Genomic DNA, 56,442 nt, shown 5'->3' with positions numbered 1-56,442 from the left:
CATGAACACCACCGTGTCGGCGACCTCCCGGGCGAACCCGATCTCGTGCGTGACGACGATCATCGTGGTGCCCTGGCGCGCCAGGTCCCGTATGACGTCGAGGACTTCGCCGACCAGCTCGGGGTCGAGCGCGGAGGTCGGCTCGTCGAACAGCAGCAGCTTCGGCTCCAGCGCGAGGGCCCGCGCGATGGCCACGCGCTGCTGCTGCCCCCCGGACAGCTGTTTCGGATAGGCGTCGGCCTTGTCGGCGAGCCCGACCCGCTCCAGCAGCCGGCGCGCGTCCCGGACGGCCTGCTCCCGGGGCCGCTTCAGTGCCGACACCGGCGCCTCCACGACGTTCTCCACCACGGTGAGGTGCGGGAAGAGGTGGAAGTTCTGGAACACGAAGCCGATGCGCGTGCGCTGCTTGAGCACCTCGCGCTCGGGCAGTTCGTGCAGCCGGTCGCCCACCCGCCGGTAGCCGATGAGCGTGCCGTCGACGCTGACCGCGCCGCGGTCCACCTTCTCCAGGTGGTTGATGGTGCGCAGCAGCGTCGACTTGCCCGAGCCGGAGGGCCCGAGGACGACGGTCACCTCCCCGGCGCGCACCGAGAGGTCGATGCCCTTCAGGACCTCCAGCGGGCCGAAGCTCTTGTGGACCGACCTGATGTCGACCATGACGCTCATGAGTGAATCCCTTTGGCTGGCGGATGGCTGGCGGATGGGTCGCGGGTCAGGCGGCGGCGTCGAGGCCGAGCTCCCGCAGCAGGGCGAGGGCGGCGCGCGCCGTGGCGTCGTTCTGTCGGAACGCGGGCCCCCCGGTGCGGGGCCGGGTGAACGCGCCGGGCGCGCGGACCTCGGTGTGCGGCCCGAGCGCGAACCGGCGCGGGTGCGGCCGGCCGGCCGGGTCGAGGATCCGCCCGTCGACGGGGTCCACCCGCAGCAGCCCGTCCGGGGTCTCCCCCACCCCTTCGGCGTGCAGGGCGCGCAGCAGCGGGTCCCGCGCCCGCGCGACCGTCGGCTCCGGCAGCCGCGCCTCGACCAGGGCCCGTGCCTCGACGCGGAACCCGGGCACGGTCGGGCTGGACGCCCGGAACACCCCGTCCTCGGCGTGGACGGCCATGTCGGCGCCGACGAACCGCAGCAGCCCCGCCCGGGACAGCGCGAGCATCTGGCGCAGCCGGGGTCCGGGCGGCCCGGAGGCCATGTAGTTGAAGAAGCCGTGCCAGGACGTGCCGACGTCGCCGAGCCGCACGAGCTGCCCGTACACGGAGAGCAGGCCGAGGAACACGGCCAGGTCGGCGCTGTGCCCGGGGTCGTGGCGCCGGGTCACGTCCTCCTCGATGTACTGCCGCAGCCCGTCCTGGAGTTCCTCGTGGTCGGCGTACCGCACGCCTTGCAGCGGCCGGTCGAGCGCGGCCAGGTCGAGCCGGTCGGCGGGCTCGGGGACGGCCGCCGCGGCGAGCGCCGCCCGCTCCTCGGGGCCGGTGGTGGCCGCGTACTTCTCCTCGAAGTCGGTCCAGGCGACCGTGGTGCGCTCGGGGTGCGCGGTGAACAGCCGGTGGTAGTGGGCGAAGCCCAGTTCCTTCTCCACCAGCGGCCACACGTCCCGCCGGAAGTCGAACCCGCCGGGCCGGGCGAGCAGGTCCTCGATCTCGGGGGGCCCGAAGAAGCGCGGCAGCGGCGGCCGTTCACCGTCCAGGCCGTAGCCGATCTTCGAGTGGTACGGCACTCCGCGCCGCGACCCGACGTACAGCACCGGCTCGCGTCCGGAGGGCACGTAGGTGTCGCCCTCGTGGCGTCCGCCGCGGCCCTCGGTGAGCAGCACCATCAGGTCGACGAAGGCGAGCCCGAAGCCGCGCACCAGGACGGGTTCGCCGGGCCGCAGGCCGGACAGGTCGCTGTCGGCGGTGAAGTCGGGCGGCAGGTGGGTGAGCCCGTGGGTGCGGGCGTACGCCGCCAGCTCCCGCTGCTCGTCGTCGGGTTCGGCGTCGAGGTGGCCGAGGGCGAGCACCACGAGGTCGGCGGTCAGCGGCTCGGTACGGTCCTCCAGCCAGACCTGCTGGCGTCCCCCGCGGGGCCCGCTCACCCGCACCGCGCGCCGCGGGTGGTGGTGGACGGTGATGCCCGGGGGCAGGGCGGCGACGGCCTGCTCGTGCACCCAGCCCAGGTAGGCGCCCTGGACGCGGCGGCCGGCGAAGGTGCGGCCGTCGATGCCGGCCCACTCGTGCAGGGTCGGCCCGGGGCGCACGGGTCCGTCCATGGCCACCGTCTCGTCGGTGAACATGGTGACGTCCTCGGCGTGCGAGTTCATCCACAGCAGCGGGGACTGGGCCTGGCGCCAGATGCGTCCGGCGCCCGGCGGGTGCGGGTCGACGAGGTGGATGTCGAGCTGCGAACCGGCGTACAGCTCGGGGGCGTTGGCGGCTATGCGCTCGATGAGGCCGGTCGCGCGCGGGCCGGCCCCGACGATGACCAGGGAGGGGCTCATCGGGCGGCCCCCGTGCCGCGCGCGTAGCGCTTCTCGACGTAGTACTGGCCGACGCTCAGCACCGAGGTGACGACGGTGTACCAGACGGTCGCGACCATCAGCAGCGGGATGACCTGGTAGGTGCGGTGGTAGACGAGCTGCACCGAGAACAGCAGGTCCTGCACGGCGATGACGCTGACGATGGAGGTGCCCTTGAGGGTCCCGATCAGCATGTTCCCGGCCGGCGGCACGATGGCCCGCATGGCCTGGGGCAGCACGATGCGCCACCAGCGGCGCCACCGGCTGAGCCCGAGCGCCTGCGCGGCCTCGACCTGCCCGCGGTCCACGGAGAGGATCCCGCCGCGCACCACCTCGGCGGCGTAGGCGGCCTCGTGCAGGGTGAGCCCGATGATGGCCACCGCGATGGGCGTGAACAGGTCGACGGTCCGCACCCCGAACAGGTGCGGGTACAGCGCGCCGATGTTGAACCACAGCAGGAGCTGCACCAGGATCGGGATCGACCGGAACAGCCAGACGTACCCCCAACTGACCGCGCGCAGCACGGGGTTGGCGGACAGCCGGGCGGCGGCGAGCAGGGTGCCGAGGGCGAAGCCGAGCACCATCACCACGGCGGTCAGCCAGAGCGTGAGCCACAGTCCGCGCAGCACGGAGTCGGAGGTGAAGTAGTCGGCGACGACGTCCCACTGGAACGCCCGGTTGCGCAGGACGGAGGTGACGGACAGCCCGAGCAGGACGAGCACGGCGGCGGCCGCGGTCCACTGCCCGAGGCGGCGCTGCGGGACGATCGGCAGTTCGTCGGCGTGGACCGGCAGGTCGTCCGGGGCCGCGGGGGCCTTGGTGAGGGTGGTGTCGGAGGACATGGGAAGGCTCCGTGGGTCGGTGGTCCCTCCCGCCTCGGCCGAGCCGGGACCGGGGGACGAACACGGTGGTGCCTTCACACGGGCGGCGCGCGGGGCGCCGTGCGGCCGAGCCCCTCAGCAGGGCCGCGCCTCGACTGTACGGTCCGATTTCCCCTCGTTGTCAAGGGTGTCCAGACTGTGAGCAGTACGTCTCATGTCGGTTGACGCGGAACCGGGGACCTGTTCCACTTGCCCCATGCATCCGCAGCAGTGGCTGGTCACCCGCTCCCACATCGACTTCGGTCGTGTGTGGTCCTGTTCCTGTTGAGCGACCCCCTGCTGCCCTGATCCCGGTGGTGCCGTCCCCCGACACGGGGACGTCCCCGTCCTGATCCCCGGGCGCCTCCCGCGTTCTCCCGTACGCGTTCCCTTGCTCTCCGCGTGCTTCGTCGCACCCTTTTCCGCACCCCCCTTCTCACTCTTCGCCTTCACACGCGCACCCCCTCACTCCGCGCTTTCCTCCCTCTTGCCGTTCGTCAGGAGACACGCCCACGATGCGCACGCCCTCGCGTACCTCTTCCCGCCTGCTCGCGTCCTTCGCCCTGATCACGTCCGCCACCGTGCTGGTGACGGCCTGCGGTTCGGGTTCGGACGACTCCGGGTCCGGCAGCACCGCCCAGGCGGCCGCCGGTTCCGGCGCCGTCCCCACCACGGACGTGGTGTCCAGTGTCCGCAAGGACGAGGCGGCGGCCGGGCTCCTGCCGTCCGGAGTGACCGGCCTGACCGTCGGCACGAGCGTCGGCAGCACCCCGCCCGGCACCTCCTACCTGGAGGACGGCAAGACCCTCGTGGGCCAGGACGTCGACTTCACGAACGCGGTCGCCAAGGTGCTCGGCGTCAAGGTCGATCAGCAGCAGGCGAGTTTCGAGGCGATCCTGCCCGCCTTGGACAGCGGCAAGTACGACGTCGGCGTCAGCAACTTCGGCGTCACCACCGAACGCCTGAAGACCATCGACTTCGTCACCTACATCAACGACGGCCAGGGCTTCGCCACCCGCAAGGACAGCAAGCTGTCGAAGGTCACCGACCTGACCCAGCTCTGCGGGCTGAACGTCGCGACCGGCGCCGGCACCACGTTCGAGGCCACGCTGGAGCAGAACGCGCACCGGTGCACCGACGCCGGGAAGAAGGCGTACAAGGTGCAGACGTACAGCGAGTCCAGCGCCGTGTGGTCCTCGCTCCAGCAGGGCCGCAGCGACGTGGTGATGTCCACCATCAACGGCCTGCGCTACGCCGTCGCCCACCAGGACGGTCTGAAGTTCCTCAACGAGTTCCACCGCCTGGACGTGGGGTTCGCCTTCAAGAAGGGCACGAAGCTGGCGCCCGCCTTCCAGGCGGCGGTCGACAAGCTCATCGCGGACGGCACGTACGCGAAGATCCTGAAGAAGTGGGGGACGACGGGCTCGGCGATCACCAAGTCCCGCATCAGCCCCCCGGAGCTGAAGAACTAGCGTGCGATCCGCGTCTGCGGCCGCTGACCCTGTGTCAGCAGTCGCAGGCGCAGCACTCGCAGCACGAGCACGCCTCACAGCACGAGCAGGCCTCGCAGCAGGAGCAGTCGCAGTCCCCGCAGTTGCTGCACCAGCCCTCGCGCTTCTTGCCGGACCAGGGGCCCTCGAACTCGTCGGCGCAGCACAGCCGGCAGGTGCAGCACAGCCCGACCGCCGCCGCGCAGCCCGCCCAGAAGCCCCGCTTGGCGGGCGGCTGCGGCCCGCTCCGGAAGGGGTGGCCGCCGCCCTGGTGCGGGTGGCGGGGGTCGTACGGCGCGCCCGGTCCCTGGGGTGCGTAGGGGCCCTGCGGCGGGCCGAAGGCGGCCTCGGGTCCGTGTCCGCAGGACGTGGTGCCGAAGGCCCGGTCCACCGAGCGGCGCAGTTCGTGCGCGAGCAGCAGGTGCGCCAGCCGGCCGTCGGTGAACTCCGCGTCGCGCAGGGCGAGCCGGATGCCGTGCAGCGCGTCGTCGGCGAGCCGGCGGGCCTCGGCGCGGGAGGTGCCGGTGGCGGTGAGCGGGTTCCAGGCACCGGCCGCGGCGTCGGCCGGCTGGTCCTCGACGGCGTCCAGCAGGTGGGCGAGGCGACCGAAGAGCCGCCCGGCCTCGGCGAGCGCCACGGCGTTGCCGGGCCGGCCGGCCAGGACCGCGGTGTGCGCGAAGGCGGCCGCCGTGGCGGTCTCGGTGGGTTCGGTGACCGACAGCAGCGGTGTGCCGGGCCCGGCGAGCGCCTCGATGCCGACCTGCCGGTCGACCGCGTCGACCAGGACGGCGGTGTCGAACCCGACGGCCGAGCCGCCGCGTTCCCCCGCACGCCCCCAGCTCGTCGCGACGCGGCGCGCGGCGAGCGCGACCGGCCCGCGGGCCAGCAGGCCGTCGCCGTCGGCGACATGGTCGCGCACCTTGGCGGAGGCGAGGACCAGGGAGACGGCCGCCGCGAGCCGGGCGCCCCCGCCCTGGGCGACGGACGCGGTGCGCATCCCGCGCAGCGGGCACGGGCCGGCCGTGCGCCGGGCCCCGGGCGCGGGTGCGGCCTGAGCCTCCGTCAGGACCGAGATGAGCAGCCCGTCATAGTTGGTGACGACCCGCGCGAACTGGCCGTGGTCACGGCGCAGGGCGAGGCAGAGCCCGCACAGGTGCGCCATCCACTGGGCGGCGAGGCCCTCACCGAGGCGGTGACGGCAGGGCCGGACGATTCCGAACACGACGATCCCCCGTAACGCTTACGACATCGAGCTGCCGCATGCTATCGACCGATCGTCGTTCCGGGACCGCCGCGGAGGGGTCGCCGCTGTTCACTCATCCGCCCCACTCGTCACCCGTCCGCCGCAGACAATCATATTTCACTCTCAGTCAGCAGCGGTTTACTTCGTAGCCCTTGGGATACGCGGCCTCTCGACGGATCTGCTGTGCACCAGTACCGTCACAAACCCCCCGCGCGGCGTCTATCCACTTGGCGCGACATCCGCATCATGGACGACCATGGGGTGCGGAAAGGAACAGAAGACCGCTGTGAGAGGAGGCGTCCATGGGATCGGTGCGCAAGGCGAGTGCCTGGCTTGGCCTCGTCGACGACAACGATGACGAGCGTTACTACGACGACGACTACTCCGAGGGGACCGACTCCGGGGACGCCTGGGTGACCGACCCCCGGGTGAAGGTCGCCTCGGACACGGCCGAGGAGAAGGGCCGCCGGATCGGCACGGTCACCCCGGACAGCTTCCGGGACGCCCGGGTGATCGGTGAGCTGTTCCGCGAGGGCGTGCCGGTCATCATGAACCTCACCGCCATGGAGGCGGCCGACGCCAAGCGCGTCGTCGACTTCGCGGCCGGGCTCATCTTCGGCCTGCGGGGTTCCATCGAGCGCGTCTCCACGCGCGTGTTCCTGCTGACGCCCGCCCACACGGAGATCGTCAACGGCGACCCGGGCGCGCACCGCGCGGACGGTTTCTTCAACCAGAGCTGAGGCAGGGCCGCCCACCGGCCCTGCCCCCGCTCGGGGTTCACCGGAAGGCGTCGAGCCCGGTGAGCGCCTTGCCCAGCACCAGCTGGTGCATCTCGACGGTGCCCTCGTAGGTGAGCACCGACTCGAGGTTGGTCGCGTGCCGCATCACGGGGTACTCCAGCGAGATCCCGTTGGCACCGAGGATCGTCCGCGCCGTACGGCAGATCTCGATGGCCTCGCGGACGTTGTTCAGCTTGCCGAAGCTGACCTGCTCCGGACGCAGGCGGCCGGCGTCCATGCGCCGCCCCAGGTGGTGGGCGAGCAGGATCCCCTTGTGCAGTTCGACCGCCATGTCCGCGAGTTTGGCCTGGGTGAGCTGGAAGCCGCCGATGGGCCGGCCGAACTGCTCGCGTGACCTCGCGTAGTCGACCGCGGCCTCGAAACTCGCCCGGGCCGCCCCCATCGCCCCCCACACGATGCCGTAGCGGGCGTGCGAGAGGCAGCTCAGCGGGCCCTTGAGCCCGACCACCTCCGGCAGCACGGCGTCGGCGGGCAGGCGCACGTCGTCCAGCACGAGTTCGCTGGTGACGGAGGCGCGCAGGGACCACTTGTGCTTGATCTCGGGGGCCGAGAAGCCCGGGGTGTCGGTGGGCACCGCGAAGCCGCGGATGCCGTCCTCGGTCTGCGCCCAGACGACGGCGACGCCCGCGACCGATCCGTTGGTGATCCACATCTTGCGGCCGTTGAGCACCCAGTCGCCGCCGTCGCGCTTGGCGTGGGTGCGCATCGAGGCGGGGTCGGAGCCGTGGTCGGGCTCGGTCAGCCCGAAGCAGCCGATCACCTCGCCGGCGGCCATGCGGGGCAGCCAGTGCCGCTTCTGCTCCTCGCTGCCGAAGCGGTGGATCGCGTACATGGCGAGGGAACCCTGCACGGAGACGAGGGAGCGGATGCCGGAGTCGGCGGCCTCCAGTTCCAGGCAGGCGAGCCCGTACTGCACCGCGCTCGCGCCCGCGCAGCCGTAGCCCTCCAGGGACATGCCGAGGGCGCCGATGCCGCCGAGCTCGCGGGCGAGTTCCCGGATGCCGGGCAGCTCGCCGCTCTCGTACCACTCGGCCACATGCGGCAGGACCCGCTCGGCCGCCCACCGGCGCACGGTGTCGCGCACCGCGAGGTCCTCGGGCTCGAGCAGGTCGTCGATCCCTAGGGGGTCCGCGGGGTCGAACGGGGGCAGCGAGCGGGAAGTCGAGGCCATCAGGCACCCCTCCGAAAAACTAGCACCGCTAACCAACAAGAACGCCCCTGACGTTACGACCCCCTCGGGCCGACGTCCAGGCGTACCCCGTTCGGATGAATCTCCGGGCGGCCGGATCTGTCCGCCGCCGACGGCGGGCGACCACGGCCGGCGACGGTCACTGCCGTGCCTCGGCCGCACCGGTGACGCGTGGGCGGGAGACAGAGGCGGTCACACCGACACCCTGCGGTCCTCGGACGACCTGGGCAACGGGAGATCCGCCCCCGGCGCAGCCCCCTCGCACTGCATCACCCGTGGCAACCGCAGCGCCGCCACCGCCCCCAGCAGCAGCAACCCCGCGCTCACCAGCAACGTGACGTGCAGCCCGTGCACGAAGCTGTGCACCGCGGCCCGCCGCAGCGCCGCACCCCCCGCGCCCCCCAGCCGCCCCGCCACCTCGTACGCCTCCCCCAGCGAGTGCCCCGCCGCCGCCGACGCCCCGGCCGGAACCCCCCGCACCGACGCGAGGCCCGGTGCGTACGCCGCGTTCATCACGCTGCCCAGCAGGGCGATCCCGAGCCCCGCCCCCAACTGGTACGACGTCTCCCCGATCGCCGCCGCTCCCCCGGCCTGCTCGGCCGGCGCCTCGCTCAGCATCGACTCGTACGCCGCGAACAGCGTCGTCTCCAGCCCGAACCCGAGCAGCACGAACCCGCACAGCAGCAGCCCCGTGTCGTCCGCCTCGCCCATCGCCGTGAGCAGCAGCACGGCCGCCGCCGTGACACAGAACCCCCCGCACACCATCCGCCGCGGCCCGAACCGGCGCAGCGCCCGCGCCCCGGCCAGCCCCGCGGCCATCGCCGCGAAGGTCAGCGGGAGCAGCCGCAGCCCGGTCTGCAGCGGCGACAGCCCCAGCACGAGCTGCAGGTACTGCGCGGCGATCAGCTCCAGCCCGACCAGCGCGAGCATCGCCAGCACGATGCACCCCACCGCCGTGCTGAAGGCCGGCCGCGCGAACATCCCGAGGTCCACCAGCGGCTGCGCCTGCCGCCGCTGCCGCCGTACGAACAGCACCAGCAGCACCGCGCCGACCAGCAGCGGCACGAGCGTCACCGGGCTGCCCGCCGCCTCGTCCCCGCCCAGCCGCTTGACCCCGAAGACCACGCCGAACAGTCCGGCGGCGGCCATGAGCGCGCCGACGACGTCCCACGGCCCGTCCCCCGCACCGCGCGACTCGGGCAGCAGCAGCCGCCCGACCGGCAGGCTGACCAGCATCAGCGGGATGTTGACCAGGAACACCGAGCCCCACCAGAAGTGCTCCAGCAGGAAGCCGCCCAGCAGCGGCCCCACCGCCGCGCCGACCGCGGCCACCGCGCTCCAGATGCCGATGGCGAGCGCGCGTTCCCGGCGGTCGGGGAAGACCTGCCGCAGGATCGACAGCGTCGCGGGCATGATCATCGCCCCGCCGACGCCGAGCAGCGCCCGCGCGACGATCAGCACCTGCGCGTCCGGGGCGAGGGCCGCCAGGGCGGAGGCCACGCCGAACAGCGCGTAGCCGAGGAGCAGGATGCGTCTGCGGCCGACCTTGTCGCCGAGCGTGCCGAACAGGATGAGCAGCGAGGCGCAGACGAGCGGGTAGGTGTCGACGATCCAGAGCAGCTCTATCGCGCCGGGCTTCAGATCCTCGGTGACGGCGGGCACGGCGACGTGCAGCACGGTCGCGTCGACGGCGACCAGCAGCAGGCTGACGCACAGCACCACGAGGACGACCCAGCGGTTGGCACCGGCCCCGGCCGCCCGACGGCGCAGCGCTGCGGCGGCCGTGGTCGTCCCGGACATGTACGTACCTCCCAGGTGTTCCCCTGTCGTCGGCGGGCTCGCGGGGTGGGGACGCCCCGTGGCTCGGCCGGGGAGGAGCGGTGGTCCCCGGCCCGCGCGGACGAACGGCAGGTGAAGGCAGCGTACGCGAGTCGGCGCCGCGGTCACGTGGCGGACCTCTCAGACTCCGCGGGCAGCGGTGTGGCGTGCGCCACTTCCTCAAGCCCCTTCCCGCGTCCTCCCGGCCCCGGCTCGGCGGTCCGCACGCCGGGCCGGACCGGGCCGGTCGCAGGGCGTCGATAATCGAGCCCGTGACCGATCTCGACACGCGCGTGGCCCCGCCGGGCGCCCCCACGAGGCTCCGGGCCGCTCCGGCGCTCCTGGGGTACGCCGCCGTACGGGCCCTGGGCCTGCTGGCGCTGGCCCTGTGGAGCGCCGCGCGCGGCACGAGCGCGTACAAGCTGCTGACGGCCCGGTGGGACGCGCTGTGGTACGTGCGCGTGGCGGAGCTGGGCTACGGCTACGAGGTGCGGCTGCCGAACGGCGACGTCCACTCCAACCTGGCCTTCTTCCCGCTGCTCCCCTGGCTGGAGCGGCTGCTGCACGCGACGACCCCGCTGTCGTACGCCGACGCGGGCTTCACCGTCTCCCTGGCGGCCTCGCTCGCGGCGGCCTGGGGGATCTTCGCGGTCGCGGACCGGCTGTACGGCCACCGGGCCGGGGTGTGCGCCGTCCTGCTGTGGGCGGTCCTGCCGGTCGGGATCGTGCAGTCGATGGCGTACAGCGAGTCGCTGTTCACGGCGCTGGCCGCCTGGTCGCTGTACGCGGTACTGACCGGCCGCTGGGGGACGGCGGGCGCCCTGGCCGCGCTGTGCGGCCTGACCCGCCCGGTCGGCCTGGCGGTCGTGGCGGCGGTGTGGGCGGCGGGACTGTTCCCGCGCGGCGAGCGCGTCCGCGGTGTCGCGCGCCGGGCCGCCGGTCTCGCCCTGGCCCCGCTCGGCACGGCCGGCTACGTCCTGTGGGTCGGGCACCGCACGGGCGGGGGCCTCTTCGGCTACCTGGACGTCCAGGCCGGCTGGCGCAACGGGTTCGACGGCGGGCGGGCGTTCGCGGGCTTCGTCGCCGACAAGTTCACGTCGGTCCCGGGGGCGCTCGCCGGTCTCGGCCTGATCGCGGGAGTGGCGGCGCTGGTCCTGCTGTACGTCGTCGGTGTGCGGCAGCGCCAGCCGCTCGCACTGCTGGTCTATTCGGGGGTCGTGCTCGCGCTGGCGCTGTGCGCGTCGAGCTACTTCGGCTCCAAGCCGCGGCTGCTCCTGCCGGCCTTCCCGCTGCTGTTCCCGCTCGCCCGCGCCCTCGCCCGGCTGCGGACGCGCGCGACAGCACTGGTCACGGTGGGTGTGGCAGTGGCCTCGGCGGTGTACGGAGCGTGGTGGCTGAACGGGTCCGGTCCCCCCTGAATGGGGCGCCGACCTGCGTTTAACACCACGTGACTTCCCCCGCAACTCGAGCCGGAATGATCAAAGGAAATAAAGGGAAGCACATTCTGCGACCGTCATTCCTCAAGAATTAACCGGCCTCCTGAGAGCAATCCCACATCACATCGTCATCACAAACCCGTGGATTCGACGGAGATGCGAGCTCACTCGCTGTAACGTCGATTGGGTGCGTACCAAACGAAACCTCACCCGTCTGGACCGGGTGTTCGCCAGGCTCGACCGTGAGCCGGAACGCCCGGCCCACCTCGATGTGCCGAGGATGAGCCGGCACCGGGTCGCGCTGCTGTCCGCGACCCTGGGCTTCTACCTGGCGATCGTGTGGCTCGTGGTGACGACGTCCTGGCTGGTCCGCCTCGACTGGCAGGTCATGTTCTTCCGGCCGTACCAGCAGTGGTCGGGCATCCACTGGTTCGTCGACTACTACGTGGTCCTCGGCCAGCGCGGCCCGACCGCCGTGATGGTGGCCGCCTGGCTCGGCTGGCGCTCCTGGCGCCAGCACACCCTGCGCCCGCTGCTCACCCTGGGCGCCTCCCTGCTGCTGCTGAACATCACGGTCGGCGCCGCGAAGATCGGCATGGGCCGGCTCGGCCCGCACTACGCGACCACGATCGGCTCGAACGAGATGGGTCTGGGCGGCGATATATTTCCCAGCGGCCACACCGCCAACGCGGTCGTGACCTGGGGGATCCTCGCCTATCTGGCCTCCACCCCGCGGGCCCGCCGCTGGCTGTCCGCCCTGTCCGCGGTCACCTCGCTCGGCGTCGGCATGGCCACCGTCTACCTCGGTACGCACTGGCTGAGCGACGTGCTGCTCGGCTGGGCCGCGGGACTGCTGGTGCTGCTGGCGCTGCCCTGGTGCGAGCCGGTCATCGCCCGCGCCGAGGAGGGCATCCTCGACCTGCGCGACCGCTGGCGCTCCCGCCGCGCCGGCACCGTCCCGGCACCCGCCGGACCGGTCCCCGTACAGGTCCCGCTCACCGCCCGCCCGGCCGCGTCGCAGGACGACGAGGCGCCGGCCGCGCGCGAGACGGTCACCGCGGCCCGGACGCCCCGGCCGCCCGCCTACCTGGCTCCCGGCCCGCACAGCGGCCGCTCGGAGCGCACCCCGGTCACGCCCGTCGGCAGCCGCCGCCCACCGCACGCCGACCGCCTGCCGCGCGGTACGGCCGCCTCGGCGTCCCGGCCCCTGACGGGCGGCTGACCGGCCGGAAGGACGGCGGGGCCCACCGGTACGCACACCCGGACCCCGCAGCGAAGGCCCCGGTTCCCCTCGAGGGACCGGGGCCTTCGTCGTCGGCGCGCGGGACGGGCGTACGGGGTCAGCCCTTCCAGGCGCGGCCCACCCGGCCGTCGCGCACCTCGAAGTTCAGCCTGCCCACGCGGTACTCCATGGTGATGATCGCCCCGGGCGCCAGCGTGCGCACCGTCGACCATCCCCGTTCGCGCGCGAGCCGTTCGGCGCGCTCGGCCTCCAGGCCGACGTAGGCGTCCGTGCTGTCGTGGGGCTCCGCCGGGGGCGTGGGAATGGGTGCCATACGGCCACGCTAGGCCGCAGGGCGCCGAGCCGGAAGCCCGCGCCCGGTGCCGCCGGACCCCGGGAGCCACTCCTGTCACACTTCTGTCACAGCGTCCCGGTCCTGGTTTGACCCTGTTCCGTCACTCGGGGCGGCAACCCCGCATGCCTACGGTGCCTATTCGAACGCAATTCCCGGAAGGCCGGATCGGCTTCTCGAATAACGCGCGCGGGCGTTATGGATGAACCCGCGGTAACCCGCCGCATTCCCCAGTGGGCGGTATCCGGACACGCCGAGGAGCGGAAGCCGACGGTGCAGGGAAAATACACGGCTTCCGCACACCATCTCCGTATGCCCCGGCCCCGGTGCGCCACACCTGCGGGCCGCCGCGCTAGCCGAGTCCCCCGGCCGGGGGCCGCGCGGCCGCCCCCTCGGCCCGGGACAGGGCGTCGTCGAGCCGGTCCCTCGTCCGCCGGAGCGCCTCGATCAGCTCGGGCGGCTCCAGCACCTCGAAGGGGAAGCCCATCATCACCACGTGGATCACCATGACGTCGAGGCTGCCGGCCCCGGTGCGCAGCAGGCACGCGTCCGGTCCGTCGGCCCGCAGCGTCCCGGCGGACGGGGAGATCCGCTCGGCGGCCCGCTCCAGGGGCACCAGCAGCCGCACGGTCGCGTGCTCGGCGTACACGCGCGTGGAGACCCCCTCGGAGACGTACGCGGCGAGGTCCTCGGCCGGCGGCTCGCGCGGCTCGAAGCGCGGCCCGTGCGGCGGCTTCGGGGTGATGCGGTCCACCCGGAACGTCCGCCAGCCGGCGCGCTCGACGTCCCAGGCGACCAGGTACCAGCGGCGCTCGCTGCACACCAGGCGGTGCGGTTCGACGGTGCGGCGGCTCTCGGTGCCGTCCGCGCCGGTGTACGCGAAGCGCAGCAGCTCGGCGTCCCGGCACAGGTGGGCGAGCTCGGTGAGCACGGCCGGGTCGACGGCGGCCGGCTGCGCCGCGCGCGCCATCGGCACCGTGAACGCGGTGAGCGCGCCCACCCTGCGGCGCAGCCGGTGCGGCAGCACCTGCTCCAGCTTCGCCAGCGCCCGCACCGAGCTCTCGCCGATGCCCTCGACGGCCTGTCCGGCGGCGGTGCGCAGTCCGACGGCCACGGCGACGGCCTCGTCGTCGTCGAGCAGCAGCGGCGGGAGGTCGGCGCCCGGGCCGAGCTGGTAACCGCCGCCGGTGCCGGGGCTCGCGTGCACGGGGTAGCCCAGTTCCCGCAGCCGCTCCACGTCCCGCCGCACGGTCCGCGGCGTGACCCGGAGCCGTTCGGCCAACTCGGCGCCGGACCACTCCCGGTAGGCCTGGAGCAGCGAGAGCAGACGCAGCAGTCGGGCGGAGGTCTCCAGCATGGGGCGAGTCTGCCAGCCGGGCGCGGGACGGACGGGCCCCGCCCGGTCGACGGACCGGGCGGGGCCTGCGCACGACGGTGCGTGCCGGGTCGGGGCGCGGCTCAGAAGAGGAGGCGCTGGCCGGGCACGATCAGGTCGGGGTCGCCGCCGACGACGGCCCGGTTGGCGGCGTACAGGCGCTGCCAGGTGGTGCCGTTGGCCGCGGCGATGGTGCTCAGCGTGTCGCCCTGGCGGACGGTGTAGTCACCGCGGGAGGCGCCGCGCGAGGCGGGTACGGCGGACCGCTCGGCCGCCTGGCCACCCTGGTGCGTGGTGGTGCTCTTGCGCGGCGCGGCGCTCTGCGACGGGGCGCCGTTCTGCCGCGTGTGGTGCTCCCCCGCGCTCTTCGACGTCGTCGTCGAGGAGCCCGAGCCGGAGGAAGCCGCCGCGGGCGCGCCGCCGGACGCTCCGGCCCGTGCCGAGCAGACCGGCCAGGCACCCCAGCCCTGGGCGCCCTGGACCTTGGTGGCGACGGCGATCTGCTGGTCCCTGGTGGCCCCGTCGGCCGTCGCGGCGTACGCGGTGCCGCCGTACGCGCGCCAGGTGGAGGCGGAGAACTGCAGGCCGCCGTAGTAGCCGTTGCCGGTGTTGATGTGCCAGTTGCCGCCGCTCTCGCACTGGGCGATGCGGTCCCACACCCCGCCGTCCGCCGCGTCGGCGCTGCCGGTCGCGGCGAGCAGTCCCAGCGGGGCGAGCAGCGCCGCCCCGGCGAGGACCGCCGTCGTCCGCGTCCTGTTGCCGGTGACGCGGGTGTTCTCGCGGGTGGTATCGGCACACTCGGACATGTACATCCCTCTCTGCTGACCCGGGCTTCCCCGAACGGGGCCCGCCGGCCGCGCAGGGAACGCGGTCGCCGTGCTCCGTCCCGTCCGCCGGCGTGGTGCTGCGCGGTGTCTGGCTCTGCGCGGCCGGTGGACGTACCCGAGCGGTGCTCGTTGCACACGGCGGAGCAATCTAGGGATGCTGACGGTTCGTTATCAACCAATTCCCTGTTTCCGCAGGCCAGTTGGGAGTTACCGGAGGTAGCGGTCCCTGCGGGCCAGCCGGTCCGCCCCCGATTGTCGGGATATGTCGGTACCCAACTCGCCCAAACTGTGAGTCAGTTCACGGAACCCCCAGTCGTGACCGTCGCGTGACCTGACTGGGAGTGTCCTGTTCCGTTCGCTCCGTGACCGAGCGCGTCCGAGGGTTCCATTCCGTTCGCCGGACCGCGTGACTCCCGCCACAGGTCGCCCGTTGTCTTCTTCATGGGCCGGGGAGCCACCCGGCCCGTCACCGCACCGCATCCGAGGGAGCCACCCGTGCCGCGCATGCTCGACGTCAGCGACGAGGTACGCGCCGAGATCGGCGACGAAGAAGCCGACCGGCTGCTCGCCGGAGAGAACGCCCCGGGCAGTTACGACTGCACGTCCTGCCGCACCCCGGGCGACTCCGAGCACGAGCGCACCAGCACCGTCCTGTTCATCGGGGACGAGACCGCCGTCCTCGCCTTCGCCCACGCCACCTGTCTGCCCTCCCAGGTCGTCCAGGTCACCGAGGAGCAACTGCGGGGCGCCGTCCGCTCCATCGGCGGCGACACCACCGACCTGGAGCCCGAGAAGGTCGTGCCCGAGCAGGCCGTGCTCGGCGTCACCAGCGGACTCGTGCTGATCGCGGGCGAGTTGCACCCCGCCCTGGTCGTCGAGCCGACCGCGCCGATCGTACGGCCGGGCGCGACCGGCACCGGCGACGACTTCCTGCCGCTGCTCATCGAGCAGGGCTTCCTGCCGGTCACCGAGCTGACCGAGGCGCCGCCGGTGCGGCACGGGTGGTCGGTGCTGGTGGCGATGGGCCGGCTGCACGCCGTGCTCCAGCCCGGCCCCGACGGCGGCCAGCCGGTGGCCTGGTGGCAGGCGCACCAACCGCTCCAGGTGACCGAGGGCTGGCGGGCCGCCGCCAACAAGCACCAGCAGGTGCTGATGTTCGCCGCGCCGGTGGGCTCGATCGGGCGCCAGCCGCGCGAGGACCTGCTGCGCGACGCGCTCGACAAGGCCGCCGCCAACGGCAAGCTGGTCGCCGCCGCACTGCCGCTCGCGGGCACCTGAGCCGCTTCCCCCGCAGGTGAGGGGCCGGATACCGCATCCCTTCCCCCAGCCGGTCGTTGGGACTTACGTGCACGCATACGACTCCCCCCGCCGCCCGTCCCTCCCGTCGATCCCCTCCGCCCGACCGGGTCAGGACTCCTCCGGCGGCCCCTCGGCCACGCCGATCTACGACGCGCTCTACGCGGAGTACGTCAGGTCCTTCCGCGCGCTGCCGGGTGACCGCAGCGGGGAGGACGAACTGGGCTTCACCGCCTTCGGGAGCCTCCCGCACCGCACGGACCCGTACGACGAGACCCCCCGGCCGGGGTCGTTCAGCAGCTCCTACGGGGCGTACAGCGCGGGGGCGCAGAGTGCGCGCCGGGGCCTCGGACAGCAGACGTCCGGTGGGTGGCAGCGGGTCGGGACGCTCGGCCAGCAGCACACGCACACCGGGATGACCCCCGTGCCGGCGGCGCTCCCGCCGGCCCCGCGCCGGGGCTACTGAGAGGCCCACCGCGCGACGGAGGGGCGGCCCCCACGGGCCGCCCCTCCGTCGCGTTCAACCGGTCGCCCGGCCGGTCACTTCTTCTTGCCGCGCTTCTCGCGCACCCGCACCGAGATGTGGATCGGGGTGCCCTCGAAGCCGAACTCCTCGCGCAGCCGCCGCTCGATGAAGCGCCGGTAGCCGGCCTCGATGAAGCCGGAGGCGAAGAGCACGAACCGCGGCGGCTTGGTGCCGGCCTGCGTGCCGAACAGGATGCGCGGCTGCTTGCCGCCCCGGACCGGGTGCGGGTGGGCCGAGACCAGCTCGCCGAGGAAGGCGTTCAGCCGGCCGGTCGGCACCCGGGTCTCCCAGCCGGCCAGGGCCGTCTCGATCGCCGGGACCAGCTTCTCCATGTGCCGCCCGGTGCGCGCCGAGACGTTGACGCGCGGGGCCCAGGCGACCTGGCCCAGCTCCGTCTCGATCTCCCGCTCCAGGTAGTAGCGGCGCTCCTCGTCGAGGGTGTCCCACTTGTTGAGGGCCATGACGATCGCGCGACCCGCCTCGACCGCCATGGTGACGATGCGCTGGTCCTGCACCGAGATGCTCTCGGCGGCGTCGATCAGGATGACCGCGACCTCGGCCTTCTCGACGGCGGCCGCGGTGCGCAGCGAGGCGTAGTAGTCGGCGCCCTGCTGGAGGTGTACCCGCTTGCGGATGCCGGCCGTGTCGACGAACTTCCAGGTCTTGCCGCCGAGTTCGATCAGCTCGTCGACCGGGTCGCGGGTGGTGCCCGCGAGTTCGTTGACGACGACGCGCTCCTCGCCGGCCACCTTGTTCAGCAGCGAGGACTTGCCGACGTTGGGGCGGCCGATCAGGGCGACCCGGCGCGGGCCGCCGACGGCGGTGCCGAAGCTCTGCTCCGGGGCCTCGGGCAGCGCCTCCAGGACGGCGTCGAGCATGTCGCCGGTGCCGCGGCCGTGCAGCGCGGAGACGGGGTGGGGCTCGCCGAGGCCGAGGTTCCACAGGTAGGCCGCGTCGGCCTCGCCGCTCGGGCCGTCCACCTTGTTGGCGCACAGCACGACCGGCTTGCCGGCCTTGCGCAGCAGCCGGACGACGGCCTCGTCGGTGTCGGTGGCGCCGACCTTGGCGTCCACGACGAAGACGACGGCGTCCGCGGCCTCGATCGCGTACTCGGCCTGGGCGGCCACGGAGGCGTCGATGCCGAGGACGTCCTGCTCCCAGCCGCCGGTGTCGACGACCTTGAAGCGGCGGCCCGCCCACTCGGCCTCGTAGGTCACGCGGTCGCGGGTGACGCCCGGCTTGTCCTCGACGACGGCCTCGCGCCGCCCGATGATCCGGTTGACGAGGGTCGACTTGCCGACATTGGGCCGGCCGACGACGGCGAGGACGGGCAGCGGGCCGTGACCCGCCTCCTCGATGGCGCCCTCGACGTCCTCGACGTCGAAGCCCTCTTCCGCGGCGAGCTCCATGAACTGCGCGTACTCGGCGTCGCCGAGAGCCCCGTGGTCGTACTCGTGCTCAGCCGAGTCGCCGGGCTGGTTCTGGTCGTTCATGAAGTGCGTACCTCGTCGTTCCTTCGTGGTGATCGGTGGACCGGCCGGGCTGTCTCCCCGGGTGATCCACTACTCAGTGTCGCCTAGCGCCCGGTGAGGCGCCTGGCGTGGTGCAGGTGCTCGCCGAGCTGCTTCTGGATGCGCTCCGTGGCCTCGTCGAGCACCCTGCGGGTGCGCCGCCCGGAACCGTCGCCGGCCGGGAACGGGTCGCCGAAGACCACGTCGACCCGGCTGCGCAGCGGGGGCAGCGCCTTGACCAACCGTCCGCCGCGCCCGGAACTTCCCAGCACGGCCACGGGCACGATCGGCGCCCCGCTGCGCACGGCGAAGTAGGCGAGCCCGGCGCGCAGCGAGGCGAAGTCGCCCTCGCCGCGGGTGCCCTCGGGGAAGATCCCGAGGACGCCGCCGCCCTCCAGCACCGCCAGCGCCCGGCTGATCGCCGTGCGGTCGGCGGTGGAGCGGTCGACCTCCACCTGGCCGATGCCGGTCAGGAAGCGGCCGAGCGGGCCGACGAACACCTCCTTCTTGATCAGGAAGTGCGTGGGCCGGGGCGCGACGCCCATGACCATCGGCCCGTCGATGTTGTGGGAGTGGTTGACGGCGAGGATCACCGGGCCGGTGGCCGGCACCCGCCAGGCGCCGAGCACACGCGGCTTCCACAGCCCGTGCATCAGGCCGACGCCGATGCGCCGCCCGACCTCTGCGCCCCGCTCCGAGGGCAGGGAGGGTCCGCTCACTTCCCGGCCCGCTTCTCCTCGACGAGGGTCACCACGCACTCGACGACCTGGTCCAGGGTGAGCTCGGTGGTGTCGACCTCGACGGCGTCGTCGGCCTTGGCGAGCGGGGACGCCTTGCGGCTGGAGTCGATGCGGTCCCGCGCGACGAGCGCCTCCTGGGTGGCCCGCACGTCGGTGCCCCGGCCCAGCTCGCCGCTGCGGCGCGCGGCCCGGGCCTCCGGGGAGGCCGTGAGGAAGACCTTCAGGTCGGCGTCGGGCAGCACCGTCGTGCCGATGTCCCGGCCCTCGACGACGATGCCCCGCTCGACGCCGGCCGCGACGGAGCGCTGCAGCTCGGTGATCCGGGCCCGCACCTCGGGCACCGCGCTGACCAGGCTGACCTTGGAGGTGACCTCCTGGGTGCGGATGGGGCCCGCCACGTCGACGCCGTCCACGGTGATCGTCGGGCCGGCCGGGTCGGTGCCGGAGACGATCTCCGGCTTGCCGGCCGCGGCGGCCACGGCGTGCGGGTCCTCGACGTCGATCCCGTTGGTCACCATCCACCAGGTGATCGCCCGGTACTGGGCCCCGGTGTCCAGGTAGCTCAGGCCGAGCTGCGTGGCCACGGCCTTCGACGTGCTCGACTTGCCCGTGCCGGCGGGGCCGTCGATGGCGACAATCACGGGCTGGGCGGCGCCGTTTTCCACGGGGGGACACCTTCCTGGTGCGAGGTGGTGAGCGGTGTGCGGGACGCGAGGGCACCCCGCACCAGGTTACCGGGCGCGCGGACCCCTCCTTCCAGCCCCGGCACGGGGACGGGGCCCGGCCGCGGCACCGGTACGGGGCGCGGCAGCACCGCCCGGCGCCCGGCACCACCGCTCCGCGCCCGGCCTACTGCCGCAGCGCCCAGCCCCGCTCGCGCAGCGCCGCGGACAGCGCCGGCGCGGCCTTCGGCTCGACCATGAGCTGCACCAGGCCGGCCTGCCGGCCCGTGGCGTGCTCGATCCGCACGTCCTCGATGTTGACCCCGGCCGCCCCCGCGTCCGCGAAGATGCGGGCGAGCTGCCCGGGCTGGTCGTCGATGAGCACCACGACGGCCTCGTACGCCCGCGGCGCCGAGCCGTGCTTGCCGGGCACCCGGATTTGGCCGGCGTTGCCGCGCCGCAGCACGTCGGCGATCCCGGCGGCCCCCTCGCTCCGCTTGTCCTCGTCGGAGGACTGCAGCGCGCGCAGCGCCCGCACGGTCCCGTCGAGGTCGGCGGCCACGTCGGAGAGCAGGTCGGCGACCGGCCCCGGGTTCGCGGAGAGGATGTCGATCCACATCCGGGGGTCGGAGGCGGCGATCCGGGTCACGTCCCGGATGCCCCCGCCGCACAGCCGTACCGCCGACTCCTCGGCGTGCTCCAGGCGCGCGGCGACCAGGCTGGAGACCAGGTGGGGCATGTGCGAGACGAGGGCGACGGCGCGGTCGTGGGCGTCGGCGTCCATCACGACCGGCACGGCCCGGCAGTGCGAGACCAGCTCCAACGCCAGGTTGAGCACCTCGGTGTCGGTGTCCCGGGTGGGGGTGAGCACCCAGGGGCGCCCCTCGAACAGGTCCGCGGTCGCGGCCAGCGGGCCGGACTTCTCCCGGCCGGACATCGGGTGGGTGCCGATGTACGCCGACAGGTCCAGGCCCCGTGCCTGCAGTTCCCGGCGCGGGCCGCCCTTGACGCTGGCGACGTCCAGGTAGCCGCGGGCCACGCCCCTGGTCATGGCGTCGGCGAGCAGGGACGCCACGTGGGCGGGCGGCGCGGCGACGACCGCGAGGTCGACGACCCCGGCGGGCGGCTCCTCGGTGCCGGCGCCGAGCGCGGCGGCCGTACGGGCCTGCTCGGGGTCGTGATCGTCGAGGTGGACGACGACCCCGCGCTGGGCGAGGGCCAGGGCGACGGACGTGCCGATCAGCCCGGTCCCGATGACGAGTGCGGTCCTCACTGGGCGATGTCCTTGCGCAGGGCGGCCGCGGCGCCGAGGTAGACGTGGGCGACGTCGGAGCGCGGCCGGTCCGACTCGACGTGGGCGAGGATGCGCACGACCCGGGGCATGGCGCCCTCGATGTCGAGTTCCTGGGCGCAGATCAGCGGGACGTCGACGATGCCGAGCTTGCGGGCGGCGGCGGCCGGGAAGTCGCTGTGCAGGTCGGGGGTCGCGGTGAACCAGATGCTGATCAGGTCGTCGGCGGTCAGGCCGTTGCGCTCCAGGATCGCGGTGAGCAGCGCGCCGACCTGCTCGTCCATGTGCCCGGCCTCGTCCCGCTCGAGCTGGACGGCTCCCCGGACCGCTCGTACCGCCACGGTGCTGCTCCTTGCTGACGTGCTGATCGCTTCGCGTCCGTCCAGCCTAGTCAGCCGCCGGCCGCCGGGCGCGGGCCGCCCGCCCGGTGAGACGGCACGGAGGCCCCGCCGACCGCTTCGGGCGGGAATGCACCCGTCCGCCCCCTTTACGTCGGGTACGGTGTCCGCTCTGATGGGGGCGCCCCTCGGTTCGGCCCTGTTCCTGCCTCCCCGATCCCCGGAGTGACGACATGACCCACCCCGCCCCCCGCCGTACGGTCCTCCTCGTCACGGGTGCGGCCGCCCTGGCCGCCGGATGCGGCGGCGGGTCCGGCGGCGACGGCTCGTCCGGCGGCGCGACCGAGGGGACGCCGTCGGCGGGCGCCTCCGGCGGCCGGGAGCTGGCGAAGACGTCCGAGATCCCGGTGGGCGGCGGCAAGGTCTTCGCGGACCGCAAGGTCGTGGTCACCCAGCCCGCCCAGGGCGAGTTCAAGGCGTTCTCGGCGATCTGCACCCACCAGGGCTGCACGGTGGCCACGGTCGCCGGCGGCACCATCAACTGCCCCTGCCACAAGAGCGAGTTCCGCATCACCGACGGCTCGGTGGTCGCCGGCCCGGCGCCCAGGCCCCTGCCGGCGGAGCGGATCACCGTCCAGGGCGACTCCATCGAGCTGGCCTGAGCGCACCGCCGGAGGGCGGCCCCCGGTTCAGGCGTCCCAGAGGGCGCCGAGGGTCACCAGCTCGCTGCCGTGCTCGATGCGGTCCGCCCACGCGGCCGGCCAGGCCGCGGCACCGGCGTACGCGCCGGCGAAGGCGCCCGCGAGACAGGCGATCGAGTCGGAGTCGCCCGAGGAGCAGGCCGCGCGGCGCAGCGCGGTCACCGGCTCGTCGGGGAAGAGCAGGAAGCACAGCAGTCCGGTGGCCAGCGCCTCCTCGGCGATCCAGCCCTCTCCCGTGGCCCGGCACGGGTCCTCCTCGGGGTCGGGGCTGCGCAGCGCCGCCTCCAGGCGGTCCAGGACGCGCAGGCACTCGTCCCAGCCGCGCCCGATGAAGTGCTCGGGGGTGGGGTCCTGGGCCCGGGTCCACAGGTCGCCGAGCCAGTCGTGGTGGTAGCGGCCGCGGTTGTCCCGGGCGTAGCCGCGCAGGGCGTCGACGAGGCCGCCCGGCGCGGTGCCCCGGGCGAGCAGCCGCACGGCGTGCGCGGTCAGGTCGGAGGCGGCGAGCGCGGTCGGGTGGCCGTGGGTGAGGCCGGACTGGAGCTGGGCGGCGCCGGCGCGCTGGTCGTCGCTCAGCCCGGGCACGATGCCGACCGGGGCCACGCGCATGTTGGCGCCGCACCCCTTGGAGCCGATCTGGCTGGCGTCCTGCCAGGCGCGGCCCTCCTCCTTGAGCAGGGAGCACGCGGTGAGGCAGGTGCGCCCGGGGGCGCGGTTGTTGTCCGGGGACTCGTACCACTCCACGAACTCCTCGCGCAGCGGCCCCTCCAGCCCTCGGGGGCCGAGCACCCCGCGGTCCATGGCGGTGCGCAGCGCGCGGGCGACCGAGAGGGTCATCTGGGTGTCGTCGGAGACGAACGCCTTCCCCGGCAGCTCCATCTCCCGCCAGGGGCCGCACTTGGCGATGATCGACGGCACGTCGTTGAACTCGGTCGGGAACCCGAGGGCGTCGCCCAGGGCGAGCCCCAGCAGGGTTCCCGTGGCGGCGCGCTGGTCGCCGAGGGTCGCGTCGGTCATGTCGTACGTCCTTCTCGTTGCGGTCGGAGGAGGGGCGGGTGGAGGGTCGCGGCGGGTCCCGCGCGGTAGAGCGCGGCCGGTTTGCCGCGGCCGCCGGTCAGCCGCGCGCCGCCCGGCACGGGGGCGACGAAACCGGGCACGGCGAGCACCTTGCGCCGGAAGTTGGGGCGGTCCAGGGGGGTGCCCCACACCGCCTCGTAGACCTGCTGCAGCTCGCCGAGCGTGAACTCGGGCGGGCAGAACGCGGTGGCGGCCGGGGTGTTCTCCAACCGGTCGCCGATCCGGGTGCGGGCGTCGGCCAGGATCCGGTCGTGGTCGAAGGCCAGCTCGCGGGCGTCGTCGTACGGGACCCAGCGGGCCCGGGCCGCGTCGCCGCCGCCGTGCGCCTCGGGGGCGTCGGGGAGCAGCGCGGTGAACGCGACGGACACGACGCGCATCCGGGGGTCGCGGCCGGGCTCGCTGTAGGTGCGCAGTTGGTCCAGGCGCAGCCCGGAGACGTCGGCGAGGCCGGTCTCCTCGGCGAGTTCGCGGCGGGCGGCGCTCTCGGCGGACTCGTCGGGCAGCAGGAAGCCGCCGGGCAGGGCCCAGCGGCCGGCGTAGGGCTCCTGGCCCCGCTCGACGAGCAGCACGTGCAGGGCGCCCGCGCGCAGGGTCAGGACGGCGAGGTCGACGGTGACGGCGAAGGGCTCGTGGGCGTACTTGTCGTACCGCAGCGCACCGCTCACCACAGCCACCCCCTTTTATGGTCAGCCCGACTATAAAAGGGGGTGGGGGGCGCCCACAAGGCGAAGGTTCAGCGGATGTCTACAGGTCGACTTCCTTCATCAGCATGCCGACCTCGGTGTTCGACAGGCGCCGCAGCCAGCCCGACTTCTGGTCGCCGAGGGTGATCGGGCCGAAGGCGACCCGCACCAGCTTGTCGACCGGGAATCCGGCCTCGGCCAGCATCCGCCGCACGATGTGCTTGCGGCCCTCGTGCAGGGTGACCTCGACGAGGTAGTTCTTGCCGGTCTGCTCGACCACCCGGAAGTGGTCCGCGCGCGCGTAGCCGTCCTCGAGCTGGATGCCGTCCTTGAGCTTCTTGCCGAGGTCCCGCGGGATCGGGCCGACGATGTGCGCGAGGTAGGTCTTGCGCACGCCGTACTTGGGGTGGGTCAGCCGGTGCGCCAGCTCGCCGTGGTTGGTGAGCAGGATGACGCCCTCGGTCTCGGTGTCGAGCCGCCCCACGTGGAAGAGCCGGGTCTCCCGGTTGGTGACGTAGTCGCCGAGGCACTGCCGCCCGTCCGGGTCCTCCATGGTGGAGACCACACCGGCCGGCTTGTTCAGCGAGAAGAACTGGTACGACTGCGTGGCGACGGTCAGTCCGTCGACGCGCACCTCGTCCTTCTCCGGGTCGACGCGCTTGCCCTGCTCCAGGACGATCTCGCCGTTGACCTCGACGCGGGCCTGCTCGATCAGCTCCTCGCAGGCGCGCCGGGAGCCGTAGCCCGCGCGGGCGAGGACCTTCTGCAGCCGCTCGCCCTCCTGCTCGGCACCCGGGAAGGTCTTGGGGAGCTTCACGTCCTTCTTGGCCGCGTACCGCTCGCGGTTGCGCTCCTCGGCGCGGGCGTCGTACTCACGGGAACTCGCCGGAGCGGTACGGCCGCGTCCGGTGCCCTGCCCCTGCCGGGGGCCGCCCTTGGCGCCGCCGCGGGCCGAGGCGCCGCGGCCCGACTTCGGGCCGTCCTGGGTGGCGCCGGGGCCGACGTCGTAGCGCCGCTCCTCCGGGCGCGGCTTCTTCGGCCGGCCACCCTGCTTGTCGTCGCGGGCGTTGCCGGCGCCGCGGTAGTTGCCGCGCCCGCCGCTGCTCCCGCCGCGGCCGCCGCTGTTGCCACCACGGCTCCCGCCGTTGTTTCCGCTGCTGTTCCTGCCGCTGCTGCTTCGCATCAAATGTTCCGTCTAGTCGTCTGCGTCCTCGGCGTCCGGCGCATCGGGTGCGTCCGGATCGAACGACGGCACGCCTTCCTGGGTCTCGGCCTCGATCGCCTCGGCCTCCGGGAGGAAGGGCGCGAGTTCCGGGAGCTCGTCCAGACCGCGCAGGCCCATCCGCTCCAGGAAGTAGGTCGTCGTCCTGTACAGGATCGCACCTGTTTCGGGTTCCGCGCCCGCCTCCTCGACGAGACCGCGCTGCAGGAGGGTGCGCATCACGCCGTCGCAGTTGACCCCGCGCACCGCCGAGACCCTGCTGCGGCTGACCGGCTGGCGGTACGCCACCACCGCGAGGGTCTCCAGCGCGGCCTGGGTGAGCCGGGCGGTCTGGCCGTCCAGCACCAGCCGCTCGACGGCGGGCGCGTAGGCGGCCCGGGTGTAGAAACGCCAGCCGCCGGCGACGAACCGCAGCTCGAAGCCGCGGCCCTGCGCGGTGTATTCGTCGGCCAGTTCGCGCAGCGCGCCGGCGATCTGCCGCCGGGGCCGCTCCAGGATCCTCGCCAGGTGCTCCTCGGTCGCGGGCTCGTCCACGACCATGAGGACGGCCTCCAGGGCCGGCTTGAGGTCGAGGCCGGCGACGGTGCCCGGTCCGGCCGGGGCCCCTTCGGCCGGGCCGGTGGTGTCCCCGCTCATGCCTTGTCCTCCTTCGGCGGCTCGGGCGGCCGGTCGAACTCGTCCGTCACCCGCGGTGTCCCGTCCCCGTCGCCGCCGGTCCAGCGCACCAGGAGGTCGCCGAGGGCGGTCTCCTGGTCGAGGGCGACGGCCTTCTCGCGGTACAGCTCCAGCAGCGCCAGGAACCGGGCCACCACGGTCAGGGTGTCGTCGGTGTCCTCGACCAGCGCGCGGAAGCTGGCCTCGCCGAGCTCGCGCAGCCGCGCGACGACCACCCGGGCCTGCTCCTGCACGCTGACCAGCGGGGCGTGGATGTGGTCGACGTAGACCTGCGGCCTGGGCTTCGGCTGCATCGCCTTGACGGCGAGCCGGGCGAACCCCTCGGGGCCGATCTTGATGACCACCTCGGGCAGCAGATCGGCGAGGTGCGGCTCCAGGCCGACCGTGCGCGGCCAGCGGCGGGCCTCCTCGTCGAGCCGCGCGGTGAAGATGTCGGCGATCCGTTTGTACGCGCGGTACTGCAGCAGCCGGGCGAAGAGCAGGTCGCGGGCCTCCAGCAGGGCCAGGTCGCCCTCGTCCTCGACCTCGGCGGCGGGCAGCAGCCGGGCCGCCTTCAGGTCGAGCAGGGTCGCGGCGACGACCAGGAACTCCGTCGTCTGGTCCAGGTCCCAGTCCGGGCCCATCGCCCGGATGTGCGCCATGAACTCGTCGGTCACCTTGGACAGCGCGACCTCGGTGACGTCCAGCCTGTGCCTGGAGATGAGCTGGAGCAGCAGGTCGAAGGGCCCCTCGAAGTTGGCGAGCCGCACCTTGAAGACACCGTCGCGGGCGCCGTCGGAGGGCTCGGGTGCCTCGTCGGGGGCACCCTCGGACGCGGCGGCCGGCCCGGCCGCCTGCTGCGGCCCGGCGACGGGCTCCGCCACGGGCCCGGCGACCGGCTCGGCGGCGGGCGCCACGACCGGCTCCGCAGCCGGCTCCGCGGCCGGCTCCGCGGCCGGTACGGGAGCCGGCTCGGGAGCCGGTCCGGGAGCGGGCCGCGTCCCCGGTCCCCGGCCCAGCGCACGCCGGCGGCCGCCGGGTGCACCGGGGCCGCGGGGAGGGTCGTTCGAGGTCATCGCCCCCGCAGGCTACCGCTACCGCCCGCGCAGCCGTCGTACGAGGATGCTGGCGTCCCCGCGGGTCTCCAGGTCGGCGAGGACCACGGCGACCGCCTCGCGGACGATCCGGCCGCGGTCGACGGCCAGCCCGTGCTCGCCGCGGAGCACCAGGCGGGCGTGCTCGAGGTCCATCAGCTCCTCGGCGGAGACGTACACGGTGATCTTCTCGTCGTGGCGCTCGCGGCCGCTGGGCCGCCGGGCCGCCGCCCGTCCCCGCTTGCGCGGTGCCGCGCCGTCCGCGGCCCCGGCAGAACCTTCCTGCGCCGCCGTACGCCGTCCCGAGCGGTCCGCGGCGCCCCGGCTGCGGGACTCCCCGCCCTCGGGGTCCGCGTCGGCCGCGACGTGCTCCGCGCCCTCGCCGCCCTGCGCCGGCACGGACGGCGGGGCGTCCTCGGTGCCGGGGGCCGGCGCTGCCGGCCCGCCCGCCGCGGCGGACGCGGCCGCGTCACTGTCGGCGGCAGGACCCGGCACCCGGGCCTCCCCGCCCGGACGCCGGGGCGTGGACGGCTGGAGCGCCGTTCCCCCTGTCGTGCGGAAGAGTTCGTCGGCCCCCGGCAGACTCACTCGGCGTGACACCGGGCGAGCACCTCCCTGGCGAGCTGGCGGTAGGCGGCGGCGCCGACGGAGTTGGAGGCGTAGGTGGTGATCGGCTCACCGGCGACCGTGGTCTCCGGGAAGCGGACCGTGCGCCCGATGACCGTGTGGTAGACGTGGTCGTCGAACGCCTCGACGACGCGCGCGAGCACCTCGCGGCTGTGCACGGTGCGCGAGTCGTACATCGTGGCGAGGATGCCGTCGAGCTCCAGCTCCGGATTGAGCCGCTCCTGGACCTTCTCGATGGTCTCGGTGAGCAGCGCGACACCGCGCAGGGCGAAGAACTCGCACTCCAGCGGCACGATCACCTTGTGGGCGGCCGTCAGCGCGTTGACCGTCAGCAGGCCGAGCGAGGGCTGGCAGTCGATCACGATGTAGTCGTAGTCGGACATCAGCGGCTTGAGCGCGCGCTGCAGCGTCGACTCCCGGGCCACCTCGCTGACCAGCTGGACCTCGGCGGCCGACAGGTCGATGTTGCTCGGCAGCAGGTCCATGTTGGGGACCGCGGTCTTCAGCAGGACCTCGTCGGCCGACATGCCCCGCTCCATGAGCAGGTTGTAGACGGTGAGGTCGAGCTCCATCGGGTTGACGCCGAGACCGACCGACAGCGCGCCCTGCGGGTCGAAGTCCACGAGCAGCACCCGCCGGCCGTACTCCGCGAGCGCGGCACCCAGGTTGATGGTCGACGTGGTCTTGCCGACGCCGCCCTTCTGGTTGCACATCGCGATGATCGTCGCGGGGCCGTGGTCGGTCAGCGGGCCCGGGATCGGGAAGTACGGCAGCGGGCGTCCGGTCGGCCCGATGCGCTCACGGCGCTGGCGGGCCGCGTCGGGCGCGAGCGTGGCCGCGTACTCCGGGTCCGGCTCGTACTCGGCGTCGGGGTCGTAGAAGTGCCCTTCGGGCAGTTCGTCGTAGTCGGCGAAGTGGTTGCGGGGCGCGCCACTTCCGTCGCCGGCCATGGCGTTCACGTGATGACCGTCCATGCTCTGGGGTGCTGACAGAGCCGTGTGGGGGCTGTTCTGGCTCTGGTGGGCTGCGAAGGTTCGGACAGCGACGGAGCCGACAGCCTCGAAGCCCGCGGGACCCTGGTCCCGTGCAGGCATTCCTGGTTGACCACCCCCGGGAGAAAATGTCGACTCATTCACAAGTCGTCTTACCTCCTTGGTGACCAGGAAACTTCTAGACAGGTCAGCGTGGCACCATGCCGACGGTTGGCGACTCTATGGCGTGTCGGGCGTCCGCAGCAACACAATCCGCCGGACCCGGCCCGATGTGTCGGCAATGAAACATCCCGCTGTCAAGGGCGTACGGCCGTCGCACAGCAGGTTCCACCGGTGTGCGAATCGGTCGAAGGGTTGCGTTCGAGGCGAGTTGACCGAGAATCGCAAAGTGACCATACACACATCGGGCCGGACCTTGTGGGGCAAGGTCCGGCCGGTCGCGTGTCGTTGACCACCTGTGTTGACGAATCGCCTTTTACGCGGGGATGACTTGATCCCGTGGGTCAGCCGAGCAGGGAGTCCAGCTCCACGTGCTCCAGGCCGTGCGCCTCGGCGACCTCCCGGTAAACGACCTTGCCGTCATGGGTGTTGAGGCCCTTGGCCAGCGCGGGGTCACGGCGCAGCGCCTCCACCCAGCCGTGGTCGGCGAGTTCGACGATGTAGGGCAGGGTCGCGTTGGTCAGCGCGTAGGTGGAGGTGTTGGGCACCGCGCCGGGCATGTTGGCGACGCAGTAGAAGACCGACTCGTGGACCTTGAAGGTCGGCTCGGCGTGGGTGGTGGGACGGGAGTCCTCGAAGCAGCCGCCCTGGTCGATCGCGATGTCGACAAGGACACTTCCCGGCTTCATCCGGGACACCAGCTCGTTGGTGACCAGCTTCGGGGCCTTGGCGCCGGGGATCAGCACCGCGCCGATCACCAGGTCGGCCTCCAGGCAGGCCTTCTCCAGCTCGAAGGAGTTGGAGACGACGGTCTGGATCTTCGTCCCGAAGATCTTGTCGGCCTCCTTGAGCTTGTTGATGTCCCGGTCGAGCAGGGTGACGTGGAAGCCCATGCCGATGGCGATCTGCGCGGCGTTCCAGCCGGAGACGCCGCCGCCGATGACGACCGCCTTGGCGGCCAGGACGCCGGGGACGCCGCCGGGGAGCACACCGCGGCCGCCGTTGGCGCGCATGAGCTGGTAGGCGCCGACCTGGGGGGCGAGCCGGCCCGCGACCTCGGACATCGGGGCGAGCAGGGGCAGGGCGCGGCTGGGCAGCTCGACCGTCTCGTAGGCGATCGCCGTGGTGCCGGACTCGATGAGCGCGTCCGTGCACTCCTTGGAGGCGGCCAGGTGCAGGTAGGTGAAGAGCGTCTGGTCCTTGCGGAGGCGGTGGTACTCCTCGGCGATCGGCTCCTTGACCTTCAGCAGCAGGTCGGCGCCGGCCCAGACCTCGTCGGCGGTCTCCAGGATCTGGGCGCCGGCGGCGACGTACTCCTCGTTCGTGATCGACGAGCCGACGCCGGCGTTGCGCTCGACGACGACCTGGTGGCCGTGGCGCACCAGCTCGTGCACGCCGGCGGGGGTGATGGCCACCCGGAACTCGTTGTTCTTGACCTCGCGGGGGATGCCGACCTTCACGTCGATCACGGTCCTTGGCTCAGAGGGTGTGGGGCATAGCTGGGCATACCCGGCCGCAGAGGGCATACCGGGATGCATCGCAGGAGAATGTGCGACAGAGCCAGTCTAATGAAGGTGTTCCCGCTGTCTAGCCTTCCTTTGCATCAATCTTCAGCGGGTGTACTGCGGATTTCGCAGGCGTTAGCAGCGTGTTCCGGCTGGTCCTGCCGCTCGGGCCCCTCCTGCGGCCCCTCGGTCTCGGGTGCCTCCTCCCCCAGGATGCGCTCGGCGGCCGCCCGGTGCAGGTGCGCGGCGGCCGGGTCGCCGAGGCGGTCCAGGGTGTCGGCGAGCCGCAGGTTCAGCGCCGCCTGGAGCCGGTGGTCCCCGGCCCGGCGCGCCCCCTCGACCGCCTCCCGGCAGGTGCGCAGCGACTCCTCGGGCCGACCCGCGTACTCCTGAACGCGCGCGATTTCACTGACCGCTCGGGCCTGCGCGGCCAGGTCGCCCAGCTTGCGGTGGGCGGCGGCCGCGGCCCGCCAGTTGCGCAGCGCCTCGCCGTAGCGGCCGGCGTAGGTGTGGGCGGTGGCGATCCGGCCGTAGAGCCGGGCGGCGTCCGCGCGCTCGTCGCGGGCCAGCCGCTCCCCGAGGGCCCGGCCGAACCAGTCGGCGGCCCGGTCGTAGTCCCCCAGCTCCAGGTGCGCGCCGCCTACGGATTCCATCGCGCGGCCGGTCGCGTACGGGTCGTTCGCCTCGCGTCCGGCGTCCAGCGCGGCCCGGTAGCGCACCAGGGCGGCGCGGGTGCGGCCGGTGCGGGCGTCGACGTCGGCCAGGTTCAGCAGGGCGGCGGCCCGCTCCCGGGGCAGGTCGCGGCGCTCGGCCACGTCCAGCACCAGCCGGTGGACCTCGTACAGGTCGGGTGCCGCGGCCTGGGTGCCGAAGTGGGCGACCATCGCCCGCACCAACTGGGACATCAGCCGCCGGGCCAGGGTGTCCAGGTCCCCTTCCTCGACGGCCAGCCGGGCGCAGGCGAGCAGGGCGGGCCGGGTCAGGTCCAGCCACTGCGCCGCGGCCGCGGGGCCGGGGAAGCGCACGGCGCGGGGCATGCCCTGGAGCTTCTCGCGGGCCTGGGGGCTGTCCGTCTCGGTGATGGCGCGGCAGGACTGCAGCAGCCGGACGGTGCGCTCCAGCATCCGGGCCCGGGCGAGCTGCAGCTCGGCCGGCCGCTCGTGGGCCTCGGCGGCGGCCCGCAGCAGGGGGTGCAGACAGCCCGGCACCTCGTACTGGGGCAGCGGGGAGTCGGCCGCGCGCAGCAGGCCGAGGGCGGTCAGGTCGTCCAGCGTGGTGCGCGCGGCACCGACCGAGCACCCGGCCAGCGCCGAGGCGGTGTGCGGGTCGACCAGGCCGCCCGGGGCGAGGCTGAGCAGCCGCAGGGTCCGGGCGGCGGGCGCGGGGAGCCCGGCGTGGACCAGCCCGAAGACCCGGTCGAGCGGGGTGCCCTCGTCGCCCTCGGCGTGCAGGTGCTTGGCGAGGTCGGCCACCGCCGACATGGGCCGGGCGGCCAGCCAGCCTCCGGCCAGCAGCAGGGTGGCGGGCTGGCCCTGGCATGCCTCGACCAGGCCCTCGGCGGCGTACGGGTCGACGGTCACGCGGACCGAGCCGGTGTACCGGGTGAGCAGCTCCAGCGCCGACTTGGTGTCCAGGCCGCCCAGGGTGCAGGGGCGCACGTCGGAGATGCCGGTGAGGGGGCCGGCCGAGACGGCGACGACCAGGCAGTCGGGGGTGTCCGGCAGCAGGGCGTCGACCTGGTCGGCGCCGGCCGCGTCGTCCAGCAGGAGCAGCGCGCGCCGCTCGGCGAGGGCGCCGCGCAGGGCCGCGGCGAGGTCGTCCTCGTCCGCGCCGGGCGGGGCCGGCTCGTCCAGGGCGGTCAGCAGGTCGCGGGCCACCCGGGCGACGGGAACCGGGGTGCCGTCGGGCTCGCTGAGCCGGGCGCGCAGGACCCCGTCCGGGTACCGGCCGGCGACCCGGCGGGCCAGTTCCGCGGCGAGGGCGGAGCGTCCGGATCCGGGGCGGCCCGCGATGAGCAGCACGCGTGCGCGGGGGGCCTTGCGCCCGGAGATGGTGTCCAGGCCGGCCCGCTCGATGTCGGCGAGCAGTTCCTTCAACTCCCGGGTGCGCCCCAGGAAGTGGCCCTCAGCCGACGGCTGTCCCGACAGCTCGACGCCGCCTGTGTCCACCGTCTGATCCGTCACGGGCCACACTCCCGTCCCATCGCACGCCTGGGGCCCGCCGGGACTCCGGTTCGGGCGTTTCCAGAGCCTAGTTCACGCTCTGCGACGATCCCGGCCGTGCGCGGCGGTGACGGGGCGGGACTCCCCTGATCGGATCAAAAGATCGTAGGACCGACGCGCGCCCACGCGGTGTGCGCGGGCGCGGTCACTCCCGGGGACAGCCGGCTCGGACTACGCCTCGAACGGGCGGGCCGGCCACGGGGCCTCCGCCGGGCGCAGCGCGTCCAGGCCGGCCCCGCCGCGGGCCGCGACCAGGGACAGCACGCCGACGACGAGGCAGTTGTTGTGCAGCTCCCCCGCCAGCACGCCCCGGACCAGCTCGTCCACCGGCACGCGCGCGTACTGCAGGTCGGTCTCCTCGTGCTCGGCCGCGAACCGCGCGCCCTCGGCCTCGGACAGCCCGCGGGCCAGGAAGACGCGTACGGACTCGTCGCAGCCGCCGGGGGTGGTGTACACGTCGGTCAGCACCCGCCAGTCCTCGGCCTTGACGTGCGCCTCCTCGTACAGCTCGCGCTGGGCGGCGTGCAGCGGGTTCTCACCGGGCACGTCCAGCAGGCCGGCCGGGATCTCCCAGAGCTTGTGGCGCACCGGGTGGCGGTACTGCTTGATCAGCAGCACCCGGTCGTCGTCGTCCAGCGCGAGGACGGCGACCGAGCCGGGGTGGACCTGGTAGTCGCGGCGGGCCACGGAGCCGTCGGGCATGACCACCTCGTCCGTGCGGACGGAGGTCTTGGCGCCCCGGAAGGGGGTCTCGGAGGACCGGATCTCCCACTCCTCGGGAGTGTCCTTGATCGTCATGCCTGCCCTTTCACCTGCTTCACCTGCGGAGAACGAAACCGGGGTGCGTACCCGTGAAGGTATGCACCCCGGCCACCGTACAACCGGTGTGTTACTTCGACTCTTCCCCGGCGTCCTCGGCCCGCCTGCGCTCCACGGCGGCCTTCACGAGGCCGGCGAACAGCGGGTGCGGGCGGGTCGGCCGCGAGCGCAGCTCCGGGTGCGCCTGGGTGGCGACCAGGTAGGGGTGCACCTCGCGCGGGTACTCGACGTACTCGACGAGCTTGCCGTCCGGCGAGGTGCCGGAGAACAGGATGCCCGCCCTCTTCTCCAGCTCGGCGCGGTAGGCGTTGTTCACCTCGTAGCGGTGCCGGTGCCGCTCCTCCACGTACTCCTTGCCGTCGTACACCTCGCGCACGATCGAGCCCTCGGCCAGCTTGGCCGGGTACATGCCCAGCCGCATCGTGCCGCCCATGTCGCCCTCACCGGCGACGATGTCCATCTGCTCGGCCATGGTGGAGATGACCGGGTGCCCGGTGGCGGGGTCGAACTCGGTGGAGTTGGCATCCGCGATGTCGGCCAGGTTGCGCGCGGCCTCGATCACGATGCACTGCAGACCGAGGCAGAGGCCGAGCAGCGGCACCTTGTGCTCGCGGGCGTAGCGGATGGCGCCGACCTTGCCGTTGACGCCGCGCTCGCCGAAACCGCCGGGGATGCAGATGCCGTCGACGTCGCCGAGCTGGGCCGCGGCGCCGGCCGGGGTCTTGCAGTCGTCGGAGGTGACCCACTTGATCTTCACGCGGGCCTTGTTGGCGAAGCCGCCCGCGCGCAGCGCCTCGGTGACCGAGAGGTAGGCGTCGGGCAGGTCGATGTACTTGCCGACCAGGGCGAGGGTGACCTCGTCCGTGGGGTTGTGGACGCGGTCGAGCAGGTCGTCCCAGGTCGTCCAGTCCACGTCCCGGAACGGCAGGTCCAGCTTGCGGACCACGTACGCGTCCAGGCCCTCGCCGTGCACGGTCTTCGGGATGTCGTAGATCGAGCGGGCGTCGGGGCAGGCCACCACGGCGGCCTCGTCGACGTCGCACATCAGCGAGATCTTGCGCTTGATCGCGGTCGGCACCTCGCGGTCGCAGCGCAGCACGATGGCGTCCGGCTGGATGCCGATGTTGCGCAGCGCGGCGACGGAGTGCTGGGTGGGCTTGGTCTTCAGCTCGCCCGAGGGGCCGATGTACGGCAGGAGCGAGATGTGCACCACGAAGACGTTGTCCCGGCCGACCTCGTGGCGGACCTGGCGGACGGTCTCCAGGAACGGCAGCGACTCGATGTCGCCGACGGTGCCGCCGACCTCGGTGATGACGACGTCGACCTCGTCGGTCGCCATGCGCCGGATGCGGTGCTTGATCTCGTTGGTGATGTGCGGGATGACCTGCACGGTGTCACCGAGGTACTCGCCGCGGCGCTCCTTGGCGATCACCGTCGAGTAGACCTGGCCTGTAGTGACATTGGCGGAGCCGTCCAGGTCCCGGTCGAGGAAGCGCTCGTAGTGTCCGATGTCGAGGTCGGTCTCTGCGCCGTCGTTGGTGACGAACACCTCACCGTGCTGGAAGGGGTTCATCGTGCCCGGGTCGACGTTCAGGTACGGGTCCAGCTTCTGCATGACCACGCGCAGGCCCCGGGCCTTGAGCAGCATGCCGAGGCTGGAGGCCGTCAGACCCTTGCCGAGGGAGGAGGCGACACCCCCGGTGACGAAGATGTGCTTGGTCGTCGTGGCTGGGCTGGTGCGGAAGGCAGCGGGCGGCATGGCCAAGAGGGGGCTCCCGTGGTCGCGGTCTGGGGTGGCGGTTCGGGGGCTTTCTCACCCACCGGCTCACGGGCTACCAGGGTATCAGCGCCGACGGGTGTCGGCTCCCGGCCACGCTGCGCGCACGGCCCGCCACGTGCGGTTCCCCGCACGGGGGGCGCGGCACGGGCCGGACACCGGTCCCTCACCCGGCGCTCACCCGTTCGGCGCACACGGGTTGCCCGGAGCGGCACGCAGATCATCTACGTGCGTCGTATTCTGCTCGGACACTCGCTGCCGAGCCCGGCCGGACATACGGCACCACCCCCGCCCGTCACCACCGGACCATCGAGAGCTCGTCAGTTCGTTGAGCGGAGATCGTCGTTTTGCCCTCTGGGCGGAGTGGCTGCTTTGCTTCACCGCTCAACGACGCAGTGAACCAACCTGATTACCCCCCTTGACCGCACTAGCGACAGCCCCGCTTTGGGGTGACGTGGCCGTTCGACTGGAGTTGCACGTGGCCGGGCGCATCGAAGACTACGCACTCATCGGAGACATGCAGACCGCTGCCCTCGTCTGCCGTGACGGGACGGTGGACTGGCTGTGCCTGCCCCGCTTCGACTCGCACGCGATCTTCGCCGGCCTGCTGGGCACGGAGGAGCACGGCTTCTGGCGGCTGGGCCCCGCGCACGCCCCCGACGCGGAGCCGCCCACCGCGGCCCGGCGGGGCTACCGCGGCGACTCGCTGATCCTGGAGTCCGAGTGGGACACCCCGCGCGGCACCGTCCGGGTGACCGATTTCATGCCGCCGCGCGACGGCGCCCCGCAGCTCATCCGCATCGTGGAGGGCGTCACGGGCCGCGTCCCAATGCGCTCGGCGCTGCGCATGCGGTTCTCCTACGGCCGGGTCGTGCCCTGGGTGCACAAGCACGAGGGCCGCACGGTGGCCATGGCGGGCCCGGACTCGGTGTGGTTCGACACCAGCGCGGAGACCTACGGCAAGCAGCTCACCACGTACGCCGACTTCACCGTCGCGCCCGGTGACCGGATCGCGTTCACCATCTCGTGGCAGCCCTCGCACAAGGAGCCGCCGGCGCTGCCCGAGCCGGAGCAGTCGCTGGAGGCCACGGAGGACTTCTGGCGCGAGTGGGTGGAGCACTGTACGTACCACGGCCCGTACCGCGAGGCCGTGATCCGCTCCCTGATCACCCTCAAGGCGCTCACCTACGCTCCCACCGGCGGCATCGTCGCGGCCCCCACGACGTCCCTGCCGGAGGACATCGGCGGCGTGCGCAACTGGGACTACCGCTACACCTGGCTGCGCGACGCGGCGATCACGCTGTCCTCGCTGCTGCGCACCGGCTACCGCGAGGAGGCCCGCGCCTGGCGCGAGTGGCTGCTGCGGGCGGTCGCCGGCGACCCGGAGAACCTGCAGATCATGTACGGCATCGCCGGCGAGCGCGAGCTCGGCGAGGCGGAGCTGGACTGGCTGCCGGGCTACGAGAACTCCGCACCGGTCCGCGTCGGCAACGGCGCCGCGCACCAGCTCCAGCTCGACGTCTACGGCGAGGTCACCGAGGCGCTGCACCTCGGCCACATGACGGGCCTCGCCCGCAACGACTACGCCTCGCTGCTCCAGCTCAAGCTGATCCGCTACCTCGAGGACCACTGGCAGGAGCCGGACGAGGGCATCTGGGAGGTGCGCGGCCCGCGCCGCCACTTCGTGCACTCCAAGGTGATGGCCTGGGTCGCCGTGGACCGCACGATCAAGCTGATCGAGTCCGGTGACGCGGACGGCCCGCTGGACAAGTGGCGCGACCTGCGCGACGACATCCACCGGGACGTGTGCGAGAAGGGCTACGACAAGGAGCGCAACACCTTCACGCAGTCCTACGGCTCCAAGGAGCTGGACGCCTCGCTGCTGCTGATCCCGCAGATGGGCTTCCTGCCGCCGGACGACAAGCGGGTGATCGGCACCATCGAGGCCATCCAGCGCGAGCTGTCCACCCCGGACGGCTTCATCCTGCGCTACCCCACCCAGGGCGACCACGAGGGTGTCGACGGCCTCCCCGGCGACGAGGGGGCGTTCCTGGCCTGCTCGTTCTGGATGGCGGACGACCTGGCGATGATCGGCCGCGTCGACGAGGCGCGCCGGCTGTTCGAGAAGCTGCTGTCGCTGCGCAACGACCTCGGGCTGCTCGCCGAGGAGTGGGACCCGCGCCTCAAGCGCCAGGTGGGCAACTTCCCGCAGGCGTTCAGCCACGTCCCGCTGATCGACACCGCCCTGCGCCTGACGGCGTCGGGGGCGTACGGGGGCTGAGGGCCTCCCGCGCCGGACAGGACGGCCGAGGGCGTCCCCGCACCGTTCGGGGGCGCCCTCGGCCGTCCGCCGGGGGGTGTCCCCGGGCGGGCGCGGAGTGCCGCGGAGATGTCCCCGGGGCGTTCGCGCAGGTAGCGTCCGCTGCATGGACAGCCGTACGGACCAGCGATTCGACGGCCGGGGCGCCGGCATCACCGTTCAGCGTGCCCTGGAGCTGCCCGGGCTGCGCAGCGGGCTCCCGGAGGTCCTGGCGGGCGCCGACCGGCTGGGGCGCACGGTGCGCTGGGTGCACGCGGGCGAGGTGCCCCACATCGCCTCCCTGCTCAAGGGCGGCGAGCTGCTGCTGACCACCGGCTACGGCCTGGGCACCCGGCCGGCCGAGCAGCGGGCGTTCGTGCGGACCCTGGCCGAGCGGGGCATCGCCGCGCTGGTGGTGGAGCTGGGGCCGCGGTTCGCGCGCCTGCCGGCGTCCCTGGTGGAGACCGCCCGCTCGACCGGGCTGCCGCTGGTCCAGCTGCACCGCGAGGTGCCGTTCGTGACGGTCACCGAGGAGATCCACACCGAGATCGTCAACGGCCACTACGCGCTGCTCCAGCAGGCCGAGGAGGTCCACCGGCGCTGCACCGAGGCGCTGCTGGGCGGCGGCGGGGTGCCGCAGGTGCTCGCCATCCTCGCCGACTTCGGCGGCAACCCGGTCTTCCTGGAGACCCCCGACGGTCAGTTGCTGTACGCGGCCGGGGCGGGGCCGCAGGGCGCGGACCCGCTCCAGGTGTGGGAGGGGCTGCGCGGCCCGCACAAGGACGCGCCGCCGCCGTCCGGCTCGGTGCTGGTGGACGTGCCCGGGGGCGGTCCCGGCACGGGCTCGGTGCGGGCCCGGCTGGTGCTGCTGCCGGTGCGCGCCCCGCTGGCCCCGGTGCACCGGATGGCGGCCGAGCGGGCGGCCGGGATCCTGGCGGTGGTGCTCATGCAGGCCCGCCAGGAGGAGGAGCTGGCGGCCCGGGGCCGCGGGGACTTCCTGACCGACCTGGCGGAGGGCCGGATCACCGCGGAGGACGCCCCGGCGCAGGCGCGGGTGCTGGGCTTCAAGCCGGGCGCCGGCCCCCTGCTGCCCGTGGTCATGCGGCTGGGCGACGCGCTGTCCCCGGGCGGCGGCTGGGCGGTGCTGGCCCGGGCGGTGGCGGAGGAGCTGGCCTCGGTGGGCGTGCCGGTGCTGCTGGGCGTGCGGCCGGTGGAGGGCCGGGTGCCGCTGCTGCTGGGCCTGCGCTCTGAGTCGGAGCGGTCGGCGGTCGCGGACCGGGTCGCGGCGGCGCTGCGGGCCGGGGTGGAGCGGGCCGGGATGCAGCGGCCGGGTGCGGCGCCGCCGGTGGTGGTGGTCGGGGTGGCGGGCGGCTGGGCGGCGGCGTCGGCGGGCCTGCGGCACGCGGCGGAGACGGCGACCGCGGCCCAGGGCCTGTCGGACCGGCCCTGGTACGACGCCCGCCGCCTGGACATCGACCTGCTGCTGTGGCGGCTGCGCGACCACCCGGACCTCGCGGCCTTCGTGGACCGCGCGATCGGCCCGGTCCGCGACCACGACGCCCGCTCCAGACCGCCGCTGCTGCCGACGCTGCAGACCTACCTCGCCCATGCGGGCCGCAAGGCGGAGACGGCCCGCGAGCTGCACCTGAACCGGCAGACGCTCTACAACCGCCTCGCCCGCATCGGTGAGTTGCTGGGCACCGACCTGGACGACCCGCAGACCGTGCTGGCCCTGAGCCTGGCCCTGCGGGCCCGTCGGCACGTGCCGTGACCGGCCGGGGGACCGTCAGGCCAGCGGGCGGGGCTGGGTCAACTCGTCGTAGACGCTGAGGACCTGGGCGACCGTGTCGTCCTCGGTCGGCCAGGTGGCCGCCTGGCGGGCGCCCGACTCCCGCAGTCGCGCGCGCCGTTCGGCGTCGTCGAGCAGGCGGGTCACCGCGCCGGCCAGCGCCCCGGCGTCGCCCGGCGGGACCAGTTCGGCGGCGTCGCCCACGAGTTCACGGACGGCGCCGGTGCGGGCCGCGACGAGGGGCACGCCCGCGTGGAGGGCCTCCTGGGCCAGGACCGGGCGGGCCTCGCCGGTGCCGGGCAGCAGGGCCAGGTCGGCGGCGGCGATGAGGTCGCCCACGTCCCGGCGCAGGCCCAGCAGTGTGACGGGCAGCCCTTCGTCCTCGATACGCCGCTGCAGCACGGGCCGCAGCGGCCCCTCCCCCGCGATCGCGACCAGCGGCACCGGGTCGCGGCGGCACCACGCGTGCGTGGCGTCCAGCAGGACGTCGAAGCCGCGGGGGCGGTCCAGGGAGCCGACGGCGAGCAGCAACGGGCGTCCGGTGGCGCCGACTTCGGCGCGCGCCTTGGGCCGCCCGGGGTCCGCGTCGTCGGGCGGCGCGGCCCGGCGCGGCCGGGGCAGCGCGACGGCGGCGAGCCGGGCGTCCCGGGCGCCGGTGCGCCGGGCCCGGTCCACCAGCGCCGAGGACGTGCCGAGCACCACGGACGCCGTCCTCGCCACCCGCCGCTCCAGCATCCGCAGCAGGTGCGCGCGGGCGCCCTCCGCGTGGGCCCGGTCGTGCCAGGTGACGACCAGCGGGGTGTCCCGGCCGCTGAGCGCCAGCACCGCCCGGAAGGAGGCGTGCAGCCCGTGCGCGTGGACCAGGTCGGCGCCCGCGCAGGCCGCGCGCAGGGCCGCCACCGACGCCGGGTCGCTGCTGCGCGGCACGGGCAGGTGGTCGGCGCCGGCGCCCGTGAAGTCGTAGGTGTGATCGGCCTCCGTGGGGGCGCACACTGTCACCCGCACGCCCCGCGCGACGAGTCCCGAGGTCAGGGAGCGCACGTGGGCGCTGCTGACGGCGTTGCCGCCGCCCAGCACCTGCACGGTGCGCAGCGGCGACTGGCCGTGCGGTGAGGGCGTGCTCACGGGGCTCACGTGGCCGGGGCTCCTGGGTCGGCGTCGGACGGTCACGAAGAAACGTACAGAAGGATCGGGCGCGGGGGTGGTCGGCTCCGGTTCCTCCACGTTCTCCCGCCAAGGATGCCAGGACGTACGGCCGTTGCGGGACGCCGCGCGCCCCGGCGTACGGCGGACCGGGCCCCCATGTCACCCACTCGGGTGTTCTCCCGGGACCGGAAAGAGAGGGAAGACGATCCGGAAACCGGACCGTCCCGATTCCGGGACGCCGCACCACCGGCCCGCACAGTTATTCCTCACCCGCGCTTTCCGCGAGGACCGAGGAAGCTCCTCGCGGAAAGCCGGGACGCTGTCCCCGACAACTACCCCGTGATTCCCGGGGCCGTCGCCACGCACCAGCCGAACGCCGGCAGGGACACCGTCCCGGAGCCGGCCCCCACCTCGCCGTCCCCCGCGCCGCGCGTCCACGGCGCGGCGGGCACCGCCCCCGCCGCGGGCGCCGCGCCGAAGTTGAGCGCGACGGCCACCGCCGCCCCGCTCCCGGGGCCGGCGGCGGGGTCGGTGAGGGTGTAGGTGAGCACGGTGTTGGTGAGCGTGTGCACCTGGGTCTGCGCCCGCACCAGCCAGGCGTTGCGCCGGCGCAGGCCGACCAGCGTCTGGTGCAGCCGCTGCACGGCCACCCGGTCGTCGCCGAGTTCCTCGGGCCGGGCCGGGAAGGGCGGCCGGACGGCGTCGTCGCCGCCCACCCGTTCCTCCTTGACGCCCTGCCAGGCGCGCTCGTCCCCGGCGTACACCGACGGGATCCCGCCGACCGTGAACAGCACCGCCAGGGCGTGGGCGAGGTGCCGGGGCTCGTGCAGCCGGCTGGCGATCCGGGTGACGTCGTGGTTGCCGACGAACGTCTGCGGCGCGAACGTGTCGAGCAGGGCGTTGTGACGCTTGAACGCCCAGGCCAGCTCGTGCGGGTTGGTGTCGTTGAGCGAGCTCCACACGGCCTTCCACAGTTCGTACTGGGTGACCGAGTCGAGCCCGCCCTCCGTGACGTACGCCGCGTAGTCGCCGTGGATGACCTCCCCGCTGAACCACGCCTGCGGGTGCCGGGCGCGGACCCGGTCGGTGACGGTCCGCCAGAACGGCCGCGGCACCGCGTAGGCGGCGTCGAGGCGCCAGCCGGCCACGCCCCGGTCCAGCCAGTGCTCCATCACCGCGGCCACGTGGTCGGCGACCTCGGGGTTCCCGTGGTTGAGGGCGACCAGGTGCCGGTGCCCCTCGAAGGTGCGGAAGTCGTCCCCCTCGGGCACGAACCAGTCCGCGTACGGCGACGCGGCACCGTGCCGCTGCACGTCCTGGAACGGGCCGAAGGACCGGCCGACGTGGTTGAAGACGCCGTCCAGCAGGACCCGCACCCCGCGCTCGGCGGCCCGCTCGACCAGCTCGGCCAGGTCCTCCTCGGTGCCGAGCCGGGGGTCGACGCGGAAGTGGTCGGTGGTGTCGTAGCCGTGGGTCTCGGCGGCGAACACGGGGCCGAGGGCCAGGCCGTTGCAGCCCAGCGCGAGCAGGTGGTCGAGCCAGTCGGCCAGCACCGGGAGGCGGTGGCGCGGGGGTTCGCCCGGGGGCAGGGCGGCGCGCTCGGCTCCGAGGAAGCCGAGGGGGTAGACGTGCCACCAGATGGCGTGGTCGGACCAGGGCACGGAAGCCTCCGTCAACGGGGTCGGGACGGGCGGTCGGAGCGTCCGTCCGGTGAGTCGGCGAGACGGTTCATCAGACGGGCGGCGAGCAGCAGCACCTGCTGCTCGGTCTCGGTGAGCCCGGTGAGGGCGCGGTCGAGCCAGATGTCGCGCTGGGCCATGTCACGGGCGAGCGCCCGGCGGCCCTCGTCGGTCAGCTCCAGGACCCGCTGCCGCCCGTCCCGGGTGTCCCGGCTGCGGCTGATCAGGCCGTCGCTCTCCAGTTCGGCGAAGACCCGGGTGAGGGACTGCGGCTGCTGGTGGTCGGCGGCCGCGAGCGCGCCCGCCGACATGGGCCCGTTGCGGCGCAGGTGCGCCAGCACACTGCTCTTGTTCAGGCTCAGCCCGTCCTCGGGGCGCTCCGCGCTCAGCCGCCGGGCCAGCCGGACGACTCCCTGCCGGATCTCCGTGACACCGTCGTCGAGGCCCGACGACGGTTCGGTCCGCTCTGGTCGCTCCACCATCACATTGTTAAGGTAACACTCACTATTTCGCGACGGGCAAGCGACACCGTCCCGTTCACGCGCACCTTACGTCGGCGGTAATCCTACGTAATGCTTACTTTCCCCAGGTCGCTGCACCGGGCGCTCCACTTCGATCCGGACGGCGGGCACCTGCGCGCCACCGCCGTGACCACGGCCACCGTGCTCGGCACCTACGGCTGGGCGCTGCTCGTCGAGCACCTGGCCGGGCTGCACACCGACAGTCTGGTCCAGGCGGTCGTGGTGGCCTCGGCGCTCGGCCGGGTGCAGCGCGCCTTCGACCGCACCGACCGGATCGTGGCCTGCCTGGTGCTGCCGTGCGCCGCGGCCGGCGGGACGGAGCTGAGCACCCTGATCCGGCAGCACGCCGACCTCGGGGACGCCCTGTTCGTCGTGGGCATGGCGGCGGCCGTCGCTGTCCGCCGGTTCGGCGCGCGCGCGACCCGCGCGGGCACGCTCGTCGTGCTGCCGCTCGTCGCCGTGCTGGTGGTGCCGGCCAGGGTCGTCACCACGGACGGACACGCCCGCACCGGCTGGGCGGCGCTGACCGCCCTCGTCGCGGTCCTGTGGGGGACCGTGCTGATGTGGGCGACGCACCGCACGGGCGTGCTGCCCCGGCCCCCGGCCGCCTGGGTGGTCCGGGCCCCGGCGACCGCCCGGCCCGGCCTGTCGCCCAGCACCCGCATGGCCCTGCAGATGGCGACGGCCCTGACCGCCGCGTTCGTCGCCGGCCGCACGCTGTGGCCCGACCACTGGGCCTGGGCCGTCCTCAGCGCCTACCTGGTGTGCAGCGGCGCGCGCAGCCGCGGGGACGTGCTGGTCAAGGGCGCCTGGCGGACCCTGGGCACCGCGGCCGGCACGCTCGCCGGGGGCGCCCTGTCGGGCACCTTCGGACCGCGCTCGGACACCGCCGTCGTACTGATCTTCGCGGTGCTGGCCGTCGCCACCTGGCTGCGCGAGCTGAGCTACGCGTACTGGGCGGCCTGCGTCACCGCGGTGCTCTGCCTGCTGTACGACTGGTTCGGCCAGGACCCCGGCAGCCTGCTGCGGACCCGGCTGGCCGGGATCGCCGTGGGCGCGCTGATCGGCCTCGCCGCGTCCTGGCTGGTGCTGCCGGTCCGTACGGCCGCGGTCGCGCGGGCCCGTACGGCCGCCGCGCTGGCGGGCCTCGGCGAACTGCTGGAGGCCGACTGGCACGACGTACGCGCCGTGCGGCGGGCCCGTGCCCGGTTCGCGCACCGCGTGGACCAGCTCGGCCTGGCCGTGGCCCCGCTGCGGGTGCTCGCCGCCCTCCCGGCTCCCGGCCCGCACCGCCCCTCCCCCGCCCTGCAGGCGTGGTCGGCGCTCCAGGGCTGCGCCGGCCCGGCCGACGAGCTGACCGACGCCGTCTCGGCGGCCCCGGCGGACCTGGCCGGCGACCCGGAGGTGACCGGCCGGCGGGCCCGCGCCGCGGCCCACGCCCTCGCCGTACGCCGGGCCGTCGGCCGCCGCCCCCAGCCACCGGAGAGCCCCCCGGCCGACGCGCCGGACGGCGTGCGCGCCCCGGCCGCCCCGGGGCCGGCCGTGCGCGCGGCCCTCGACGCGCTCACCGCGCTCGACACCCGGCTGGACGCCCTGGCCCTGCTGTACCCACCGCCGCACGCCCCGTCCGCGGCGACCGCCGCCGCGTCCTGAGACCGGGCCGCCCCGGTCCCGCGGCGGGGGTCACCCGTCCGCGCGGGCCGTCGCCAGCAGTTCCTCCGCGTGGGCGCGGGCCGTCTCCGAGTCCTCCTGCCCGGCGAGCATCCGGGACAGCTCGCGGATGCGGTCCTCGCCCTCCAGCACCTTCACGCCGGAGCGGGTCACGGACCCGTCGTTGGTCTTCTCGACCAGCAGCTGCCGGTCCGCGAACGCCGCGACCTGCGGGAGGTGGGTGACCACCACGACCTGCGCGGTCCTCGCCAGCCGCGCGAGACGGCGCCCGATCTCCACGGCCGCCTTGCCACCGACACCGGCGTCCACCTCGTCGAAGAGGTACGTGGGCACCGGGTCGGTCCCGGCGAACACCACCTCGACGGCCAGCATCACGCGCGAGAGCTCACCGCCGGAGGCGCCCTTGGCGATCGGCCGGGCCGGCGCTCCCGGGTGGGGCGCAAGGAGCAGCTCCACCTCGTCGGCACCCGCGGGCCCGTACGCCACCGTCCGCCCGCCGACCTCGACACCCTCCGGGTCGTCGGTCTGCCGGATCTCGAAGGACACGCGCGCGTGGGGCATGGCGAGGGAGGCCAGCTCCTCGGTCACGGCGGCCGCGAACCGCTCGGCGGCCTCGCCGCGCGCGTCGGTCAGCGCCTGCGCCAGCCCGCCCAGCTCGACGCGCAGCGCGTCCCGCTCGGCGGTCAGCTCGTCGATGCGCTCGTCGTCGGAGTCGAGCTCGGTCAGGCGGGCGGCAGCGCGCTCGGCCCAGGCGAGCACCGCGGCGACGCCCTCGTCGGTCTCGCCGTACTTGCGGGTCAGCCCGGTCAGCGCGGCCCGGCGCTCCTCCACGGCCGCCAGCCGCAGCGGATCGGCGTCCAGGTCGTCGGCGTACCCGGCCAGCTCGCCCGCGACGTCGCCGAGCAGGATGCCGATCTCACCGATGCGGTCGGCGAGCGCGGCCAGCGCCGGGTCGTGCGAGCGGACGGCCTCCAGGGCCCGCTGGGCGCCCGCGACGAGGGTCGTGGCGTCGATGCCCTCCGGGTCCTCGGGATTGCCCGCGAGGGCCGCGTGCGCGACCGTGGCGGCCGACGACAGGGCCTCGGCGTGCCCGAGCCGCTCGGCCTCCTCGGCCAGCTCCACGTCCTCGCCGGCGCGCGGCTCGACGGCCGCGATCTCCTCGAGGCCGAAGCGCAGCAGGTCGGCCTCCTGCGCCCGCTCACGCGCGCGGGTGGTGATCTCGTCCAGCTCGGCGGAGACGGCCCGCAGCCGCCGGTACGCCTCCTGGTACTTGGCGAGCGGCACCGCGACGGCGTCCCCGGCGTACCGGTCGAGCGCCTGCCGCTGGCGGGACAGCTTCAGCAGCCCCTGCTGGTCGGTCTGCCCGTGCACGGCCACCAGCTCGTCGGCCAGCTCGGCCAGCATGCCCACGGGCACGCTCCGCCCGCCCAGGTGCGCCCGTGAGCGCCCCTCGGCCGAGACGGTGCGGCTGATCAGCAGCGCCCCGTCGTCCAGCTCGGCGCCCGCCTCCTCGGCGCGCACGGCCACCGGGGCGTCCGCGGGCACGGTGATGCGCCCCTCGACGACCGCCTTCTCGGCCCCGATCCGCACGAGCGCGGCGTCCGCCCGCCCGCCGAGGAGCAGCCCGAGGCTGGTGACCACCATGGTCTTGCCCGCACCCGTCTCACCCGTCACGGCGGTGAAGCCGGGCGACAGCTCGACGACGGCGTCGTCGATGACTCCGAGCGACCGTATCCGCATCTCTTCCAGCACGGTGAAGACCTTACGAGGTCGGGCGGAGGAAGTGCGAGGTGCCCTTGTCACTCGGGCGGGTGGCCCGCCGGAGCCGGCACCTCACCGGCCCCCCTGCGGCACGCCGGTCAGTGCGGGGCTCCCCGCCAACCGGACACGGGCAGGGCGAACTTGGCCACCAGCCGGTCCGTGAACGAGGCGTGGTGCAGCCGGGCCAGCCGCACCGGCACGGCACCGCGCCGCACCTCCACCCGCGCCCCCGGCGGCAGCTCCACGGTCCGCCGCCCGTCGCACCACAGCACGCCCGGCGGGATGTGCGGCAGCACCTCGACGGCCAGCACCGAGTCGGGCGAGGTCACCAGCGGCTTGGCGAACAGGGCGTGGGCGCTGATCGGCACCATCAGCAGCGCCTCCACCTCGGGCCACACCACCGGGCCCCCGGCCGAGAACGCGTACGCCGTGGACCCGGTCGGCGTCGACAGCACGATGCCGTCGCACCCGAACCCGGTCACCGGGCGCCCGTCGATCTCCAGCACCACTTCGAGCAGCTTCTCGGCGCCGGCCTTCTGCACGGCCGCCTCGTTCAGCGCCCAGTCGGTGTGCACGATGTCGCCGTTGCGGTGCACGACGACGTCGACGGTCATCCGCTCCTCTACCTCGTACGCCCGGGACACCACCCGGTCGACGACCTTGTCCAGGTCGTCGCGCTCGGCCTCGGCGAGGAAGCCGACCCGCCCGAGGTTGACACCGAGCATCGGCACGCCCGAGGCCCGCGCGAACTCCGCGCCGCGCAGCAGCGTCCCGTCACCGCCGAGGACGATCAGCAGCTCGCACCCGTCCAGGCACTGCGGGGTCGCCTCCTTGACGAGCTGCACCTCGGCCGGCAGCGGCAGGTCGCGTGCCTCGTACTCCAGGACGCGCACCCCGATCCCGGACCGCAGCAGGCCCCCGACCACCAGCTCCGCACTGCGGATGGCGGCGGGCCGGCCGGTGTGGGCCAGCAGGAAAACGGTACGTGCTCGGTTCTCGGTCACCGCGGCCCCTCCGCCACTGCACGGTCGACGTCGGCCGGGTCCAGAGCGGGTGCCCCGACTCGCAGCCACAGAAAGTACTCGACGTTTCCCGAGGGACCCGGCAGGGGACTCGCCGTGACGCCCCTGACGCCGAGTCCCAGCTCCCACGCCCGCCCGGCCACGCCCCGCACGGCCTCGGCCCGCAGCTGCGGGCTGCGGACCACGCCCCCGCTGCCCAGCCGCTCCTTGCCCACCTCGAACTGCGGCTTGACCATCATCACCAGGTCGGCGTCCGGTCCGGTGCAGCGGGCCAGGGCGGGCAGCACCAGCCCGAGCGGGATGAAGGACAAGTCCCCCACGACAAGATCCACAGGCTCCCCATCGATCGCTTCGAGCGTCAACTCGCGTACGTTCGTACGGTCCTTGACGGTGACGCGTTCATCGCTCTGCAGGGACCAGGCGAGTTGTCCGTACCCGACGTCCACGGCCACCACGTGCGCGGCGCCCGCGCGCAGCAGCACGTCGGTGAAGCCGCCCGTGGACGCGCCGGCGTCCAGGGCGCGCCGGCCCCGGACGACGAGGCCCTGCGGCACGAAGACCTCCAGGGCCCCGGCGAGCTTGTGGCCGCCGCGCGAGACGTACTCGGGGTCGCTGTCGTCGGCGGCCACGAGGATGGCCGCGGCGGTCTCCACCTGCGTGGCGGGCTTGGTCGCGACGGTCCTGCCCACGGTGACCCGTCCGGCGGCGATGAGCTGGCTGGCGTGCTCGCGCGAGCGCGCGAGCTTGCGGCGCACCAGCTCCGCGTCGAGACGGCGACGTGCGACTGCTGCCACGGTCGGTTCAGCTCCTAGGTCCGTACGGCGGTGAGGGAACGGGAGGGCCCGGGCGGGCGTCGAGCGCGGTGAGCGCGTCGCGCAGGCCCCGGTGTACATCCTCGTACACCTCCACGTGTCCGTCCGTGGCGAGGTGGTCGGCGTCGCCCAGCCGTTCGAGGTGGGCGTCGACGTCGGCGTGGCCGGTGGGGGTGCGGGGCAGCCCGAGGGGGGCGGGACCGGCCGGGTCGTCGTCGGGCTGGGCGGGCTCCCCGGCGGTGGGGTCGGCGGCCGGTGCGGCCGTCTCCCCCGTGGTTCCCCCGGCCGTCCCGGCAGCCGCCCGCGCCGCCGTCTCCTCCCAGGGGTGCTCCGTGTCGCTCATGCCCAGACGCTACCGCGAAGCGCTGCGGTACCGTCGTGCCCGATGGCGACGATCGAGGAGTGCCGTGCCGCACTCGAGAAGCTCTCGGACAGCATGGGCCGGGCCGAGGGGGACGTCCGCGCGGCCGCCGCACTGGACCGCTCGGTGAGCTGCCACGTCACCGACCTGGACACCACGTTCGTGGGCCGGATGACGGGCGGCCGGATCCGGGTCGACGACACCGTGTCGGGGCCGCCCCGGGAGAAGGCCGAGATCCGGCTGTCGATGACCGGTGACGACCTGGTCGCCCTGGTCGACGGCCGGCTGCACTTCGCCAGGGCGTGGGGCTCGGGCCGGGTGTCGCTGCACGCGGGCCTGCGCGACCTGCTCGTCCTCAGGAAGCTGTTGTAGGCGTCCTCAGGAGGCGGTCGTAGGCGCCCCGTGGACGGCTTTCGGTGCCGTCGGCGCGGGCGCCTTCACGGAGCCTCCGTGGCCGCCACGCGTGCACGTGCCCTGCGGGCCGTCGGCACCACCAGCGGCGTGCCCGTCTCCGGGTCGTCGATGACCTGGCAGCGCAGGTGGAACACCTCCTCGACCAGCTCCGCGGTGACCACCTCGCCCGGCGTGCCCTGGGCGACGACCCGGCCGGCCTTGAGGGCGACCAGGTGGGTGGCGTACCGGGCGGCGTGGTTGAGGTCGTGCAGCACGGCGACCAGCGTCCGCCCCTGCTCCTCGTGCAGCTCGGCGCACAGGTCCAGCACGTCGATCTGGTGCTGGATGTCGAGGTAGGTCGTCGGCTCGTCGAGGAGCAGCAGCGGGGTCTGCTGGGCGAGCGCCATGGCGATCCACACGCGCTGGCGCTGACCGCCGGACAGCTCGTCGACGTACCGCTCGGCCAGCTCGGCCACCCCGGTCTGCCGCATCGACTCGCGCACCACCCGCTCGTCCTCGGCGGACCACTGGCGCAGCAGTCCCTGGTGCGGGTACCGGCCGCGGCCGACCAGGTCGGCGACGGTGATCCCGTCGGGCGCGACGGAGGACTGCGGCAGCAGGCCCAGGGTGCGGGCGACCTGCTTGGCCGGCAGGGACTGGATGGCCTGTCCGTCCAGCAGCACCCGGCCCCGGCTGGGCTTGAGCATCCGCGACAGGGCCCGCAGCAGCGTCGACTTGCCGCACGCGTTCGGGCCGACGATCACCGTGAAGGAGTGGTCGGGGATCTCCACCGACAGCTCCTCGGCGATCACCCGCTGGTCGTAGGCGAGGGTGACGTTCTCGGCGGACAGGCGGTTCACGGTGCTCCTTCGGTCGGTGCGGCCGCGGTCGGGGCCGGCGGGGGTGCTCATATCCGGCCCGCCCTGCGCTCACTGACCAGCAGCCACAGCAGGTAGACACCGCCGAGCACGCCGGTGACCACGCCGACGGGGAGCTGCCCGTCGCCGAACAGCCGCTGGGAGGCCCAGTCGGCGACGACCAGCAGGGCGGCGCCCATGCACAGGGACGGCACGAGGTTCGGTCCCGGCGAGCGGGTCAGGCGCCGGGCGAGTTGCGGCGCCGTGAGCGCCACGAAGCTGACGGGGCCCGCGGCGGCGGTCGCGGCCGCGGTGAGCAGGACGGCGCACACCATCAGCAGCATCCGCACCCGCTCCACGCGCACGCCCAGGGCGTGGGAGACGTCGTCGCCCATCTCCATCATGCGCAGCCCGCGCGCGTTGGCGAGGACCAGCGGGACCAGCACGCAGAACAGCACGAGCAGCGGCCAGACCTGCTTCCAGTCCCGCCCGTCGAGCGTGCCGGTCATCCACACCAGGGCCCGGGCCGCGTCGACGAAGTCGGCCTTGGTCATCAGGTAGCCGTTGACGGCGGTGGCCATGGCGGAGACGCCGATGCCGACGAGCACCAGCCGGTAGCCGTGCACCCCGCGCTTCCAGGCCAGCAGGTAGATGGCCGCGCCGGTCACCAGACCGCCCACCAGCGCGCCCACGGTGACCGCGTCGGCGTCCCCGGAGAACAGCACGATGACGGTGAGCGCCCCGGCGGTCGCGCCCTGCCCGAGACCGAGCACGTCGGGGCTGCCCAGCGGGTTGCGCGAGACGGCCTGGAACAGCGCCCCGCCCAGCCCGAGCGAGGCACCGACGAGCAGTCCGACGAGGACCCGGGGCAGCCGCAGCTCGTCGACGATGAACTCCTGGCCCGGGTCTCCGTTGCCGAGGAGCGTCCTGAGGACGTCGCCGGGCGGGATCGGATAGTCGCCGGTGCCGATCAGCACGACGCCCGCGCCGAGCGCGGCGAGCAGCAGCAGGACGACGACGACCAGGGCCCGCGGGTCCAGCCGGACCGACAGCCCGCCCGGGGTGCGCAGCGCGCGCGGTCCGCGCCGGCCTCGGCCCTCGTCCCGCTTCACTTCGGTGGTCACAGCTGCGCCGTCCTCCGCCGTCGTACGAGAAAGATGAACACCGGGCCGCCGATGAGCGCGGTGATGATCCCGACCTGGACCTCGGAGGGCCGGGCCACGACGCGGCCGATCACGTCCGAGCCGAGCAGCAGCACGGGCGACAGCACGGCGGCGTACGGCAGGATCCAGCGCAGGTCGGGCCCGGTGAAGGAGCGCACGACGTGCGGCACCATCAGGCCGACGAACACGATGGGCCCGCAGGCGGCGGTCGCCGCCCCGCACAGCACGGTGGCGGCGAGCATCGACAGCGCGCGGGTGCGGTTGAGGTGGGCGCCGAGGGACCGCGCGGTGTCGTCGCCCATCTCCATCGCGTTGAGCGGCCGGGCTAGGGCGAGCGCGAGGACCGCGCCGGCCACCAGGAACGGCAGGACCTGCTCGATCGTCGTGTCGGTCGCGGAGGACAGCGAACCCACCGTCCAGAAGCGCATCTTCGCGAGCGCCGCACCGTTGGTGATCATCACGGCCTGGAGGTAGCCGTACAGCGCCGCGCTGATCGCCGTGCCCGCGAGCGCGAGCCGCACCGGTGTGGCGCCCCGGCTGCCGCCGAGGAACCAGACCAGCGCGCCCACCGCGGCCGCGCCCAGGAAGGCGAACCACACGTACCCCTTCAGGCTCGTGACGCCGAAGAAGGTGAGGGCGGTGACGACCGCGGCGGACGCGCCGGCGTTGATGCCGAGCAGGCCCGGATCGGCCAGCGGATTGCGGGTGAGCGCCTGGAGCACGGCCCCGGCGAGCCCGAGGGCGGCCCCGGCGAGCAGCCCGAGGAGCGTGCGCGCCAGCCGCTCGTCGACGACGACGTCGCCGTACGTCCCCGAGGACGCGAACAGCCCGTGCCACACCTGGGCGACGGACAGCTCCTTCGCCCCCACGGCGATGCTCGCCACGGCCACGGCCGCCAGGACGCCGACGGACACGAGCAGCCCGACGGCACGGACCACCCGCCGGGCCGGGGGCGCGGGGGCCGGCTCCGCGCGCTGTTCGGGAACACTGTCGACCAACACGGCAGTTAGGTTAGCCTACCCTGCCAAGCCTCGATTCCCGGCCCGGAACCACCCGCCCGCACGCGGCTTCCCCGGACGGCCCCTCAGATCCCCAGCCGCGCCAGCGCCTTCTCCCCGTCCAACGTGCAGGAGCCGTCCCCGGCGGACGTCCAGGCCGCCGCGCACAGCGCCCGCAGCCCGTCCAGACCGTCGCCGTCGCCCTCCAGCCGCAGCCGCTCGCCGTCCGCCGAGGCGGTCCACCCGCCGCACCGGAAGCCGCCGTCGGCCTCCTCCACCTCCGGCTGCCCGGTGAGCAGCCCGCGCAGGTCCCGGTCCACGTACGTCGGCCGGTGCCGCGGCGGCGCCGCCAGCAACTGCGCGCCGTCCGTCACCCCGGTCAGCACCAGCAGCGAGTCCACCTCGCCGTTGAACGCGCCCTCGATGTCCGTGTCCAGCCGGTCACCGACCACCAGCGGCCGCTCGGCGCCGGTGCGCAGGATCGTCTCCCGGTGCATCGGGGGCAGCGGCTTGCCCGCGACCTGCGGCTCGGCCCCCGTGGCGATCCGCACGACCTCCACCGCCGCGCCGTTGCCCGGCGCGATCCCCCGCCCGCTCGGGATCGTCAGGTCCGTGTTGGACGCGAACCACGGCACCCCGCGCGCGACCGCGTACGACGCCTCCGCGAACCGCCCCCACGGCAGATCGGGACCGCCGAACCCCTGCACGACGGCCGCCGGGTCGTCGTCCGCCGACTCCACCGGCTCCAGCCCCCGCTCGCGCAGCGCCACCCGCAGCCCCTCGCCGCCGATCACCAGCACCCGCGCGCCCTGCGGCACCTGCTCACTGATCAGCCGGGCGACCGCCTGCGCCGAGGTGATCACGTCGTCCGCCGCCGCCGGGATGCCCAGCTCGGTCAGGTGCGCGGCCACGGCGTCCGGGGTGCGCAGCGCGTTGTTGGTCACGTACGCGAGGTGCATCCCGCCGTCCCGCGCGGTGGCCAGCGACTCCACGGCGTGCGCGATCGCGCTCCCGCCCGCGTACACCACCCCGTCGAGGTCGAGCAGCGCCGTGTCGTACGCCTCGCTCAGGGCCCGTGCACTGCCCTCGGGCCTCGTCCTGACGCCCTGGCTCATTCCGCATCGCTCCTCGTTCGCTCGCTTTCCCCGATCATCGCGCATGCCACCGGCACACGTACGATGCCCTGATGAACACAGCAGGTCACTCGCAGGCGACGGCGCCCCGGGGCCTGGAACTCACCCCGTTCCGAGGCCTGCGCTACGACCCCGACCGGGTCGGCAGCCTGGCGGCCGTCACCTCACCCCCGTACGACGTCGTCGTCCGCCCGGACGGCCTGCACCAGCTCCAGGACGCGGACCCGTACAACATCGTGCGGTTGATCCTGCCCCAGGCCACCACCGCCGGCGAACGCAACGAACAGGCCGCCGGCACCCTGCGCCGCTGGCTCGCCGAAGGCGTCCTGACCACGGACCCCGAGCCCGCGCTGTACGTCTACGAGCAGCGGCACGCCGACGGCATGCTCCAGCGCGGCCTCATCGGCACCCTGCGCGTCAGCGACCCCTCCGAGGGGGTGGTCCTGCCGCACGAGGACGTCATGCCGCACATCGTCGCCGACCGCGCCGCCCTCATGCGGGCCACCTGCGCGAACCTCGAACCCCTGCTGCTGACCTACCGCGGCGACGGCGACGGCGCCGCGGCCCGCGTCGTGGACGAGGCGACGCGACGGCCCCCGCTGCTGTCCACGACCACCCTGGACGGCTACGGCCACCGCCTGTGGTCGGTCACCGGCCCCGCGGACCTGGCCGCCGTCCGGTCGGACCTGGCCCGCCACCAGGCCCTGATCGCCGACGGCCACCACCGCTGGGCGACCTACCGCCGGCTGCGCGCCGAGCACCCCTCCCCCAGCCCCTGGGACGACGGCCTGGTCCTGCTGGTCGACACGGCCCGCTACCCGCTGCGCGTCCGCGCCATCCACCGCCTGCTGCACGGCCTGCCCGTGGCGGACGCGCTGGCCGCCGTCCGCGGCCACTTCCGCGTGCGCCGGCTCGACGTGCCCCTGGCCGAGGCCCTGGACGCGCTCGCCGACGCCGCCTGCGCGGGCAACGCGTTCCTCCTGGCCGGCGACGGCGCCTTCCACCTCCTGGACCGGCCCGACCCGGCGCTCCTGGCCCGCACCGTCCCCGCCGACCGCCCGGCCGCCTGGCGCACCCTGGACGCGACGGTCCTGCACGCCACGCTCCTCGACCACCTCTGGCAGGTCCCCGAGGACGACCCCGCCCGCATCGCCTACATCCACGACACCGCGGCCACGGTCGCCAAGGCGGAGCGCGACGGCGGTACGGCCGTCCTGCTGCACCCGGTCCGCGAGGAGGTCGTCCGCGACCTGGCCCGCCAAGGCGTCACCATGCCCCGCAAGTCGACGTCCTTCGGCCCGAAGCCCGCGTCGGGCCTGGTGCTGCGCGCGCTGGACCTCTGAGGACGCACACACGAAGGGGCGGGCCTCCGGACATGCGTCCGGGGACCCGCCCCTTGATCGTGCTCACCCGAGACCCACGGGGACTCAGCGCTCGCGGCGCTCCTCGTCGTCCTCGCCGTCGGCACCCTCGGCACCGTCGACGTCCTTGACGTCCGCGTCGCCCTCGGCGTCGTCCGCGTCCTGGTCGTCCGCGTCGTGCTCGTCGTCCGCCTGGTCGTCGTCCTGGTCGGCTGCGTCGTCGTCCTGAGCCACCGCCGTCCCGACCGCCGCATCGGCGTCCGCGCCGTCCGCGGTCTCGTCGAGGGCGTCGACGAACTCCACACCGTCCAGCTCGGCGAGCCGGTCGGAGGCGTCCGTGCTGCCGTCCCGGTCGGCCTCCACGGCCTTGGCGAACCACTCCCGCGCCTCGCCGTTGCGCCCGGCCGCGAGCAGTGCGTCGGCGTAGGCGTACCGCAGCCGGGCGGTCCACGGCTGGACGGAGTGCGAGGCCAGCTCGGGGCTCTGCAGCGTCACGATGGCCGCGTCGAGCTGGCCCATGTCACGCCGGGCACCGGCCGCGACGAGCCGCATCTCGACCTGACCGGCCTTGTCCAGCTTGTGCACCTCGGGCGCACCGGCCATGTCCAGCGCCTTCTCCGGGCGCCCGAGCCCACGCTCGCAGTCGGCCATCAGCGGCCACAGGTCGACGGTCCCGGTCATCCTCCGCGCGGCCCGGAACTCCGCCAGCGCCTCGGCGTACTTCTGGTTCGCGTACGCCGCGAAGCCGGCCGCCTCCCGCACGGCGGCGACGCGGGACGCCAGACGCAGGGCCACCTTGGAGTAGCCGTAGGCGCCCTCGGGGTCCTCGTCGATGAGCCGCGCGACCATCACCAGGTTCTTGGCGACGTCCTCGGCGAGCGTCCTGGGCAGGCTCTGCAGTTCCTGCCGTACGTCGCTGTCGATCTCGTCGCCCGTGACGTCCTCCGGGATCGGCAGCCGCTTGATCGGCTCGCGGTCCCGGTCACGGTCGCGGTCCCGGTCGTCGCGGAAGCGTCCGCCACCGCGCCGGTCGTCCCCGGGCCGGCCACGGAAGCCGCCGCCCGGGCGCCCCCCACGGTCGTCCCGACGGGGCCCACGGCCACCACGGTCGTCGCGTCCACCACGGAACCCACCACCGCGCTCGTCCCGACGGTCATCCCGGCGGTCGTCACGGCGGTCGTCACGGCGGTCGTCGCTGCGGTACGAGGGACGGTCACCGCGGTCGTCACGACGGTACGAGGGACGATCGCCCCGGTCGCCACGGTCGTCGCGGCGGAATCCACCGCGGTCACCGCGGTCGTCACGACGGAACGAGGGACGATCGCCCCGGTCATCGCGACGGAAGGAGGGACGGTCGCCCCGGTCCCCGCGGTCGTCGCGACGGAAGCCACCGCGATCATCACGCCGGTCGTCACGCCGGTCGTCACGACGGTCATCGCGCCGGTCGTCACGGCCGAAGGACGGGCGGTCGTCGCGACGGAAGGAGGGACGGTCGCCCCGGTCGCCACGGTCGTCGCGACGGAAGCCACTGCGGTCGTCGCGGCGGTCGTCACGGCGGTCATCGCGGCGGAACGCGGGACGGTCGCCCCGGTCCCCGCGGTCGTCGCGACGGAAGGAGGGACGCTCTCCACGGTCGTCACGCCGGAAGCCACCGCGGTCGTCGCGGCGGAACGCGGGACGGTCGCCCCGGTCGCCGCGATCGTCACGGCGGAACCCACCGCGGTCGTCACGACGAGGCTCACGCCGGTCGTCGCGGCGGTCATCCCGGCGATCGTCACGGCGGTCATCGCGTCGGTCGTCGCGTCGGTCGTCGCGGCGGAACGCGGGACGCTCTCCACGGTTGTCACGGTCGTCACGACGCCCGTAGCCACCACGGTCACCTCCGTCACGCCGGTCGTCGCGCCGGAACGCGGGACGGTCGCCCCGGTCCCCGCGGTCGTCACGGCGGAACCCACCGCGGTCACGGTCGTTGTCGCGCCGGCCGTAGCCCCCACGGTCGCCGCCGGCGCGGTCGTCGCGGCGGAAGCCCCCACGGTCGTTACCACCTCGGTCACTGCCGCCGCGGTCGTTGCGACGGAAGCCACCGCGGTCGCTGCCGCCGCGGTCACCACTGTCCCGTCGCCGCTGGTCGCGCTCCGGTCGGTCGTCGGGAGAGTTGGTGGCCATCGGTGACTCCTGTCTTCGGTACACAAGCATTGTAAAAACGAAAGGACCCCTGGTCCCAGCTGAACGCTGGTGACCAGGGGTCCTTCCCAAAGATTGTTCGGCGGTGTCCTACTCTCCCACAGGGTCCCCCCTGCAGTACCATCGGCGCTGTAAGGCTTAGCTTCCGGGTTCGAAATGTAACCGGGCGTTTCCCCTACGCTATGACCACCGAAACCCTAATGGTTTCGAGCGAACAAGCACACTATTCTGTTAGTTGTTCTGCTCTGAACCGGCAACTGTTCGTTGCCTCAGAACTAACACAGTGGACGCGAGCAACT

General features: G+C 73.9%; 49 protein-coding genes, 1 rRNA gene and 1 pseudogene (1 of these 51 only partly in view). 12 read left to right on the top strand and 39 right to left on the bottom strand.

Features of this window, described 5'->3' with window-relative positions; translation table 11 throughout:
- The 3 genes in view from E4U92_RS21395 to E4U92_RS21385 are tightly spaced (at most 46 nt apart) and all read right to left on the bottom strand, a layout consistent with a single transcriptional unit that may run on beyond the window.
- Positions 1-666 carry the 5' portion of an amino acid ABC transporter ATP-binding protein gene (locus tag E4U92_RS21395; protein WP_137302065.1) on the bottom strand. 96 nt of this gene lie to the left of the window's left edge, so 666 of the gene's 762 nt are visible here — the first part of the coding sequence; its start codon is at positions 664-666; the stop codon falls past the left edge of the window.
- 46 nt (positions 667-712) lie between these two features.
- Positions 713-2,470 (bottom strand): FAD/NAD(P)-binding protein, encoded by a 1,758-nt coding sequence (locus E4U92_RS21390; protein WP_137302064.1) that lies wholly within the window; start codon positions 2,468-2,470, stop codon positions 713-715.
- Entirely contained in the window at positions 2,467-3,330 is an 864-nt protein-coding gene (locus E4U92_RS21385; RefSeq protein WP_137302063.1) for an amino acid ABC transporter permease, read from the bottom strand. Before E4U92_RS21385 ends, E4U92_RS21390 begins: the two co-directional genes overlap by 4 nt.
- Positions 3,331-3,863: 533 nt before the next feature.
- Here E4U92_RS21385 and E4U92_RS21380 point away from each other — a divergent pair.
- Positions 3,864-4,820 (top strand): ABC transporter substrate-binding protein, encoded by a 957-nt coding sequence (locus E4U92_RS21380; protein WP_137302062.1) that lies wholly within the window; start codon positions 3,864-3,866, stop codon positions 4,818-4,820.
- Between the two features lie 34 nt (positions 4,821-4,854).
- Here E4U92_RS21380 and E4U92_RS21375 read toward each other — a convergent pair whose 3' ends face one another.
- On the bottom strand, positions 4,855-6,060 hold the full coding sequence (locus E4U92_RS21375; RefSeq protein WP_137302061.1) for a DUF5685 family protein: 1,206 nt from the start codon (positions 6,058-6,060) through the stop codon (positions 4,855-4,857).
- Between the two features lie 323 nt (positions 6,061-6,383).
- On the opposite strand from E4U92_RS21375, the gene E4U92_RS21370 reads away from it, so the two are divergent.
- The gene (locus E4U92_RS21370; RefSeq protein WP_137302060.1) at positions 6,384-6,821 is read left to right on the top strand and encodes a cell division protein SepF; all 438 of its coding nucleotides are present in this window, start codon (positions 6,384-6,386) and stop codon (positions 6,819-6,821) included.
- A 37-nt stretch (positions 6,822-6,858) separates the two neighbouring features.
- Here E4U92_RS21370 and E4U92_RS21365 read toward each other — a convergent pair whose 3' ends face one another.
- Both E4U92_RS21365 and E4U92_RS21360 read right to left on the bottom strand, forming a co-directional pair.
- Entirely contained in the window at positions 6,859-8,052 is a 1,194-nt protein-coding gene (locus E4U92_RS21365) for an acyl-CoA dehydrogenase family protein (RefSeq protein WP_137302059.1), read from the bottom strand.
- A 210-nt stretch (positions 8,053-8,262) separates the two neighbouring features.
- Positions 8,263-9,870 carry an MFS transporter gene (locus E4U92_RS21360; RefSeq protein ID WP_137302058.1) on the bottom strand — a complete coding sequence of 536 codons (1,608 nt, stop codon included), beginning with the start codon at positions 9,868-9,870 and terminating at the stop codon, positions 8,263-8,265.
- Between the two features lie 290 nt (positions 9,871-10,160).
- Between E4U92_RS21360 and E4U92_RS21355 the strand changes: the two genes are divergently transcribed.
- Entirely contained in the window at positions 10,161-11,306 is a 1,146-nt protein-coding gene (locus tag E4U92_RS21355) for a mannosyltransferase family protein (protein ID WP_137302057.1), read from the top strand.
- Between the two features lie 205 nt (positions 11,307-11,511).
- The gene (locus E4U92_RS21350; protein ID WP_137302056.1) at positions 11,512-12,546 is read left to right on the top strand and encodes a phosphatase PAP2 family protein; all 1,035 of its coding nucleotides are present in this window, start codon (positions 11,512-11,514) and stop codon (positions 12,544-12,546) included.
- A gap of 118 nt (positions 12,547-12,664) precedes the next feature.
- Here E4U92_RS21350 and E4U92_RS21345 read toward each other — a convergent pair whose 3' ends face one another.
- The 3 genes from E4U92_RS21345 to E4U92_RS21335 all read right to left on the bottom strand — a co-directional run bounded on the left by E4U92_RS21345 (position 12,665) and on the right by E4U92_RS21335 (position 15,079).
- Positions 12,665-12,880: an I78 family peptidase inhibitor gene (locus tag E4U92_RS21345; RefSeq protein ID WP_137302055.1), complete on the bottom strand. Its 216-nt coding sequence runs from the start codon at positions 12,878-12,880 to the stop codon at positions 12,665-12,667.
- Between the two features lie 370 nt (positions 12,881-13,250).
- Positions 13,251-14,255, bottom strand: a complete 1,005-nt coding sequence (locus E4U92_RS21340) for a helix-turn-helix transcriptional regulator (RefSeq protein WP_137302054.1) — start codon at positions 14,253-14,255, stop codon at positions 13,251-13,253.
- A 101-nt stretch (positions 14,256-14,356) separates the two neighbouring features.
- Entirely contained in the window at positions 14,357-15,079 is a 723-nt protein-coding gene (locus tag E4U92_RS21335; protein WP_137302053.1) for a LysM peptidoglycan-binding domain-containing protein, read from the bottom strand.
- A 516-nt stretch (positions 15,080-15,595) separates the two neighbouring features.
- On the opposite strand from E4U92_RS21335, the gene E4U92_RS21330 reads away from it, so the two are divergent.
- Together E4U92_RS21330 and E4U92_RS21325 are read left to right on the top strand one after the other, a co-directional pair.
- Entirely contained in the window at positions 15,596-16,378 is a 783-nt protein-coding gene (locus tag E4U92_RS21330; RefSeq protein ID WP_137302052.1) for a hypothetical protein, read from the top strand.
- Positions 16,379-16,445: 67 nt separating this feature from the next.
- Positions 16,446-16,862 carry a hypothetical protein gene (locus tag E4U92_RS21325; protein WP_137302051.1) on the top strand — a complete coding sequence of 139 codons (417 nt, stop codon included), beginning with the start codon at positions 16,446-16,448 and terminating at the stop codon, positions 16,860-16,862.
- Positions 16,863-16,936: 74 nt separating this feature from the next.
- Here the strand turns inward: E4U92_RS21325 and der are convergent, their stop codons facing one another.
- The 5 genes from der to aroH form a co-directional block, all read right to left on the bottom strand.
- Positions 16,937-18,415, bottom strand: a complete 1,479-nt coding sequence (der, locus tag E4U92_RS21320; protein ID WP_137302050.1) for a ribosome biogenesis GTPase Der — start codon at positions 18,413-18,415, stop codon at positions 16,937-16,939.
- Positions 18,416-18,498: 83 nt separating this feature from the next.
- Complete coding sequence (locus E4U92_RS21315; protein ID WP_137302366.1) at positions 18,499-19,086, bottom strand: lysophospholipid acyltransferase family protein; 588 nt, start codon at positions 19,084-19,086, stop codon at positions 18,499-18,501.
- A 62-nt stretch (positions 19,087-19,148) separates the two neighbouring features.
- The gene (gene cmk, locus E4U92_RS21310) at positions 19,149-19,838 is read right to left on the bottom strand and encodes a (d)CMP kinase (RefSeq protein ID WP_137302049.1); all 690 of its coding nucleotides are present in this window, start codon (positions 19,836-19,838) and stop codon (positions 19,149-19,151) included.
- 184 nt (positions 19,839-20,022) lie between these two features.
- The gene (locus tag E4U92_RS21305; protein ID WP_137302048.1) at positions 20,023-21,108 is read right to left on the bottom strand and encodes a prephenate dehydrogenase; all 1,086 of its coding nucleotides are present in this window, start codon (positions 21,106-21,108) and stop codon (positions 20,023-20,025) included.
- On the bottom strand, positions 21,105-21,467 hold the full coding sequence (aroH, locus tag E4U92_RS21300) for a chorismate mutase (protein WP_137302047.1): 363 nt from the start codon (positions 21,465-21,467) through the stop codon (positions 21,105-21,107). The genes E4U92_RS21305 and aroH overlap by 4 nt, the downstream gene beginning before the upstream one ends.
- Before the next feature lie 230 nt (positions 21,468-21,697).
- Here aroH and E4U92_RS21295 point away from each other — a divergent pair, with 230 nt between their 5' ends.
- Complete coding sequence (locus tag E4U92_RS21295) at positions 21,698-22,126, top strand: Rieske (2Fe-2S) protein (protein WP_137302046.1); 429 nt, start codon at positions 21,698-21,700, stop codon at positions 22,124-22,126.
- A gap of 27 nt (positions 22,127-22,153) precedes the next feature.
- Here E4U92_RS21295 and E4U92_RS21290 read toward each other — a convergent pair whose 3' ends face one another.
- The 11 genes from E4U92_RS21290 to E4U92_RS21240 all read right to left on the bottom strand — a co-directional run bounded on the left by E4U92_RS21290 (position 22,154) and on the right by E4U92_RS21240 (position 34,975).
- Positions 22,154-23,179 (bottom strand): ADP-ribosylglycohydrolase family protein, encoded by a 1,026-nt coding sequence (locus tag E4U92_RS21290; protein ID WP_137302045.1) that lies wholly within the window; start codon positions 23,177-23,179, stop codon positions 22,154-22,156.
- Positions 23,176-23,913: an NUDIX hydrolase gene (locus E4U92_RS21285; protein WP_373311524.1), complete on the bottom strand. Its 738-nt coding sequence runs from the start codon at positions 23,911-23,913 to the stop codon at positions 23,176-23,178. Before E4U92_RS21285 ends, E4U92_RS21290 begins: the two co-directional genes overlap by 4 nt.
- A gap of 70 nt (positions 23,914-23,983) precedes the next feature.
- On the bottom strand, positions 23,984-25,105 hold the full coding sequence (locus E4U92_RS21280; protein WP_137302044.1) for a pseudouridine synthase: 1,122 nt from the start codon (positions 25,103-25,105) through the stop codon (positions 23,984-23,986).
- Positions 25,106-25,117: 12 nt separating this feature from the next.
- Complete coding sequence (gene scpB, locus E4U92_RS21275) at positions 25,118-25,780, bottom strand: SMC-Scp complex subunit ScpB (RefSeq protein ID WP_137302043.1); 663 nt, start codon at positions 25,778-25,780, stop codon at positions 25,118-25,120.
- Positions 25,777-26,874 carry a segregation and condensation protein A gene (locus tag E4U92_RS21270; protein WP_137302042.1) on the bottom strand — a complete coding sequence of 366 codons (1,098 nt, stop codon included), beginning with the start codon at positions 26,872-26,874 and terminating at the stop codon, positions 25,777-25,779. Before E4U92_RS21270 ends, scpB begins: the two co-directional genes overlap by 4 nt.
- A gap of 18 nt (positions 26,875-26,892) precedes the next feature.
- On the bottom strand, positions 26,893-27,492 hold the full coding sequence (locus tag E4U92_RS21265; protein ID WP_137302041.1) for a hypothetical protein: 600 nt from the start codon (positions 27,490-27,492) through the stop codon (positions 26,893-26,895).
- Positions 27,477-28,613: a ParA family protein gene (locus E4U92_RS21260; RefSeq protein WP_137302040.1), complete on the bottom strand. Its 1,137-nt coding sequence runs from the start codon at positions 28,611-28,613 to the stop codon at positions 27,477-27,479. The genes E4U92_RS21265 and E4U92_RS21260 overlap by 16 nt, the downstream gene beginning before the upstream one ends.
- A gap of 401 nt (positions 28,614-29,014) precedes the next feature.
- On the bottom strand, positions 29,015-30,139 hold the full coding sequence (gene ald, locus E4U92_RS21255) for an alanine dehydrogenase (protein WP_168373940.1): 1,125 nt from the start codon (positions 30,137-30,139) through the stop codon (positions 29,015-29,017).
- 134 nt (positions 30,140-30,273) lie between these two features.
- The gene (locus E4U92_RS21250) at positions 30,274-32,358 is read right to left on the bottom strand and encodes a tetratricopeptide repeat protein (RefSeq protein ID WP_137302039.1); all 2,085 of its coding nucleotides are present in this window, start codon (positions 32,356-32,358) and stop codon (positions 30,274-30,276) included.
- 210 nt (positions 32,359-32,568) lie between these two features.
- On the bottom strand, positions 32,569-33,195 hold the full coding sequence (locus tag E4U92_RS21245; RefSeq protein ID WP_137302038.1) for an NUDIX domain-containing protein: 627 nt from the start codon (positions 33,193-33,195) through the stop codon (positions 32,569-32,571).
- Between the two features lie 91 nt (positions 33,196-33,286).
- Positions 33,287-34,975: a CTP synthase gene (locus E4U92_RS21240; RefSeq protein WP_137302037.1), complete on the bottom strand. Its 1,689-nt coding sequence runs from the start codon at positions 34,973-34,975 to the stop codon at positions 33,287-33,289.
- A 496-nt stretch (positions 34,976-35,471) separates the two neighbouring features.
- Here E4U92_RS21240 and E4U92_RS21235 point away from each other — a divergent pair, with 496 nt between their 5' ends.
- Both E4U92_RS21235 and E4U92_RS21230 read left to right on the top strand, forming a co-directional pair.
- Positions 35,472-37,274, top strand: a complete 1,803-nt coding sequence (locus E4U92_RS21235) for a glycoside hydrolase family 15 protein (protein ID WP_137302363.1) — start codon at positions 35,472-35,474, stop codon at positions 37,272-37,274.
- 145 nt (positions 37,275-37,419) lie between these two features.
- On the top strand, positions 37,420-39,063 hold the full coding sequence (locus E4U92_RS21230) for a PucR family transcriptional regulator (protein ID WP_137302036.1): 1,644 nt from the start codon (positions 37,420-37,422) through the stop codon (positions 39,061-39,063).
- 15 nt (positions 39,064-39,078) lie between these two features.
- On the opposite strand, the gene E4U92_RS21225 is transcribed toward E4U92_RS21230, so the two are convergent.
- The 3 genes from E4U92_RS21225 to E4U92_RS21215 all read right to left on the bottom strand — a co-directional run bounded on the left by E4U92_RS21225 (position 39,079) and on the right by E4U92_RS21215 (position 42,388).
- Positions 39,079-40,215, bottom strand: a complete 1,137-nt coding sequence (locus E4U92_RS21225; RefSeq protein ID WP_137302035.1) for a glycosyltransferase family 4 protein — start codon at positions 40,213-40,215, stop codon at positions 39,079-39,081.
- A gap of 344 nt (positions 40,216-40,559) precedes the next feature.
- Positions 40,560-41,888 carry an alpha-amylase family protein gene (locus E4U92_RS21220; RefSeq protein ID WP_137302034.1) on the bottom strand — a complete coding sequence of 443 codons (1,329 nt, stop codon included), beginning with the start codon at positions 41,886-41,888 and terminating at the stop codon, positions 40,560-40,562.
- Positions 41,889-41,899: 11 nt separating this feature from the next.
- On the bottom strand, positions 41,900-42,388 hold the full coding sequence (locus tag E4U92_RS21215) for a MarR family winged helix-turn-helix transcriptional regulator (RefSeq protein WP_137302033.1): 489 nt from the start codon (positions 42,386-42,388) through the stop codon (positions 41,900-41,902).
- A 90-nt stretch (positions 42,389-42,478) separates the two neighbouring features.
- Here E4U92_RS21215 and E4U92_RS21210 point away from each other — a divergent pair, with 90 nt between their 5' ends.
- Entirely contained in the window at positions 42,479-44,080 is a 1,602-nt protein-coding gene (locus E4U92_RS21210) for an FUSC family protein (protein ID WP_137302032.1), read from the top strand.
- A gap of 30 nt (positions 44,081-44,110) precedes the next feature.
- Here E4U92_RS21210 and recN read toward each other — a convergent pair whose 3' ends face one another.
- The 4 genes from recN to E4U92_RS21190 all read right to left on the bottom strand — a co-directional run bounded on the left by recN (position 44,111) and on the right by E4U92_RS21190 (position 48,036).
- Positions 44,111-45,838 (bottom strand): DNA repair protein RecN, encoded by a 1,728-nt coding sequence (gene recN, locus E4U92_RS21205; RefSeq protein ID WP_137302362.1) that lies wholly within the window; start codon positions 45,836-45,838, stop codon positions 44,111-44,113.
- Positions 45,839-45,957: 119 nt separating this feature from the next.
- The gene (locus tag E4U92_RS21200) at positions 45,958-46,863 is read right to left on the bottom strand and encodes an NAD kinase (RefSeq protein WP_137302031.1); all 906 of its coding nucleotides are present in this window, start codon (positions 46,861-46,863) and stop codon (positions 45,958-45,960) included.
- A complete protein-coding gene (locus tag E4U92_RS21195; RefSeq protein ID WP_137302030.1) occupies positions 46,860-47,675 on the bottom strand; it encodes a TlyA family RNA methyltransferase in 816 nt (271 codons plus the stop codon). The genes E4U92_RS21200 and E4U92_RS21195 overlap by 4 nt, the downstream gene beginning before the upstream one ends.
- Positions 47,676-47,682: 7 nt before the next feature.
- Positions 47,683-48,036: a hypothetical protein gene (locus E4U92_RS21190; RefSeq protein ID WP_229862652.1), complete on the bottom strand. Its 354-nt coding sequence runs from the start codon at positions 48,034-48,036 to the stop codon at positions 47,683-47,685.
- A 42-nt stretch (positions 48,037-48,078) separates the two neighbouring features.
- Here E4U92_RS21190 and E4U92_RS21185 point away from each other — a divergent pair, with 42 nt between their 5' ends.
- Positions 48,079-48,426 (top strand): SCP2 sterol-binding domain-containing protein, encoded by a 348-nt coding sequence (locus E4U92_RS21185; RefSeq protein WP_137302029.1) that lies wholly within the window; start codon positions 48,079-48,081, stop codon positions 48,424-48,426.
- Positions 48,427-48,491: 65 nt separating this feature from the next.
- Here E4U92_RS21185 and E4U92_RS21180 read toward each other — a convergent pair whose 3' ends face one another.
- From E4U92_RS21180 to E4U92_RS21165, 4 genes are all read right to left on the bottom strand, one after another.
- On the bottom strand, positions 48,492-49,358 hold the full coding sequence (locus E4U92_RS21180; protein ID WP_174863967.1) for an ABC transporter ATP-binding protein: 867 nt from the start codon (positions 49,356-49,358) through the stop codon (positions 48,492-48,494).
- Positions 49,355-50,428: a FecCD family ABC transporter permease gene (locus E4U92_RS21175; protein ID WP_229862650.1), complete on the bottom strand. Its 1,074-nt coding sequence runs from the start codon at positions 50,426-50,428 to the stop codon at positions 49,355-49,357. The genes E4U92_RS21180 and E4U92_RS21175 overlap by 4 nt, the downstream gene beginning before the upstream one ends.
- Positions 50,425-51,468, bottom strand: coding sequence for a FecCD family ABC transporter permease (locus tag E4U92_RS21170; RefSeq protein WP_137302027.1), 1,044 nt, complete (start codon positions 51,466-51,468; stop codon positions 50,425-50,427). The genes E4U92_RS21175 and E4U92_RS21170 overlap by 4 nt, the downstream gene beginning before the upstream one ends.
- 83 nt (positions 51,469-51,551) lie before the next feature.
- Positions 51,552-52,580, bottom strand: coding sequence for an HAD-IIA family hydrolase (locus tag E4U92_RS21165; RefSeq protein WP_137302026.1), 1,029 nt, complete (start codon positions 52,578-52,580; stop codon positions 51,552-51,554).
- 71 nt (positions 52,581-52,651) lie between these two features.
- On the opposite strand from E4U92_RS21165, the gene E4U92_RS21160 reads away from it, so the two are divergent.
- Positions 52,652-53,941, top strand: a complete 1,290-nt coding sequence (locus tag E4U92_RS21160) for a DUF1015 family protein (protein ID WP_137302025.1) — start codon at positions 52,652-52,654, stop codon at positions 53,939-53,941.
- Between the two features lie 84 nt (positions 53,942-54,025).
- Here the strand turns inward: E4U92_RS21160 and E4U92_RS36315 are convergent, their stop codons facing one another.
- The 3 genes and pseudogenes from E4U92_RS36315 to rrf form a co-directional block, all read right to left on the bottom strand.
- Positions 54,026-54,916: a tetratricopeptide repeat protein gene (locus E4U92_RS36315; protein ID WP_229862703.1), complete on the bottom strand. Its 891-nt coding sequence runs from the start codon at positions 54,914-54,916 to the stop codon at positions 54,026-54,028.
- Positions 54,917-55,030: 114 nt separating this feature from the next.
- A pseudogene (locus E4U92_RS37305) lies at positions 55,031-56,149 on the bottom strand (hypothetical protein); the annotation flags it as partial.
- A 71-nt stretch (positions 56,150-56,220) separates the two neighbouring features.
- Positions 56,221-56,337 (bottom strand): 5S ribosomal RNA (gene rrf, locus E4U92_RS21145).
- Between the last annotated feature and the right edge of the window lie 105 nt (positions 56,338-56,442).

Source organism: Streptomyces galbus (assembly GCF_005280195.1).
Taxonomy (GTDB): domain Bacteria; phylum Actinomycetota; class Actinomycetes; order Streptomycetales; family Streptomycetaceae; genus Streptomyces; species Streptomyces galbus.
Note: the sequence above shows the minus strand (reverse complement) of the source record. Positions and strands in the feature narration are given on the sequence as shown.

What these genes read in the sequence shown, in the direction of transcription:
- E4U92_RS21390 (WP_137302064.1), bottom strand. Translation starts at nt 2,470, where the DNA reads ATGAGCCCCTCCCTGGTCATCGTCGGGGCCGGCCCGCGCGCGACCGGC.
- E4U92_RS21385 (WP_137302063.1), bottom strand. Translation starts at nt 3,330, where the DNA reads ATGTCCTCCGACACCACCCTCACCAAGGCCCCCGCGGCCCCGGACGAC.
- E4U92_RS21380 (WP_137302062.1), top strand. Translation starts at nt 3,864, where the DNA reads ATGCGCACGCCCTCGCGTACCTCTTCCCGCCTGCTCGCGTCCTTCGCC.
- E4U92_RS21370 (WP_137302060.1), top strand. Translation starts at nt 6,384, where the DNA reads ATGGGATCGGTGCGCAAGGCGAGTGCCTGGCTTGGCCTCGTCGACGAC.
- E4U92_RS21365 (WP_137302059.1), bottom strand. Translation starts at nt 8,052, where the DNA reads ATGGCCTCGACTTCCCGCTCGCTGCCCCCGTTCGACCCCGCGGACCCC.
- E4U92_RS21360 (WP_137302058.1), bottom strand. Translation starts at nt 9,870, where the DNA reads ATGTCCGGGACGACCACGGCCGCCGCAGCGCTGCGCCGTCGGGCGGCC.
- E4U92_RS21345 (WP_137302055.1), bottom strand. Translation starts at nt 12,880, where the DNA reads ATGGCACCCATTCCCACGCCCCCGGCGGAGCCCCACGACAGCACGGAC.
- E4U92_RS21340 (WP_137302054.1), bottom strand. Translation starts at nt 14,255, where the DNA reads ATGCTGGAGACCTCCGCCCGACTGCTGCGTCTGCTCTCGCTGCTCCAG.
- E4U92_RS21335 (WP_137302053.1), bottom strand. Translation starts at nt 15,079, where the DNA reads ATGTCCGAGTGTGCCGATACCACCCGCGAGAACACCCGCGTCACCGGC.
- der (WP_137302050.1), bottom strand. Translation starts at nt 18,415, where the DNA reads ATGAACGACCAGAACCAGCCCGGCGACTCGGCTGAGCACGAGTACGAC.
- E4U92_RS21315 (WP_137302366.1), bottom strand. Translation starts at nt 19,086, where the DNA reads ATGCACGGGCTGTGGAAGCCGCGTGTGCTCGGCGCCTGGCGGGTGCCG.
- E4U92_RS21295 (WP_137302046.1), top strand. Translation starts at nt 21,698, where the DNA reads ATGACCCACCCCGCCCCCCGCCGTACGGTCCTCCTCGTCACGGGTGCG.
- E4U92_RS21290 (WP_137302045.1), bottom strand. Translation starts at nt 23,179, where the DNA reads ATGACCGACGCGACCCTCGGCGACCAGCGCGCCGCCACGGGAACCCTG.
- E4U92_RS21280 (WP_137302044.1), bottom strand. Translation starts at nt 25,105, where the DNA reads ATGCGAAGCAGCAGCGGCAGGAACAGCAGCGGAAACAACGGCGGGAGC.
- scpB (WP_137302043.1), bottom strand. Translation starts at nt 25,780, where the DNA reads ATGAGCGGGGACACCACCGGCCCGGCCGAAGGGGCCCCGGCCGGACCG.
- E4U92_RS21270 (WP_137302042.1), bottom strand. Translation starts at nt 26,874, where the DNA reads ATGACCTCGAACGACCCTCCCCGCGGCCCCGGTGCACCCGGCGGCCGC.
- E4U92_RS21260 (WP_137302040.1), bottom strand. Translation starts at nt 28,613, where the DNA reads ATGCCTGCACGGGACCAGGGTCCCGCGGGCTTCGAGGCTGTCGGCTCC.
- E4U92_RS21245 (WP_137302038.1), bottom strand. Translation starts at nt 33,195, where the DNA reads ATGACGATCAAGGACACTCCCGAGGAGTGGGAGATCCGGTCCTCCGAG.
- E4U92_RS21240 (WP_137302037.1), bottom strand. Translation starts at nt 34,975, where the DNA reads ATGCCGCCCGCTGCCTTCCGCACCAGCCCAGCCACGACGACCAAGCAC.
- E4U92_RS21230 (WP_137302036.1), top strand. Translation starts at nt 37,420, where the DNA reads ATGGACAGCCGTACGGACCAGCGATTCGACGGCCGGGGCGCCGGCATC.
- E4U92_RS21215 (WP_137302033.1), bottom strand. Translation starts at nt 42,388, where the DNA reads ATGGTGGAGCGACCAGAGCGGACCGAACCGTCGTCGGGCCTCGACGAC.
- E4U92_RS21210 (WP_137302032.1), top strand. Translation starts at nt 42,479, where the DNA reads ATGCTTACTTTCCCCAGGTCGCTGCACCGGGCGCTCCACTTCGATCCG.
- recN (WP_137302362.1), bottom strand. Translation starts at nt 45,838, where the DNA reads ATGCGGATACGGTCGCTCGGAGTCATCGACGACGCCGTCGTCGAGCTG.
- E4U92_RS21190 (WP_229862652.1), bottom strand. Translation starts at nt 48,036, where the DNA reads ATGAGCGACACGGAGCACCCCTGGGAGGAGACGGCGGCGCGGGCGGCT.
- E4U92_RS21185 (WP_137302029.1), top strand. Translation starts at nt 48,079, where the DNA reads ATGGCGACGATCGAGGAGTGCCGTGCCGCACTCGAGAAGCTCTCGGAC.
- E4U92_RS21180 (WP_174863967.1), bottom strand. Translation starts at nt 49,358, where the DNA reads ATGAGCACCCCCGCCGGCCCCGACCGCGGCCGCACCGACCGAAGGAGC.
- E4U92_RS21165 (WP_137302026.1), bottom strand. Translation starts at nt 52,580, where the DNA reads ATGAGCCAGGGCGTCAGGACGAGGCCCGAGGGCAGTGCACGGGCCCTG.
- E4U92_RS21160 (WP_137302025.1), top strand. Translation starts at nt 52,652, where the DNA reads ATGAACACAGCAGGTCACTCGCAGGCGACGGCGCCCCGGGGCCTGGAA.